The organism is Ruegeria sp. N7 (genome assembly GCF_056531345.1).
In genome coordinates this window covers 166781-223464 of record NZ_JBQFLR010000003.1, presented here as the reverse complement: position 1 = coordinate 223464, position 56684 = coordinate 166781, and the positions used below count along the sequence as shown (strand labels likewise).

Below are 56684 nucleotides of genomic sequence, written 5' to 3'. Positions count from 1 at the left end.
CCGATGATGTCCGACCGTTACCGGACCACATGTACCGCGCAAGGGGCGTGGCGTACGATATGGGACGCGGTTGACCCCAGCAGCAGATCCTGCATCCCCGGCCGGTGCGAGGCCACGATGATCAGGTCCGGGTGATGCGCCTCGGCCCAATCCAGAATGGTCCGGCCGGAATGCCCTTCGACCACCACGCCCGTGGCATTCGGCAATTGCGACGCCAGCGTATCCAGCTCTGACTGAATCGCCTTTCGGGCCTCGGACAGATATTCCGCCGGCATGTACGAGATTGCATAATTCGGAATATGCTCAACCACATGCAGCAATGTGACCTGCGCGTCCGGCGTGGCCAGAACCCGGGCCAGTTTCAACGGCCCGGACGTATCTCTTTCAGCATCGAAAGAAATCGGAACGAGAATGTTGTGATACATAGCATGCGCCTCCGTTTTGCAGACTTACTTTGAAACAGACATGCACCGCAGGCTTTGATTCAGGTCAGGTAGAGCCAAAAGTCTCTGCAACGTCATACATGACCGGCTCAAAGCTCTTGCACAGCTCGTTGATCTTGCGGTTGCGGTCGCGCATCTCGGGGGTCCGCAGCATGGCCAGGAAATCCTCGCGACGTTGCCATTGCGAATAGTTGGCAATCCGGGTTTGCGCATCATTCACATGAAGCCCCGCAGAAACAAAGCCGGGCTGCTTCGAGATGAACTCGGAATAGGCGTCGGTCAGCGCTTCCAAAAGGTCCTGACAGGTGCCGGGCGTCATTTCAAACGTGGTGATAACTGTCTGAACACTGGCGTTTTTGGCGATTTTCGGCATCGGGATTCTCCATTTCTTTCCCCAAGCCTAGCACATCAGATTGAAACGTCGCCTATTTCCTTGCCGATGCGCCAATCAGCGCTTTTCTGCGCCCGTTTGTCAGGCGGCTGGCCACCCCGGAATGGGCGGCCAGCCGCTGTTTCAACGCTCCATTCGCATCGTGACCGAGACTTCGCCTTTCAGGTGATCCGGCCAGCGCAGAATAAGACTGTCGCCACTGACCCCCTGTTCGGTCAGAACATGAGGGGCCGAATAGACAAGGTTGTTGAACACCCCGGTCAGCGACCCGATGGCAGTGACCCCGTCGCAGCCGCGCGCCTTGCCGCCAAATGGCAATTCCCCGTTTGCCGAAACCGCCCAGATATTCGCAACCGAGTTCTGCTGGCTGCGGACGCGCAGCGGGTTCGAGGATCTCTTGCCAATCCCGTGATAGGTATTGTTGTGGTAGGTCACGTTCGAATGCCTGTTATTGTCCAGATCGGCAAAAGACGTATCGACCCGTTCCGCCCGGTCGATCGAACCGCTGGTGGCGCGGAACTTGTTCCCGGTCACCGTCACACCATTCAGGTAATGGCCAGCGCCATAGGGGCGGATGATGATATAACTGAACCAGGCCGGTGCATCGCTCGAGAAAAAGATATTGTCCGTGATGCTCATCGAACTGAACGAGAATCCACTGGTATAGGTGGGTGCCGCATCGCGTTCATTGGTCCATTCGATAAAGCAGTTGTCGACATAGTTCTCGGCAATGGTCGAGGTGTTGTAGGTGCCGATCATGATCAGCCCCGCGGTACGGACCCCTTGCGGGATGCCATCGCCCTGGAAGAAATGGTTGCCCAGAACCAAATTGGTGCCACCGCCCAGAACGGCAAAATGCTTGAACCGCACCGCCTGATTGTGACGCAGCTTCACATCGTTCGAGTTGGTGTTCAGCCCGATGGAATTCCGGTCCGTCACGTCAAGCGCTTCTTCTGAGGACAAGAACTGGCAATTGTCGATCAGCAGCCCCTTGCACCCCGTCGCGGTCGAGGTCAGGCCCCGATCCTTCGGGCGACTGATAAAACAGTCTTTCAACGAAAACGTACTGCCCGAGGCCGCCAGACGAATACCGCTGCACCGGCTGTTGCACTGAAACTCGATCTGTTCCATGCCGAATTTCCGCAACGTATCGAAACCGCTGAAATCCAGCAGGTATTTGAACGACTGAAAGGTAAAGGTCTGGGTACCGGCGGCGTCATAGATGGGTGCACTCAGGGTTATCTCACCGGCACCTATGTTTTTCGAGCGCACGTAAACCTCACGCCCGACACCACTGCCTTCAACCAGCGATCCCACGGGAATATTGGCCACATTGGCGACATTGGTCAGGCGTGTCTTGTCCGACGGGTCATAGGTAGCGACAGAGGTGAAGGTTTCGGTGTCCCAGGCGGTACCGCTTTTGACATCGAACTGCCCGTTGCGGATCACGCGGCGCGTGGAAAAGCCGCTTTGCTTGTTGGGAACCGCAGCGGCCATGTCGATCGGCGCGGAAACGGAAATCTTGCGTCCGCCCAGATCCAGCGAGTCATGATCCGAATTGTTCAGCAGAGCCTGAAACGCCTTCTTGAAGGCCAGCTCCTCATCTCCGAACGCCTCGATATATGCGGGCAGATGGAAATCCTTGGTCAGCAACAGCATCTTGTCATCCGGCATGGTGACGGTGCCTTCGAATTCAATCTCCGCATCGATGCTGGTGTTTTCCGCAAGGTGATAGATGCCTTGCGGAACAAAGACCCGGCGGCCACCGGCCGCCTGATCCGCCGCCTCAAACGCAACCGAGTCATCCGTCACACCGTCACCAACGGCACCAAAGTCGCGCACATCGACCAGGCTGATCATCTCGCGCAGAAAGAACCCGGTGACATCGGTGATCTCAAGATCATCGACACGCACCAGCGCGCCGTTGGCCCCTTCGATATCCAGGCCGAAATGCCCGTAAAGGGCGGCAAGCCCCCAGGGCATGTCCACGCCCGGGCGCTGGCCGGTGCCGACAATCGCGGTGATCTCGTGAACCGTGCCATAGCCCGACAGCTGGGTGGCAGGCCCCTGTTCCACAACACCGGCCACATGCACATCACCCGCGCCACCGGCCCAGGCTGCTATGCGCACCGACGGCAACGGGCCGCTGATCGCCTTGACCCGGGCTTTGATCTGCAAATAGCAACCGGGCAGGATCGGCGTCTGCCCCATGTAACGCAATTGCTGGGTTGTGTTGACCTTCAGGATCTCAAGACAACCGGCAAAATCCGCATCCGCCGGAACAAACACGCCCGTGCCGGACCCGCCATATGTGGGCGACCCGGGCGTTCCGTCCCCCGCAGACCAGACCGTCAGACCATTCGCGAATTGAGGCGGCATGAACACGATGCCGTCGGTGATTGCCTTGTTCATTGAAAACCCTTTCCCAATCGCGTCGCGCAAATCCGGCGACGCGTTCAAACCCCGTGTTCAGGTCCGCCCCGAACGCGACAGTCTGGATATCGAAAAGGAATTAACCACGGCTCATCTCACCGTGACGGTGGTGTTGCCTCAGGCCGCAGGGTCAGCGGCACCCAACAGTTGCACCCCGTTGATCTTCCAGCCTTCCGTCAGCGGGATCATCTGATAGTCCAGAAGATGCACCCGCCCGTTACCGTCCGTAATCATCACCTTCTGCCACAGCGCGCCATCGACCTCGCGCAGTTCCAGAAAACGCACATCGGCGGGGCGCCAGACCATGGGATAGCCATTGCGCACCATCGCGCCGAAATTGTCGGGGTTTCGGAACAGACGCTGGATGCTGGGGCTGGCAAAGGTGAAGGCGGTCGCAAAGTCATCCGCCCGGAAGGCCTGTATCTGTGCCGCGATATTGGCCTCGATCTCGGCACTCTGCGCAAATGCGCCCGACGCCAGCCCGGCGCTCAGGGATAATGCAAGCAGTAGTCGACGCATGGGGCCACCTCCTGTTCCAAGGATAGCCCCATGCCGGTTCAGGTCAAATCAGACCAGCTCTCCGGCCAGTGCCTTGTCGATCAGCGCGATGGTCTCGGGCACGCCGTAAAGCGCGATAAAGCCCCCGAAACGCGGCCCTTGCGAGGCCCCCAGCAGCACCTCATAAAGCGCCGAGAACCACCCTTTCATTGGATCAAACCGCTCGCGGCCGATGGCATAGACCACCGATTGCAACGCTTCATCCTCGGTCGGGCCATCATATGCCTCAAGCGCCGCCTTCAGCGCTTCCAGCGCCTCGCGCTCCTGATCCGTCGGCGCGCGATGCTTACGCGTCGGTTTGACGAAATCGTTGAAGTACCGCACGGCGAAACCGGCTGCCTTGTCCAGATCGGGATGGCTCTCTGCCGTTGCCTCGGGCGCATAGCGGCGGATAAAGCCCCACAGCGCCTCTTTGTCTTCGGCACCGGAAACCGATGCCAGATTCAGCAGCATTGCAAAGGGTACGATCAGGGTCGATTCAGGCACTTCGCCGCCGTGGATATGCCAGACCGGGTTGTTCAACTGCGCCTTCAGGTCCTGCCCCGGATAGGCGCGCAGCTGCTGATGATACTCATCATAGGCTTTCGGGATCACGTCGAAATGCATCCGCTTGGCCGTCTTGGGCTTTTGGTACATGAAATAAGCCAGCGACTCGGTCGGCGCATATGTCAGCCATTCGTCAATCGAGACACCATTGCCCGACGATTTCGAAATCTTCTGTCCATTCTCGTCCAGAAACAGCTCATAGCTGAAATGCTCGGGCGCGCGGCCACCCAAGGCCCGGCAGATCCCGTCATAGATCTTTTCGTTGGTCGCGTGTTCCTTGCCGTACATCTCGAAATCAACGCCCAGTGCCGCCCAGCGCGCCCCGAAATCCGGCTTCCATTGCAGCTTCACGTTGCCGCCGGTGACGGGAACGGTCCATTCCTTGCCGTCTTCATCATCGAAGGTGACGGTATAAGTCTCGGCGCAGACCTTTTTCATCGGCACATACAGAACCCGCCCGGTTTCCGGGTGGATCGGCAGGAAGATCGAATAGGTCTGCTGGCGTTCTTCCCGCAGGCTTTTCAGCATGATGGCCATCACGTCGTCATATTTCTCGACGGCACGCTTCAGGATCTCGTCGAACTGGCCCGAGCGATAGAAATCACGCGCCGAATAGAACTCATATTCGAACCCGAAGGTATCAAGGAACCGGCGCAGCATCGCGTTGTTATGCTCGCCAAAGCTGTCATACTCGCCAAACGGATCAGGAACCGAGGTCAGCGGGCGCTGCAAATGCTCTTCCAGCGCCTCGGGGTTCGGCACGTTGCTGGGAACCTTGCGCATCCCGTCCAGATCGTCCGAAAAACAGATCAGCTTGGTCGGGATGTCCGACAGCGCTTCAAAGGCGCGCTTGACCATCGTGGTCCGCGCCACCTCGCCGAACGTGCCGATATGCGGCAGGCCCGACGGGCCGTATCCGGTTTCAAACAGCACATACCCTTTTTCCGGAGCACCTTTCTGATAGCGTTTAAGCAACCGGCGCGCCTCTTCAAAGGGCCAGGCCTTGGACGACATCGCGGTTTCGCGCAGTTCAGACATTTTAATGTGCTCCATTGGGGAAACGGTCGCGGCTGCACCACGCAACCCGACCGGCCCCTCCTATTGTGCCAGTGCAGCATGAGTCAATGACAGGCAACACTTTTCGCGATCCTGCGGCACCAGATCACTGGCGCCACCCCGCAAGGACTGTCAGTTTTCCCAATAGGCACACGACCCTTCTTCCTCCACGTCCAGGCGCGAAAGCAACTCATGTACAGAATGAAACCCGGTGTTAAGAAAGACCCCGAGCGCAGGTGGGCGCTTCCGGACCGTATATTCTTCGGCAATGGCGCCTGCCACATACTCGCTGGCGTCTATCTGAAGATGTCGCCCCTGCCCGGTTTTTATGCAGAAAGAATTGTCCCTGCCGAAGGGTTTGCCGGAAGCCACATCTACGTCACCAATGGCTTGCTCGCGTTCGATTGCCACGGGTATACGATCCGGAACCGGCTTGTCAGGTATTACACGAACAATTGGGCCGGCGAATATGATGAAGGGTGGAATTGCTGGCTGGAACTGGTGAATTTCGACCTTCTGAGTACCGCAGATCTGAATGCACGCAAGTTTCTTGGCCCCGACCAGTACAGATATGACCCGGTTGAGCGGGCACAGAACTATCTCGCACGGATTGACCACAAAAATGCTTCAGAGAAAACCATGCTCCGGCACCTCCGGGTTATGCCCGACCGGGGTTAAACAGAATTCCTAACCCCCAGAACCTGCTTTTCCGCCTCAAATCACGAGCTAGGTGTTGAACCTCACCGCCCCCCCTCATATCGTGCGCGATCAGAAACACCCAAGCAGGATGCCCCGAATGACCGAGCAAGTTCCCCACCCGATGTCCCCACAGGATTGCCTTGTGGCGATCATGGTTGCGATCTCGGCCTCCGACGAAACCATCCGAACCGCCGAGCTGGTCAAGATCGAGGTCGCCGTGAACATGTTGCCGGTTTTCGCCGGGTACGACATCGACCGGATGCGCCACGTGTCGCAGGTCGTGTTTGACCTGTTCGAACAGGAAGACGGGCTGGATGCGCTGTTCGGCCTGATCCGGGACAACCTGCCCGAACGCCTGAACGAAACCGCCTATGCCCTGGCCTGTGACGTCGCTGCCGCTGACGGAACGCTGGCCGAATCCGAACTGCGCCTGCTGGAAGAAATCCGGTACGAGCTGGACATCGACCGCCTGCACGCGGCCGCGATCGAGCGCGGGGCTAGGGCGCGCCACACCGTCTGACGCCCGCTGCTTCAGGCCGGTTTCAGGTTTCAGCTTCCGTAAAGTGATCCCCAGCGCTCCAGCAAGGCGCGCTGCAATTTCCGTGATCTGCTGTTCCAGCTGCGTGCGCCATCCGGGCGCTCACGCTGCGCGCGTGGGATCGTTGCGCGATGGTCCACGTCGGCGGTGAATATCGCGAATGCCAGATCGACCCCGTCCGCAGTTGTCAGGAAACCGCCCAACCCGGATACAAAGTTCAATGTCCCTGTCTTGGCATCAACCTTGATTGGGTGGTTCTTGACGGGCCGCCCGTCCCGGTCGGTCAGTGCAAAAGGTTTCATCAGGGGTCGCAACATCCCCGATTTCTGTGTTGCAACAAGGGCCGCAACCAAATCCGCCGGTACCATGCGCGAGGCATCGCTCAGTCCCGAATGATCGACCATGGCGATCCCGGTCACGCCGAAACGACTGGCGGCCCACCGGTTCATCTCGGCTGCTGATTCCGCCAGGGTGTGCGGGTCAACACCGCGCGCCCTGGTCGCGGCCAGCCCGACCATCTCGGCCGTCAGGTTGGTCGAGTATTTCAGCATCCCGCGCAGGACATGGTCCAAACTGTCGCTGCGATGCACCACAAGATCAACACCCCGCACGCTCTGGTGTGTCACCTGAACACGCTTCAAAACGATCCCGTTCGACCGCGCCAAGGTGCGAAACACATCACCCGCGTACAAAGCGGGCTTGCGCACCGGCAACCAGCGGGCCCCGCCATTGCCCAACGCGCCCTTGGCCACGGTCCAGCGATCCTGCCGCGCGCTTGCCTGATAGGTATAGATCGGCAGGCTGCGATCCTCGACCCGCATGGCCGAGACATCCACTGCAGGCACATAACGCTCACTGCGGGCATCCATGGTTATGTCATAGCCATTGCCTGCGCGTTTCCATTCAAAATGGACACGATTGAAGTTCAGGGAAATGCCGCTGACAGCCGGGCTATAGCCCACATGATCCGGCTGTTCGGGATCGATGCTGAACACATAAGGCAACGCCCCGTCATAAACCTTGAACGCGCCGCGCACTTCGATAATCCCGGCCTCGCGCAAATTGGCCGCCATCGCGGCCAGCGCATCCGTATCCAGCAGCGGGTCGCCGCCCCCAACCAGAATCAAATCGCCGTGCAGAACGCCGTTCTCGATCCGGCCATCCGCCACCAGCCGAGTCTCGAACCGGTGTTCCGGCCCCAGAACATCCAGCGCATAAAGCGCGGTCATTGCCTTTCCAACGCTGGCCGGGGGCAGACTTGCGCCCTCACCAAACACTTCCAGTTGCGCCCCGGTCGCCACATCCGCAACCGCAAACACAACTTCGCCTTTCAGGCCTGCTGCGGCCACCAATCGCTCGGCACCGCTTAATATGACCCCACGCGCCTGCGGTCTCAGCGATACAAGCGGCGCCTGCGCAAGGCCCGCTGCCGGGATCAGGGACGCCCCCAATCCCCCCAGAAACAAACGACGTGAAAAACGACCAGCCATAGCCGAATTAAAATCCCACAGATCAAAAGCACACAACCACTGTGTTAGATTATGCGCCCGTTGGGGCTATTCCGGCAACACTTCTGCGCCCCATTCGCCGCGCGTCCGGAGTTCGGTCGAACTTACATCGATCATCGGCACGTTCACGAAACACCACGCCGGGGCCAGTGCCTGCCCCAAAAGGTGCCGCGCCTGCCCGTCGATCCGGTACTTCGCATAGACCCGCGCCGCAGGTGACATCCGGGCCGAGATCCGCTCGCCCGGCCGCGCCACCACGCCCACCGGCACAGTGTCCATGATCAGCCGCCAGTCTTTCCAGCGATGAAACTGCGCCAGATTATCCGCGCCCATCAGCCAGACAAACCGTACCTGCGGGTAAAGCCGCCTGAGCGCTGTCAGAGTGTCCGCAGTCGCCCGCGTGCCGACCAGCGCCTCGATATCCGTCACATCCACCTTCGGATGCTGCATCACCTGCCGCGCCGCCGCCATCCGCCGCGCAATCGGCGCAGGCCCCCGCTCTTTCAACGGATTGCCCGGTGACACCAGCCACCACACCCGATCCAGCCCAAAGGCCTTCATCGCCTCACGCGTTACATGCACATGGCCCCGATGCGGCGGATCGAATGACCCGCCGAACAGCCCAACGACCTGCCCGGGCCGCGCGTATGGGATGTCATACCGCTCCATAACCTGCTGATGTTCAGAACCGGGCCGCGTTGTCAATCAATCGGTTGCACGGCGTCGCCCAGCGCAACCCGCCCCGGCCTGACAACTTCGGCACACCATCCCCCATGCCCCCGCACGGCAGAATAGCCGCCCTTGCCCAGCGCCTCTTCCATCCGGCTGCACGGTGCACAGATCACGGTAAAGCGCAAAACGGCCTCGCCCACCTGCACCTCACGCCCCTTGAGCGCGGCAAGGTTGATCCCCGAAACCACCAGATTGCGCCGCAGGATTTCGGGCGCAACCGGCCCCCGCCCCAGATAAGACCCAATCGCCGCCAAATGCTCCTGCTGGATCAGAGAAACCGCCCGCTTGCCCGCATGGCCCCGGTCGCCTTCCAGCCCATCGGCCGAGACCACCGCCTCCCTCACCACCTCCACCCCAACCCGCCGCTCGGGCCGGACGCCTATCCATTCGACACGTCCTGGCTGCGCCCAGCCTGATATCAGTTCCGCCAGTTCCACTACTTCATGCCCTTCATACAGCCCGGCAAACCTAGCCCATGCAGATACGGGACGAAATTCACAAAACCACCAGCTTGCCCCGCCCGCCCCGCTCGGATATCCAGCGTTTCAACCCAAATTCCCGACCCAGAGGACGCGACATGGCCGCCTATCAATATGTCTACCACATGCAGGGTGTCTCCAAGACCTATCCCGGTGGCAAGAAGTGCTTTGAAAACATCCACCTCAGCTTTCTGCCCGGCGTGAAAATCGGTGTTGTCGGCGTCAACGGCGCCGGTAAATCGACGCTGATGAAGATCATGGCCGGCCTCGACACCGACTTCACTGGCGAAGCTTGGGCGGCTGAGGGCGCCAAGGTCGGCTATCTGCCGCAGGAACCGCAGCTGGATGAATCGCTCACCGTCCGCGAAAACGTGATGCTGGGCGTGGCCGCGAAAAAGGCCAAGGTCGACCGCTTCAACGAGATCGCCATGGAGATCGCCGAGAATTACTCGGACGAGCTGATGGAGGAAATGACCACCCTGCAGGACGCGATCGACGCGGAAAACCTCTGGGACCTCGACAGCCAGATCGACGTCAGCATGGAAGCGCTGCGCTGCCCGCCGGACGATGCCAACATCGCCAACCTCTCGGGCGGTGAGAAACGCCGCGTGGCGCTCTGCAAGCTGCTGCTCGAAGCGCCCGACATGCTGCTCCTGGATGAACCGACCAACCACCTGGACGCCGAGACCATCGCATGGCTGCAACAGCACCTGATCGACTACAAGGGTACCATCCTGATCGTCACCCACGACCGTTACTTCCTGGATGATATCACCGGCTGGATCCTCGAACTCGACCGCGGCCGCGGCATTCCGTACGAAGGCAACTATTCCGCATGGCTGGAACAAAAGGCCAAACGGCTGGAGCAGGAAGCCCGCGAGGACAAGTCCAAGCAGAAAACCCTGCAGCGCGAATTGGAATGGATGCGTCAGGGTCAGAAGGCCCGTCAGGCCAAATCCAAGGCCCGGATCAACGCCTATAATGAACTGGCCGAACAGTCCGAGCGCGAAAAGCTGACCCGCGCCCAGATCGTCATCCCCAACGGCCAGCGCCTTGGCGGCAAGGTGATCGAGGTCGAGGGCCTGTCGAAACATATGGGCGACAAGCAATTGATCGAAGGGCTGGACTTCGCCCTGCCCCCCGGCGGCATCGTCGGCGTCATCGGCCCCAACGGTGCCGGTAAATCGACGCTGTTCAAGATGCTCACCGGTCAGGAACAGCCCGACAGCGGCACCATCACGCTGGGCGACACGGTCGAGCTGTCTTATGTCGACCAGTCCCGCGACGACCTGAAAGACAACGACACCGTGTGGGAGGCGATCACCGGCGGCGCCGAGATCATCCAACTGGGCGACGCGCAGGTCAATTCCCGCGCCTATTGCTCGTCCTTCAACTTCAAGGGCGGCGACCAGCAGAAAAAGGTCTCGCTGCTGTCAGGCGGTGAGCGCAACCGCGTCCACATGGCCCGCCTGTTGAAAGAGGGCGGCAACGTCCTGCTGCTCGACGAACCCACCAACGACCTCGACGTCGAAACCCTGCGCGCACTGGAAGACGCGCTGGTCGATTTTGCCGGTTGCGCGGTCGTCATCTCACACGACCGCTTCTTCCTCGACCGGATTTGTACGCATATTCTGGCGTTCGAGGGCGACGCCCATGTGGAATGGTTCGAGGGCAACTTCGAGGATTACGAAGAGGATAAGAAGCGGCGGTTGGGACCAGACGCGCTGGAGCCTAAGCGGTTGAAGCATAAGAAGTTTGCGCGGTAAACTTTGTCAATAACTTGGGAAAGAATACCTGAAGACGTCCCCTTTCTGGACGGCGAGAGAACGATTGATTTCGTCATAGGCGAATACGACTATTCGTTGACACTTCGACCTCTCTCGCCCAACAAGCTGCTTTTCGCGGATGACAGCCGAACCGAAGATTGGATCGTGGAAATTGTCAAAACAAATGGAGAATTGCTGCAGTTGCATGGATGTGCGTTCAGCGTTCCTGGCGCGGAATACACCGACTGCTGGTTCGAATTGGAAGTAGGCTCAGTAGCCAAGGTTACCTATTGGGGAGACCAAACTTTACTGAGAACCGACAAATCCAAACAAGCTTAGCAAGCGTAAGTTGAGTGCTCGCTCCCTTCACGCCAACTGGTAGGCCGGGCTTCAGCCCGGCACCACTCGAAACACCCACAGGCGAAAGAAACGCAAAATCAGGAGTTTTTCTTTGTTCTCAAAGATAATTGCGACAGTGTTCATCTCAGCCATTCTTGGATCGTCGGGACAGGCCGAAACAATTCTCGTTCCAGCACTTCCCGACGGGCAAGTCGACGCGACTGCGGTGTTCGAATCCCTGACTATTAATAACAGCGAGCTCGACGGGGACGATCCGAATTTGTATTGGGGTGACGTACTCGGGAAGCACTTTGGTGCAATCTTCGGCTCGCCTCCGTCTAAACAAATTTTCTCATTAACCATTGGGGTAGAAGAGCTTCCAGAGCCAGTGGTTCACTTGCTCGCGAATATACTAACAGCAAACCATTGCGCCAAAGCTGAGTTCGGTGGAATCAACATAGACTGGGCGGGTACCGCAATTCGTTTCGAAGGTGAACCATTCGACGGTGGGTGGTCAATGAAAACAGCGTGCCGAGACAAACTGGAACTAGATTGAGGAGTGTCAGAAAACGGAAGTTGGTCAGGCAACTGGAAGGCAAGCCTTTGGAAGGGTTTCTCAGAGTCAAACCAGAACGCACTTTGGATCAAGCGTAGGATGGGTGCTTGCACCCATCACCCCTTGCCCGCAGGCCGGGCTTCAGCCCGGCATATCTGCCAGAGGTCACAACAGGTAGATGCGTGAGCTCGGGTGCCGGGCTGAAGCCCGGCCTACGGTTTGCCTTGTTCACGCCCATGGTGAACCGAGCTTTGATCGTACCCCACCGCGTGGAATAATCCGCATCGCCCGGCGGCAAGGTCCACACCGCGTGCAGATGATCGGGCAACACCACAAACGCATCGCACCAAAACGGGCGCTCCCGCTGCGTTTCAGCAAAAGCCGCGCGCAGATGCGTCACCTCGCGGATCAACAGGTCCGATGACCGGTCGGCCAGCGAAACCGTTAAGAAATATCTGGCTCCGGGAATGCGGACGCGGCGATAATCACTCATGTGCGCAAGGTGGCGCAGGTATGACTACCAAGTGGTTAACACACACGCCTTTGCAGGCCATTGCCGCAGGTCGGCAGTCCCACCAACCTTCGGTGTCCCATATCACAGCATTCAAGGATGATTGCAGGTGCAGCGCTTACCCGAACCGGTTGCCGCGCAGCCGTCCGACACCGAACAGCCCTGTCAGCGCCCCAACCAGCAGCAGCCAACTGGCCGGAAGCGGCACGGCCGAGACGTTCACGTCCACCGGCGTTTCTTCGGACCCGGGCTCATTGCACCACAGCTCGCAGAACTCGGGCCCTGATTCCTCCACGACCTCTGTCCGTTCAGCCAGAATCTCGGGCAAACGCTTGGGTCCTCCAAGCTCGACAAGACGACGACGTCTTTCATTACGGCGCGGATTCTCTTTCGCGAAGACCGGTGCCTTCATCTCGTGTTCAAACTCGAACATGTTGTAGAGTTTGAGCCCGCCTTCACGCGCGCCCGGCATCGAACCCTCTGTCCCATTTGGAACAGTCAGGGCCTGCGCGGCTCCGGCCCAGCACAACAAGGTTATCGTACAGACAACTTTCATATCCGCCCCCACAGCTGCCAAATAGTATAGCACCGGATAGCGAAATTTCCAAACATAGTGATTAATGAATAAAAACCGTCGGTTGTGAGAAGACCCCCCGCGCAACCGGCCAGAATGACACTGGTCCTGACCACGTGCCTGCAACCAAGAAAAGTGTCACTCTCCCGCGCAGGTATGGCACGCGGTGACCGCTCCGCATGGCCGACCGGAAAAGTGTGGGTCCGGGTTTTTCACTACCGTCGCGTATCAACAGACAGGGTGATCAGAGCACCCGGGATGCCATCAAACGGCGTCAAACCCATCAGCGGATTCTTGTACATATTGGGCTTTCTGCCCTCTGGCCCCTGTACAATCCGTACAAACCGCTCTTGCCACAGGCTTACCTCAATGCCATATGCAAGGTGCTAACGTTTTTCTATTTCGACCTACTGTCTCCTTCTACGGCGCTCAGTCTATCGATCCAGACCTACGACGCCAGGCTGCCGCAACTCCGTGGGCAGCACCAAACAGGAGACACGGATATGCCAGCAGGCACCGTAAAATGGTTCAACACCACCAAAGGCTACGGCTTTATCGCGCCCGAAGATGGCGGCAAGGACATCTTCGTCCACATCTCGTCCGTCGAACGCTCGGGCCTGACCGGTCTGGCCGACAACCAGAAAGTCACGTACGAACTGCGTTCGGGTCGTGACGGCCGCGAAAGCGCCGACAACATCCAGCTTGCATAAGCTATTGAAAGGATGAGGGAAACCCCTCATCCTTTTGTTCAACCGCTGCCGTTTCGGTGGCTGTTTGATCACATCACGGATGCGTGATGCTTGCCCCAGAATTGACCAAATAACATATCATGATGAAACTGGCTCTTAGGTTTCATTGGTCAATTGATGAGGGTTTCGATGTTTACACGCCGAGTTTTTCTGGCCGGAACAGCGGCCACGCTGCTGCCAGGCATCGCCAGTGCAAAGAAAGCGGTCGAGTATGATCCGACACCGCAATTCGTGCGCATCAAAAAGCAGTTTCTGCCCGGGCAGCTGCTGGTCGCCCCCCGTTCATTCTATCTTTACTATGTCACCGAACCACGCAAAGCGATCCGCTATGGCTGCGGCGTCGGCAAGGCAGGTCTGGAATTCACCGGCACCGCTACCATCGATGTGAAGAAGGAATGGCCGACCTGGCGCCCGACCCAAGAGATGATCCAACGCGATCCGGTGGCCTACGCAAAATTCAAGGACAATGACTATGTCCAGCCGGGAGGTGGGGATAACCCTCTCGGCGCGCGCGCGATGTATTTGTTCCAGAACGGTGTCGATACCTATTTCCGAATCCACGGCACGACACAGCCACAAACCATAGGCAGGGCGGTGTCAAACGGGTGTATTCGGATGCTGAATGAACATGTCATCGATCTGTATAACCGGGTCCCCATCGGAACGGTTGTTACGGTCGTCTGATCGCTATCACGGGGATGGCTAACCTTCCCCGCCCGCCTGCGTCACGAGTTGCAGCACGGACGGACCCATTGCGTCGACGATCTTCGCCACCCCTGCCGCATTTGGATGAATGCCGTCCGATTGCATGAAGTGCGATACGGCCGCGGGGTCGCCCTCCGCTGCAAGCCCCTCGAAGAAACTGCTGAAAAACAGGACTTCAAACTCCTGCGCCAGCGCAGGGTACATGCCATCGAATGCCCGCTTGTATTCAGCACCGTAGTTGCCCGGCGCCTGCATTCCGATCAACAAGACAGGAACCTTCGCATCGCGTGCAACCTCAAGGATCTTGCGCAGATTGGCTTGCGAAACAGCAGGATCGATCCCGCGCAACACGTCATTCCCGCCTAAGGCAACGATCATTCCGTCCACATCCGGTGTCAGGGTCCATTGCACCCGTGCGGCACCACCCGCCGTTGTATCGCCCGAGACACCGGCGTTGATAACCCGGACATCTGCGCCCTGCGCCTGCAACCAACGGTCAAGCTGGGGAACAAACCCGTTCTCCTCCACCAGCCCGTAGCCTTGCGTCAGCGAATCCCCAAGGGCTGCAATCGCCACCTGTTCGGCTGTGGCCGCAAAACCGCAGAAAACAAATGGACTTGCCATCAAAACCTTGCGCAATACGGTGATCACTCCATATCCCAAAAACCGCTCCTTTATCGGGAAGACCCATGACGCCTGCTGTTCTCGCTCTTCAGAATGCCGCTTTATCGCTGGATGGCAATGCCGGGCGGGTCGTTATTTTGCATGACATTACGTTGACCGTGAACAGGGGGGAAACGCTGGGGCTGATCGGGCCATCGGGGTCGGGAAAATCGTCGCTGTTGATGCTGATGGGTGGGTTGGAACAGGCAACAAGCGGTCAAATCTTGGCCTTGGATCAGAATTTGACAAGCATGGACGAGGACGCCCTGGCGCGGTTTCGGCGCGACAACATGGGCGTGGTGTTTCAGAATTTCCACCTGATCCCAACGATGACCGCGTTGGAAAACGTGGCGACACCGCTGGAACTGGCAGGGCACAAAGATGCGTTTCACCGGGCCGAAACTGAACTGAATGCCGTGGGGTTATCGCATCGCCGCGATCATTACCCAGCACAGTTGTCGGGTGGCGAGCAGCAACGAGTTGCCCTGGCGCGCGCATCGGCACCACGCCCCAAGATCTTGCTGGCGGATGAACCGACCGGGAATCTGGACGAAACAAACGGTGCCGCGATTGTCGATCTGCTGTTCGGGCTTCGGCGCAAATATGATGCGACGCTGGTTCTTGTAACGCACAGCCGTTCGCTGGCTGAACGATGTGACCGTGTGATCCGGCTGCGCGACGGCAGGATTGCCGACGAGACCCGGCAGGAGGCCGCAGAATGAGCCTTCGGCTCGCCGCGCGGCTGGCCCGTCGAGAGCTGCGCGGGGGCCTGCGCGGGTTTCGCATCTTTCTGGCTTGTCTGGCCTTGGGCGTCGCAGCCATCGCAGCCGTCGGATCGGTGCGTCATGCGATTCAGACCGGGCTGACCCGCGAAGGGGCATCCCTGCTGGGCGGCGATGCCGAGCTTGAGTTCACTTATCGTTTTGCCACTGAGGCCGAGCGCCTCTGGATGCAACAGGCATCCGAGCAGGTGTCCGAGATTGTCGATTTCCGCTCGATGGCGGTTGTACCCCGCGACACCGGGCCGGAACGTGCGCTGACCCAGGTCAAATCTGTGGATAAGGCTTACCCGCTGGTCGGATCGGTTAAGCTGGAGCCGGATATCACGCTGAGCGACGCCCTGAATGGCAGGGCCGGATTACCCGGTGCCGTTATGGAACCCGTTCTGATCGACCGGCTTGGTTTGTCGGTCGGTGATCACTTCGCGCTAGGCACGCAAGAGTTCATTCTGATGGCCGCACTTCGGAATGAACCCGACAGCGCCGCGGCTGGTTTTGCCTTGGGGCCACGTACAATGGTGCGTACCCAAGCGTTGCAGGCATCTGGCCTGCTGGAACCCGGAACGCTTTTTTCGACCAGGTACCGGCTGACCTTGCCCCAAAACGCGAACCTGTCGGAGGTGTCCGCACGTGCCAGCGCCGCGCTTGAGGGCTCGGGGATGCGCTGGAGCGATGCACGCAACGGCGCGCCGGGCATATCGGAATTCGTCAACCGCCTGAGTGCCTTTCTGGTCCTTGTCGGGTTGTCGGGGCTTGCCGTCGGTGGCATCGGTGTGTCCGCCGCCGTGCGGGCCTATCTGGGCCAGAAAACGGAAACCATTGCGACATTGCGGACATTAGGGGCGGATCGCGCTACCATTTTTCAAACTTACCTGATTCAGATCGGAATGCTGTCCCTGACCGGCATTTTAATTGGGCTGGTGCTGGGCGGGGTGGCTCCGCTTTTGCTGGCGCCGCTGCTGGAATACCGGTTGCCGGTTCCGGCGGTGTTCTCGCTCTATCCGCGACCGCTGATCGAGGCCGCACTTTATGGCTTGCTGACAGCATTTCTGTTCACGCTCTGGCCGCTGGCCAGAACCGAAGATGTGCGCGCCGCAACCCTGTTTCGCGATGCGCTGAGCGCAGCGCGTCCCATCCCACGCGCGGTTTACGTCGTGGCGACCGGGATTGGATTGGCGTCCCTGATCACGATTGCGTCCTGGTTCAGCGGATCAACTCGCCTTACCCTGTGGACCAGTGGCGGACTAGCGGGCGCACTGATCCTGCTGGCGTTCGCAGCCTATGCCATTCGCAAACTGGCACGGGCCGGAACACCTTTGGCGCGGGGCCGCCCTGCCCTGCGATGGGCCTTGTCCGCCATCTCTGATCCGCGTGAAGGCGCGGGGTCGGTGGTTTTGTCACTTGGTCTGGGTTTGTCAGTGCTGGCAGCGGTTGGGCAGATCGACGGCACGCTGCGCAATGCGATCTCCGGCAATCTGCCGGATGTCGCGCCCTCATACTTCTTTGTCGATATTCAAAAAGACCAGATGCCAGGTTTTACCGAACGGCTGCAAACCGATCCGGCTGTCAGCCGCATTGAAAGCGCACCAATGCTGCGAGGGATCATCACTCAGATAAACGGCCGCCCCGCGCGCGAGGTAGCCGGAGATCATTGGGTACTGGAGGGAGATCGCGGCGTTACCTATTCAGCCCGACCCCCGGCAAATGCACGGGTGACAGCGGGGGAATGGTGGGCAGAGGATTATTCTGGTGCACCACAGATCAGCTTTGCAGCCGAAGAAGCCGAAGAGATGGGTCTGAAACTCGGTGATCAGATAACTGTCAACATCCTGGGGCGGGATATCACCGCAGAGCTGACCTCAACCCGAGAGGTGGATTTTTCCACAGCGGGTATGGGTTTTGTCATGTCGATGAACCCGTCGGCGCTGGCGGGCGCGCCACACAGCTTTATTGCGACGGTATATGCAGAAGAACAGGCCGAGGCCGCCATTCTGCGAGATCTTGCAGGCCAGTTCCCCAACATCACGGCCATCCGAGTGCGCGATGCCATTGACCGGGTTTCGGGCCTTTTGGCAGGAATTGCCGCCGCAACCTCGTATGGCGCGGGCGTGTCGTTATTGACCGGATTTCTGGTTCTGATCGGGGCGGCAGCCGCCGGTGAACCCGCCCGCAGATACGAGGCGGCAATCCTCAAGACGTTGGGGGCTGACCGTAGCCGCATCCTGCGCAGTTTTGGGCTGCGCTCGGTCTTGCTGGGCACCGCGGCGGGCTGCGTCGCCTTGCTGGTCGGCATCCTGGGCGGCTGGGCTGTGGCCACGTACATCTTCGACACAGGTTTTACTGTGATCTGGTCTTCGGCCTTTGGCATTGTTCTGGCCGGTATCGGCGTTACGCTCTGCGCAGGTTTCGCCTTCGCACTGCGCCCTCTCTCGGCCCGGCCAGCCCGCATTTTGCGGGCCAGCGACTAAGGTCAGCGTACGCAGGCCACCGGCTGCAACAGCTTCAGCAACGGGTCGTTGTCACAAACCAGCGCATCCAACGACACTTCGTCCAGAGACGCATAAAAAACTTCCGCCGCATCCTGTAATGCCAGCCGCAGCCTACAGGCATCGGTCAAAGGACAGGTGTTATCCGCATCCGCAAAACACTCGGCGATGGGCAAGGCCCCTTCGACATGCCGAAACACCGCGCCGATCCGGATTTGACTTGCCGGGCGTGCCAACGACATACCGCCGTTGCGGCCGCGCTGAGTGCTCAGGTAATTCAACTGGCTTAACTGGTTGATCACCTGAGCCAGATGGTTTTCCGAGATGTTGCAGACTTCGGCGATCTCGGCTTTGGTGACCAGCCGGTCCGGGTGTGCGGCGCAATACATCAACAGGCGCACAGCGATATTCGTCCGTTTGGTAATCCGCATGAGGGCCTCCCTGAATAAAAGATGAAGCTTTATTGCATGTCGCGGAAAAAAGCGGTTTGACATACATCAATCGACCCAAAGGACACCTCTCGCATGGCCGACCCCTATTTCTTTGGCTATGGAAGCCTTGTGAACCTCGCCACACATGATTTCCCCGACCCCCGCCCGGCAAAGCTGAAGGGTTGGAAACGCGCATGGCGTCATACCGATCTGCGTCCGGTCGCGTTCCTGACAGCTGTCCCAGACCCGGAGTCTGAAATTGAGGGAATGATCGCGCATGTCCCAAAGAACGACTGGGCCGCACTGGATGAACGGGAATGGGCGTACGACCGAATTCCTGCAACGCATTCGATTTCACATCCACTGACACATGAAGTTGAAATTGCGGTCTACGCCGTCCCGCAGGATCGGCATAACGAGCCCAGCAATCACCACCCCCTGCTACTCAGCTACATCGATGTTGTTGTTCAGGGTTACTTGCGGGCGTTCGGAGAAGACGGCGCGGATCGTTTCTTTGAGACGACAACCGGCTGGAACGCCCCGATCTTGAATGATCGCGCCGAACCGCGCTATCCGCGCCACCAGCAACTCAAACCTGCTGAGCGTGATTTTGTCGATGACCGCCTGACCAGTTTGTCGGTTCGGATTGAGCAGCCGGCATAAAAAGGGTCGCGCCTGGGCACGACCCTTTTTGCTGGAATAGTAGCGGTTTACCCGCGCGCGCGGATCACCTGCAGCAACGGCAGCAACGCAGCCATTTCCGGGCCACGCTCTGCACCTGTCAACGCCTTGCGCAGCGGCATGAACAGACCTTTCCCCTTGCGGCCTGTTGCCTCTTTCACGGCATTGGTCCAGGTCCCCCAGGTGTCGCCATCAAACGGGCCTTCGGGCAGCAGCGACATGGCCTGAGCGATGAATTCGCGATCTTCATCCGCAACCAACGGCTCAGCACCATCGCGGCACAGATCCCACCACCCTTTGAGGTCGGCCAAAGTGGTGATGTTTTCCCGCGCCATGCCCCAGAACGGTTCAGCCAGTTCTGCTGGCACCCCGGCATCCGCGACAGCTCCGGCCACATTCGCCAGCGGCAGCGATTGCAGGTATTTGGCGGTCAGCGGGAACAGGTCCTGCACGTCGAACTTGGTCGGCGCGGCACCAAACCGGCTCACGTCAAAGCCATCGATCAACTCGGCCATATCCGAGCGCAGCTCGACCGGATCGGACGAACCCAGACGCGCCATCAGGCTCAGCAGTGCCATCGGCTGCACACCCTGTTCACGCAGATCGCGCAGGGCCAGCGTACCAAGGCGTTTCGACAGTGCTTCGCCCTGCGGGCCGGTCAGCAGCGAGTGATGCGCAAAGCGCGGGCAATCCCCGCCCAGTGCATTGATGATCTGAATCTGGGTCGCAGTGTTGGTCACGTGGTCCGAGCCGCGCACGACATCTGTCACGCCCATTTCGGTGTCATCCACCACCGACGCAATCGTATAAAGAACCTGCCCATCACCTCGGATCAGCACCGGATCAGAGACCGAGGCCGCATCGATCGAAATGTCGCCCAGAATCCCGTCGGTCCACTCGATCCGTTCGTGATCCAGCTTGAAACGCCAGACACCGTTGCCACGTTCCGCGCGCAAGGCATCCTTCTCGGCATCCGACAGGTTCAGCGCGGCGCGGTCATAAACCGGCGGCTTGCCCATGTTCAGCTGTTTCTTGCGCTTCAGGTCCAGCTCGGTCGGCGTCTCAAACGCTTCATAGAACCGCCCCATCGCGCGCAACTTGTCAGCCGCTTCGGCGTAGCGGTCCAAACGCTCGGATTGACGCTCGACACGATCCCAGTGCAAACCCAGCCATTCAAGATCCTGTTTGATGGCATCGACATATTCCTCTTTCGAGCGTTCGGGGTCGGTGTCATCGATGCGCAGGATGAACGTACCACCCGCCTTGCGGGCGATCAGATAGTTCATCAGGGCGGTGCGCAGGTTGCCCACATGGATGTAACCGGTGGGCGACGGGGCAAAACGGGTGGTTGTCATGGGTGTCTCCTGTTGGCGCGGCTCTTGTCACATGGGCGCGTTTTTGTCCAGCCGCCGCTTGATCCATCAGGTGATTCAACGCGGTTCCACGGGCCATATCCTGCCAAGGTCGTCCAACCCGGCGCGGATGAGTTCCGACAGAATCTGCATGTCGATATCCGCCAGCGTGTTCACATACAGGCAGGACTTTCCCAGCTTGTGCTTGCCCAACCGGGCAAGAATGCCGCTAAAATCCGCGTAACCCGGCATGATATAGATCACCAGCGCCGACTTGCGCGGGGAAAATCCGGTTGCAAGAAAATCGCCCTCTCGGCCCGAGGCGTAGCGATAGTGATAACGGCCATACCCTATCATCGACGGGCCCCACATGACCGGATCAAACCCGGTGGTGGCCCGAAACAGTTCATCCAGAGCGCGCGCCTCCTCGGCCCGACGTTCTGATTGGACCGAATTAAGGAAGTCTTCTACACTTTGATCTGTTGGAACGGTTTTGTTCTGCGATCGCGACATGAACAAAAATTAACACGTGTTGTTCATCCATGCACCCTACGTGGATGTCGTAACATCTGGTCAGAATCTCACAACGTTCTAGTTTTTCTAAAGGTGTTCTGACAGGGAGAACGATAATGACAATCAAACTTACGCGCCGTGCCGCCTTGGGAACTGCTGCCGCCTTGCCGTTTGCCACGGCAGCAGCGCCGGTTTTGGCCGCAGGCTCTGACGCCAAGGCCAACTCGACCATCGCCAAATCCTTCAAGGTCGGCGACTTTACCGTCACGACCCTGCTGGATGGCAGCCTGCCGCGCGACGGCGCCAAGGATATCTTTGGCGGTGGCGCGTCTGATGAAGACTTTGCAAAGGTTTCGGCAGAGAACTTTATTCCCGCCGACACCGCCCAGTTCTTTTTTACCCCCTCACTGGTCAACACCGGATCGGAACTGGTGTTGTTCGACACCGGTCTGGGACAAGGCGGCATTCAAGCCGCTTTGGCCGATGCAGGTGTCAGCCCGGATCAGATCGACGTTGTCGTGCTGACCCATATGCATCCAGACCATATTGGCGGCATGACAACGGATGGCGCACCGACCTTTTCCAACGCACGCTATGTGACCTCGGCAACGGAATACGATTTCTGGTCCGCGCAAGAGGCCGGAAACAATGTCGGTGATCTTGTGGCCGCAAAAGTCACGCCGCTGGCCGAGAAGATGAGCTTTATCGGTGATGGAGAGCAAGTGGCATCGGGCATAACTGCGGTTGCGGCCCACGGCCATACTCCGGGCCATACGGTCTATCATCTGGAGAGCAACGGACAGCGCCTTCTGCTGACAGCGGATTTGGCCAACCATTACGTGTGGTCCTTTGCCCATCCGGAATGGGAGGTTCGGTTTGACATGGACAAGGCCGCCGCGACAGCCGCGCGCCGTAATGTTCTTGGCATGCTGGCAGCCGACAAGGTGCCGATGGTCGGCTATCACATGCCCTTCCCTGCCGCGGGCTTTGTCGAGACACGAGGCGAGGGCTTCCGCTTTGTTCCGGTCAGCTATCAGATGATGGGCTAAGCCCCTAGTAACCCGGATCCGGTCGCACCTTTGAGCCGTCGGTGAACCGAGACAGGCGGAACGCGGTCGGATCCACACAAGGGGTTGAATCAGTGACAAGGTCAGCCGTCAGGCGGCCGGCGCCGGGCCCGATGCCAAAGCCGTGGCCGGAAAAGCCCGTGGCGATATACATACCCGGCATGTCATCCACGCCCGAGATTACGGGAATGGCGTCGGGGGTAACATCAATCATACCCGCCCAACTTTGGACGATTTCACTGTCCTGCAAGGCAGGGAACCCTTTTCGTGCACTGGCCCAGGCTTGTCGCAAAAACTTCTGCGAAGGTTCAGGATCCAAAACCCGGCACAGCTCGAACGGGGTCACGTCGGTCGGCAACCATTTTCTGTTCTGACGGGCCTCGATAGCCCACTGTTTTGACCAGCGAAAACGCAGGGATTTCCATTCCTGCGCAAAGGCAAAACGAAACTGCAACCCCAGCCGGAAACTGTCTGGCACGATATCGACCGTGTTCTGATGTCCCGACGCGATGGTGTGCCCGCCATCTGCGCGCTTTCGGATCGCAAAATCATCCGACCATAGCGCAGTTTCGGGCCCATCTTTCACCGGAGAGGTCCGCAGAACTGTGTTCAGAACCTTAAGCTGCGGCAGGTTGATACCTGCATTACCCGCAAACAGACGCGACCACGCACCCCCCGCCAAAACCACGCGCCCGCAGGCGACCTTGCCGCGTTCGGTGAATACACCAGCAATACGCCCATCCTGAATGTCCACACTTCGCACAGCGCAGCCTGTCATGATCACAGCACCTAGACGACGTGCGGCTTCGGCAATGGCCGGGGCGGCCCATTGCGGTTCAGCCCGCCCGTCCTGCGGCATGTACAGAGCAGATGTCAGGCCGGTTTCGTGCCCGTGCAACAACTCTGCCAACTCGCGTCCCGACACCATTTTTGCCCCGGTCTGCAATCCTTCCACATGGCACATCCAACGCTTCAGGTTGACTTCTCCCCGCTTGCCGGACGCGCCGAAAAGAATGCCGGATTGCGCATAGCCGGTATTGCCATCCAGGCGGGCATCAAGGGTCTGCCAGATCCGCAACGCCTCTTGCATCAGGGGAATTTCGCGGGGGTCACGCATGCCCAAACGCACCCACCCCCAATTGCGCGAGCTTTGTTCAGCTGCAATCTGCCCCTTTTCGCACAAAAGGACGGAAGCGCCGCGTTCAGCCAGTTCCAGCGCGGTTGAAACGCCGATTATGCCGCCGCCAACAACGACAACATCAACAGATTTGGGAAGGGCAAGATCGGATTCTACGGGGTTCGGTTTTGGTGCCGTCATAAATACGCAATACTCTGTCGCCTGAACCCGTATGGGGACCAAGACCCAGAAGTTTGGCAACACGAATTGTCACAACGTCGGCACTATTTTTACGCCTGTGGCCCAGACGCCAATGGCAACGAAAATCCTCAGCACATCACGCTGCGCCGGACAGTTCCGCCCATTTCTGACGCAGCTTCGCGGTCAATCCGGTGTCTTTTTGCACGGTCTGCGCGGTTACGTCCTTCTGCGGCAACAAGCTTGGAAACTCAGCCCGAAGCGACGCTGCTGCCTGTTCGTCGGACAGCCGCTGTTCATTCAGAACACCGGCAATCGCCGCTTCCAGCTTTTCCTCATCCAGCTCCTGCGGCGGAGATTCCATCGTCCGCCGTTTCAAAAGAGCATGATGCGATCCTTGATATTCCTCATACATGTCAAAACCAAACCATTTACTCAGACATCCAACCCCGGATGCGTCACACTTCTTCAAAATCAATTCGCGACTTTGAGAATTGCGTCGCACCCGCCCCACATAGGGCAATTTTCAAGCTAAAATGTGGCAGAAAGTTGGCGTCACAACAAGTCAGAGGCCGGTTTTAGCGCCCGTGGCAGGCCCATAACGAGCAATCGGAAAACAATCAAAGGAAGGAAAACTTTACTGTTTCCAATTCAGCGCACGAATTGCGGCAATCAGGGGCGATCACGCCAGCGATTCACAATCGGATACCGCCGGTCCAGCCAGAACGCGCGGTTGCTCAGGCGCGTGCCGGGGGCGGACTGGAACCGTTTATACTCGCTGATATAGACCAGATGTTCGACCCGCTGTGCATCTGCTTCGTTGTACCCGGCGGCGACACAGTCTGCGATCGATCCGTCCTGATCGACCAGGATCTCAAGTATTCCGTCCAGCACCGGGTAATCCGGCAGGCTATCGCTGTCTTTCTGATCTTCGCGCAGTTCCGCACTGGGCGGTTTGTCGATGACAGAGGGACGGATCACTTCGCCTGCAGGGCCCATCATCCAGTCTCGGTGATTGGCATTGCGCCAGCGGCAGGTTTCGAACACACGGGTCTTGTACAGATCCTTGATCGGATTATAGCCGCCGTTCATGTCGCCATAGATCGTGGCATAGCCCACGGCGACCTCGGATTTGTTGCCGGTGGTCAACAGCATTTCGCCGAACTTGTTCGAGATCGCCATCAACAGCAACCCGCGCAGGCGGGATTGAATGTTTTCTTCGGTCAACCCTTCATCCAGCCCTGCAAACAGCGGTGCCAAAGTGCTGGTGACGGCTGCGCGGCTGTCCGAGATCGGCACGTAGTCATAATGCACGCCCAGCGCTTTGGCGACCGCCTCGGCATCGTCAAGCGAGGCCTGACTGGTGTATTCCGACGGCAGCATCACGCAGCGGACATTTTCGGCCCCGATGGCATCGACCGCAATGGTCGCGACCAGCGCGGAATCGACCCCGCCGGACAAGCCCAGCAGCGCCTTTTTGAATCCCGTTTTCCCCATGTAGTCGCGAAGGGACTGCACCATCGCGCGATAATCCTGCTCCCACTCATCCGGTTGAGGCACGATTTCACCTGATGCGATCCGCCAGCCGTCTTCGCCGCGCTCAAGATCGACTTGCGAGAGCAGTTCGTCAAAAACAGGCATCCGGAACGCCAGTTCCCCGCCCGGGTTCAGGCCAAAGCTGGCACCGTCAAAGACCTGATCATCCTGCCCGCCAACCATATTCAAGTAGATCAGCGGCAGGCCGGTTTCGACCACGCGCGCGACCATATGGTTCAGTCGCACATCGTATTTATCCCGAAAATAAGGCGACCCGTTGGGGATCAACAAAAACTCGGCCCCGGTTTCCTCCAGCGTTTCTGCCACGTCCGGGTGCCAGCTGTCTTCGCAGATCGGGCTGCCAATCCGGAAATTCCCTACCGAATACGGCCCACCCAATGGACCCGCATCATACAAGCGCACTTCGTCGAACACCGTCTCATTCGGCAAGTGGTGCTTCAGAACCTTGCTGGTGATCCGGCCACCCTTCAGGATCAGGTATGCGTTGTACAGCTTTCCATCATCGACCCAGGGGCCACCAATGGCGATTGCAGGACCTTCAGCGCATTTTGCGGCCAGCGCTTCGACCGCAGCCATGGCTGCGCGGTGGAATACCGGTTTGAGAACCAGATCCTGCGTGTTGTAGCCGGTGATGAACATCTCGGGGAAGGCCACCAGATCCGCGCCCGCTGCCTTGCCTTGCTCCCATGCCGCAACGGCCTTGGCCGCGTTGCCTTCGATATCGCCAACGGTCGGGTTCAGTTGCGCCAGAGTGATGCGGAAACGGTCGGCCATGCTGCCCTCTTGCCTCGTAAGTCCTATTGCCATTTAGCAGATCACCGCGCGAGTAAAAGACCAATGCGGCAAAAGCCGTTGCTCTGCCCGCAACGGTACCTTAGTTTTGCGAAAGAGATATCACCAGCGACGACCGGGCAGACAGGACCAGAAATGAACGTGATCCGAAACTCAATTTTGGCGGCGGGGATGAGCCTGACAGCGGCCACTGCTTTCGCGCAGGACGGGACCGTCATCGTCAAGGATGATGAAGTTGGCGGTGTCTATGAAGGCACTTATGAGAACGGGTTGCGGCACGGGACAGGAACGTATCGGCTGCCGAACGGATTTGAATACACCGGGCAATGGGTAGAAGGCGAAATTCAGGGTCAGGGTACGACACACTACCCCGACGGGTCAGTCTACGAAGGCATGTTCGCCAAAGGTCAGCCCGAAGGGCGCGGCAAGATCATCTATGCCAATGGCAGCAGCTACGAGGGCGATTGGTCCAACGGGTCAATCAACGGCACCGGCATCGCTGAATTCGCGAACGGCACGCGCTATGAGGGTAAATTCAGGAACGCCCAGCGACATGGCAAGGGCGTGCTGAGTTTTCCCGACGGATACATCTATGATGGCGACTGGGTCGACGGCGAGCGGCAGGGCAAGGCCAGGATCACCTATGCCGATGGCAGCGTTTACGAGGGCGACGTCAGCGCAGGCATGCGCGATGGCACCGGCACGCAGACGATGCCAGACGGGATGGTGTATTCAGGGGATTGGTCCGGGGACCAGATCACCGGGATGGGTAACCTGACCTACTCCAACGGTGACGTATACGAAGGCGAGCTTCTAGAAGGGCGCCGCCACGGCAAGGGCAAAGTGACCCACGCCCAAGGGGATGTGTACGAAGGCGATTTTGTCGACGACCGTCGCCACGGCAAAGGAACGTTCACCGGAACGGACGGCTTTGTGTATACCGGCGACTGGAACGCCGGGCAGATTGAAGGTCTTGGCGAAGTGACCTATCCGGATGGCTCTGTCTATGTCGGCGATTTTGTTGCCGATCTGGCCGAAGGAAACGGCAGCATCACCTATCCGGACGGATCGACCTATGAAGGCGAATGGATCGCGGGTGTTATCGAGGGTCAGGGCACGGCCACCTATCCCAATGGTATGATCTACAAAGGCCAATTCAAAAACGCACAAAGCCACGGCAAGGGTGTCGTTACGCGCGCAGATGGCTCGGTATATGACGGCGACTGGGTTGAAGGCGTGCGTCAGGGCAAAGGCAAGGCGACCTATTCCGATGGCACGGTATATACCGGCGATTTCCTGAACGGAAAACGGCACGGCAAAGGGGAAATCGCAACCCCTGCCGGGTTCAAGTATACGGGCGACTGGTCGGACGGAAAAATCAACGGCGTGGGTACCGCGACCTACTCGAACGGGGATGTGTATGAGGGCAGCTTTGTCGACAACAAACGTCAGGGCAGTGGGACGATGCGCTATGCCAATGGCCAGGAGGAAAGCGGTGTCTGGGAAAACGGCGTGTTGCCGGATCAGACCTCGGACCAGCAGAGCGACGCTGACACCCCTGCCCCGCAACCCGCCCCAGATGCGAACTCCGAGGCAACCGGAACCTCGGACGGGTGATGGCTCACCACGGGACCGGCTTACCGGCCCAATCATAGAACCCTCCGGTATCAGCGAGCGTTAACCCGCGTATCACGTTCAACAGGTTGCTGGCGGCTGCTTCAGGTTCGACGGCAGGATGTCGACCCAGGTATTTGTTCGTGAACTCTGTTTTTACCGTGCCGGGGTGAAGGGCGACGCAAATCGCCTGTTTATGTGTTCGGGCCAATTCAATTGCGGCGGTATGGACGACCTGATTGACCGCTGCCTTGGCCGCTCGGTAGCTGATCCAACCACCTATCCGATTATCCCCGATTGATCCCACCCGCGCCGAAAGCACCGCGAATACAGATCGTCTTTGTCGCGGCAACAGATGATACGCGTGGCTTAGCACCAATGCCGGACCAACGGCATTCAACGCAAACTGATCCATCATGGCGTTGGCTGAAATCGCCCGAATGGTCTTTTCCGGCACAGAGCCGTCTATCTCCAAGGCGCCCGAAGCCACCAGAATCAGATCAAACTGACCTGGTAGGTTTTCAAGCTTCAGCATCACCCCGTCCGGATCGGTCAGGTCAAAGCCGTCCTCCGACCGGGACAACCGCGTGACCGAAACGCCCTGCTCAACCAGCCGTCCGGTAACAGCTGCGCCTATCCCGCCAGAAGCACCAATTATCAATGCAGTTTCCATCCATGATCAGCTAGCGGCGCTGTGCAAACAATCAAGGCGGTCGAAACAAGGGCAGTTGCCAGAAGTTCGCGTATTGCAAATTGGTTCTTTTCATTCCCGGCGGGCTCTGTATAACCTCAATCCCATGATCAACCGCGCAGATATCCCTTGTGTCGACACCGCCCTTCGCGGTGCGTCGCTGCGTGGCCTACTGATCCTAATCCGCCTCTGAGCGTGCCATCCGGCGCGCCCGCTCAGAGGAGGACGCCAGCGCGCCATAGGCTTTAGGACAGAAGAAGAAAGAGAACCCCATGACCAACGTGACCGACCAAGACCGCGTCTTGATCTTCGATACCACTTTGCGCGACGGCGAGCAGAGCCCCGGCGCCACCATGACCCATGACGAAAAGCTCGAAATCGCCGAGCTGCTGGACGACATGGGCGTCGATATCATCGAGGCCGGTTTCCCCATCGCGTCCGAAGGCGATTTCAAGGCTGTGACCGAAATTGCACAGCGGTCGAAAAACAGCCGCATCTGCGGTCTGGCCCGTGCAAATTTTGCCGATATCGACCGCTGCTGGGAGGCGGTAAAACACGCCGAGAAGAACCGCATTCACACATTCATCGGCACTTCGCCGCTGCACCGCGCCATCCCGAACCTGACCATGGACGAGATGGCCGACAAGATCCACGAAACGGTCAGCCATGCGCGCAACCTGTGCGAAAACGTGCAGTGGTCCCCGATGGACGCGACGCGAACCGAATGGGATTACCTTTGCCGTGTGATCGAGATCGCAATCAAGGCCGGGGCAACCACGATCAACATCCCGGATACGGTGGGCTATACCGCTCCGGTGGAAAGCGCGGACCTGATCAAGCGTCTGATCGAAACGGTGCCGGGGGCGGATGACGTGATCTTTGCCACCCATTGCCACAATGACCTTGGCATGGCGACCGCGAACTCGCTGGCCGCTGTGGCAGGTGGTGCCCGCCAGATTGAATGCACCATCAACGGTCTGGGCGAACGCGCTGGCAACACGGCGCTGGAAGAAGTTGTCATGGCACTGCGCACGCGCAACGATATCATGCCGTGGCACACTGGCATCGACACCACCAAGATCATGCACATCTCGCGTCGGGTTGCGACGGTCTCGGGCTTTCCGGTGCAGTTCAACAAGGCAATTGTCGGCAAGAACGCTTTTGCCCATGAAAGTGGCATCCATCAGGACGGGATGCTGAAAAACCGCGAAAACTTTGAAATCATGCGTCCTGAGGACATTGGTCTTTCGGGAACATCCTTGCCGCTTGGCAAACATTCGGGCCGCGCAGCCTTGCGCGACAAGCTCGAAACGCTGGGGTTTGAGGTGGGCGACAACCAGCTCAAGGATATCTTTGTCCGGTTCAAGGATCTGGCAGATCGCAAGAAAGAGGTGTTCGACGACGATCTCATTGCACTGATGACGCTGGACGAGGCTGACGACCACCTGCAACTGGTTTCGATGAAGGTGACTTGCGGCACGGGTGGTCAGGCGGAATCGACGGTCGAGCTGGAGGTTGAAGGCGTGGACAAAATCGCCACCGAACATGGCGACGGCCCGGTGGATGCGACCTTTAAGGCGATCCGTGCGATTTACCCCAACACGGCACGGCTTCAGCTTTATCAGGTTCATGCCGTAACCGAGGGCACGGACGCACAGGCGACGGTTTCCGTGCGCCTGGAAGAGGATGGAATGATCGCAACCGGCCAGTCGGCAAACACCGACACCGTCGTGGCGTCAGCTAAGGCTTATATCCACGCTCTCAACCGCCTGATTGTGCGCCGTGAAAAAGCTGGACCAGGCGCGGATGCGCGCGAGATCAGCTATAAAGACCTGACGTGATTGCATAAATCATCCGGGCAACCGCAAGTTTGGTTGCCCGGAAAATCCAACACGACCCACGGTGATGGATTGGGTGCTTTATCCCGACCAGCGTCTCGTCTGCTGCTAAAGCTGCGCGAAAAGCTTGGAAAGGCGGTTCATTTCGTCGCCGATACAGAACGGCGCGTTCACAACAAACATACCTGACCCAATCATCCGGTGCCCCTCACGCGCAGGCGGGAATGTCACTTCGTGGCAAATTGCTTTGGGGTAGTTTCGCGATTTGAGAGCCGCAGTCATCCCGGCATGTCGATTGTCCGTCAGGATCGGGTACCAAAGGGCAATCACGCCCACATTCCACTTGCGGTGCAGCTTGGCGATAATGCCGGGCAAGCGGTCATAATCGGCTTTCACCTCGTAACTGGGGTCAATCAGCATCATGCCCCGGCGCGGAGCTGGAGGCAGCAAGGACTGCGCCAGATCGAACCCATCCTGCTGATAGACTTTCGCCCCAAACGGCGACATCGCCAACGACAGGGCCGCAAATTCCTGTGGGTGCAGTTCCGCGAGGTGCAAACTGTCCTGTTCCCGCAACATAGTCGCAGCAATCATCGGCGATCCTGGATAGGCCATGTCGCCGTACCGGGCCTCTACCTGCTTCAGGACCTGCGCCATCGGGTGGTCGGGCCCGAACCACCCTTCCCGCTGTGCGCGACCGATCCCTGCCTCTGCCTCTCCTGTCCGAATGGATTCGTCTGCATCCAACCGATACAACCCACGCCCGGAATGCGTTTCGATATAGCTGAGCGGCTTGTCCTTGCGTGTCAGATAATCCAGCACCCACGCCAGTAAAGCGTGCTTTTGGACATCCGCCAGATTCCCGGCGTGGTAAATGTGTTGATAAGAGAGCATTTTGCCTTCTAAAGTCCCATTCAATAAGGCGGAAAGGTGCTGATTGTCGCGGAATCAGCCCTTTTACCGGGCGTGATGGCACCCTATAAGTCATCCGTCCCGGAACCGTCGAGTCGCGGGCAGTAGAAAACCGACATTACAGGATCAGGGAAAACATGGGGATCTTTGGCAATCTGGGCGGCCTGTTCACAGCGGACATGGCTATCGACCTTGGAACAGCAAACACGCTGGTTTACGTCAAGGGGCGCGGTGTCATCCTGTCTGAACCTTCGGTTGTGGCCTATCACGTCAAGGACGGTGTGAAGAAAGTTCTGGCAGTTGGCGAAGATGCCAAGCTGATGCTGGGTCGGACGCCCGGTTCGATCGAAGCCATCCGCCCCATGCGCGAAGGTGTGATCGCGGATTTTGATACTGCCGAAGAAATGATCAAGCACTTCATCCGCAAGGTGCACAAACGCTCGACCTTCTCGAAACCCAAGATCATTGTCTGCGTTCCTCATGGCGCAACCCCGGTCGAAAAACGTGCAATTCGGCAGTCGGTCCTGTCAGCAGGTGCCCGTCGCGCGGGCCTGATTGCCGAACCGATTGCGGCCGCAATCGGGGCCGGCATGCCGATCACCGACCCGACCGGCAACATGGTTGTTGATATTGGCGGGGGCACTACCGAGGTTGCTGTTCTGTCGTTGGGAGACATTGTCTATGCCCGTTCGGTCCGCGTTGGTGGTGACCGGATGGACGAGGCCATCATTTCCTACCTGCGTCGCCAGCAGAACCTGCTGGTAGGTGAATCCACGGCTGAACGCATCAAGACAACCATTGGTACCGCCCGCATGCCCGACGACGGGCGCGGTCAGTCGATGCATATCCGGGGGCGTGATCTGTTGAACGGCGTGCCCAAGGAAATCGAGATCAGCCAGGCCCAGGTGGCCGAAGCGCTGTCAGAGCCCGTGCAACAGATCTGCGAGGCGGTTATGACCGCGCTTGAGACAACGCCCCCCGATTTGGCTGCGGACATTGTCGACCGTGGTGTGATGCTGACCGGCGGCGGCGCGCTGCTGGGCGATTTGGACCTGGCCCTACGCGAACAGACCGGCCTGGCGGTATCCATTGCGGACGAAAGCCTGAATTGTGTGGCTTTGGGCACCGGCAAAGCACTGGAATATGAAAAACAGCTGCGCCACGCGATTGACTACGAAAGCTAAGGCGCGCACCCTCGGAAGATAGGGTTATATCGGCGCGAGCAGCACGGGAAGGTAACCTGTGGCAAAAGACCGATCACAGCGCGATGAGTACACGACCCCCCTGCGACGTTTGTTGCTGGGGATTGTTGTGCTGTGCCTGCTTGGTATCTTCCTTCTGTGGCGCATCGACAGCCCGCGCGTTGAACGGTTCCGCGCGCGGATCGTGGATACGGTTGTACCGTCGATGGAATGGGCCATGGTCCCCGTGACTGCCGCCGTCAATCTGGTGCGTGACTTCCAAAGCTATCAGCGCCTGAGCGAGCAGAACCGGGAACTGCGTAGCGAACTGCGCCTGATGCGCGCCTGGAAAGAGGCTGCTTTGCAGCTTGAACAGGAAAACGCGCGACTGCTGGATTTGAACAATGTCCGCCTTGACCCGCGTCTGACTTATATCACCGGCGTTGTCATGGCCGACAGCGGGTCGCCATTCCGGCAATCCGTTCTGCTGAATGTCGGAGAGCGTGACGGGATCGTGGATGGATGGGCCACGATGGACGGCATTGGCCTGGTCGGCAGGATATCAGGTGTTGGCCCTGACACGGCACGCGTGATCCTTGTGACGGATGCCACCAGCGCGATTCCCGCAACCATTCAACCTTCTGGCCAGACCGCGCTGATCAAAGGCGACAACAACCCCGCGCCCGCGGTGGAGTTTCTTGAAAACCGCGAGCTGGTTCGCCCCGGGGACCGTGTGATCACTTCGGGTGATGGTGGCGTGTTTCCTGCGGGCCTGTTGATCGGTCAAATCGCGGCAGATCCCGGGGGGCGCCTGCGGGTCCGCCTGTCGGCAGATTTCGAAAGGCTCGAATTTCTCAGGGTTCTGCGGTTTCACTCGGCTCCGCCCATTCAGGATCCGGGCAGTATCGTAGGCCCCACCCGCCCAGAGGCGGCGCTGACCCCGGATGAGGTCAGCGATGGATAGACCGGCCTCGCAAAACTGGGCCATGCGCAGCCTTTATGCCTTGCTGGCTTTTGCTGTGCTGTTTCTGCATCTGTTGCCGTTGGACGCTCAACCCGATCGCTGGCCTTTTCCCGACGTCCTGATTGCCCTGACTTTTGCCTGGGTGTTGCGACGGCCCGATTACGTCCCGACTGTATTGGTTGCGCTTGTCATGCTGATGGCCGACTTTCTACTGCAACGTCCACCGGGCCTTTTGGCAGCGCTGACCGTAGTCGGGTCGGCCTATTTGCGGTCAGCGGCGTTGGGTATGAGGGATGCGGGATTTGCCGGAGAATGGATGTCTGTCGGCATTGTGATCACGGCGGTCATTTTGATGAACAGGGTCGTACTATCGGTGATGTCCGTGCAACAGGCCGCATTGGGGCCGGTCGTGATTCAGCTTGTGCTGACGGTCGCTGTCTACCCGTTGGTCGTGCTGCTTAGCCAAAGCGCGTTGGGGGTTCGCCGCATATCCGCTGCTGATGTCAGCGCTGTGGGAAGCCGGGCATGAAACAGCGTAAACCCAAATCCCAGGGCCTTGCCTATAAGCGCCTGCCACGCAGAGCGCTGTTGCTGGGTGGTCTACAGGCGGTGTTCATAGGCGGTCTGGCGGCACGAATGCGGTTCATGCAGGTCGAACAGGCCGACGAATACCGCCTGTTGGCCGAAGAAAACCGTATCAACATCCGGCTTATCCCGCCGACCCGTGGGCGTATCTATGACCGGAACGGCCAGATCATCGGCCAGAACTCACCTTCCTATCGCATCGTCATCGTGCGTGAAGACGCCGATGACGTGGAAAAAGTCATCGCCAAACTGTCGGAACTGATCCCTCTGAACGAAGATGAGATCGAGCGCGCCAGGACTGAAATGCGCCGCTCGGCTCCGTTTCTGCCGGTGACGCTGGCGGATCAGGTTACGTGGGAGGATATCTCGAAGGTTGCGGTCAATGCTCCGGCGCTGCCGGGCGTAACGCCCGAGGTCGGCCTGACACGGCAATACCCACGATACGAGGATTTCGCACATATCGTCGGCTATGTTGGCCCGGTCAGCGACTATGACCTCAGCAAGATAGAAGACCCTGAGCCGGTATTGCGCATTCCAAGGTTCCAGATTGGAAAGGTTGGCCTTGAGGCCAAGCAGGAAATCGAACTGCGCGGCAAGGCCGGTGCAAAGCGGGTCGAGGTCAACGCGACGGGCCGCGTCATGCGCGAGCTTGACCGGCAGGAAGGACAACCCGGCGCAGACCTGCAACTGTCCATCGACGCTGATCTGCAACAATATGCACAGGCGCGACTGGCAGGCGAAAGTGCAGCCGCAGTTGTCATAGACTGCGAAACCGGTGACTTGCGTGCGGTCGCCTCGGCACCCAGTTTTGATCCGAACCTGTTTGTACGTGGCATTTCGGTCGCCGATTACCGGGCATTGACAGAAGACAAGTACCGCCCTCTGGCGAATAAATCCGTGCAAGGAACTTATCCTCCGGGATCGACCTTCAAGATGGTCACCGCGCTGGCCGCGTTGGAAGCTGGCGTAGTCTCTCCCGGCAACACCGTGTACTGCCCCGGACACCTGAAGGTCGGCAGCCGTCGCTTCCATTGCTGGAAGCGTGGTGGGCACGGGACGGTTGACCTCAACCTCTCGCTGAAACGCAGCTGCGATGTCTATTACTATGACGTGGCTCTGCGGGTTGGCATCGACAAGATCTCCGACATGGCCCGCACATTGGGACTGGGGGTCAAGCATGACATCCCGATGTCGGCGGTGGCAGATGGGCTGGCTCCCAATCAGGAATGGAAGCGGCGCACGCACGGTCAGGAGTGGCTTGTGGGCGATACGGCCAACGCGTCCATCGGTCAGGGCTTCATGCTGGCTTCGCCGTTGCAACTGGCTGTAATGGCAGCCCGCATCGCCACCGGTCGCGCAGTCACGCCGCGCCTGGTACGCTCGATCGACGGTGTTGAACAACCCTCGGGCGCCGGAGAACCACTGGGCCTTAATTCTTACAATCTGGAACAGGTCCGCAAGGCCATGTTCTCGGTCTCGAATGACAGGCGGGGAACGGCATATCGAAGCCGCATCATCGCGGATGAGTTCCGGATGGCGGGGAAAACCGGAACCAGCCAGGTTCGAAACATCACCAAAGCAGAACGGGCCGCAGGCGTGATCCGAAACGAGGACTTGCCGTGGGAGCGTCGCGACCACGCGCTGTTCGTTTGCTTTGCACCGTATGACAACCCAAAATACGCCGTGGCCGTGGTTGTTGAGCATGGCGGCGGCGGGTCCACAGCCGCAGCCCCGGTTGCACGCGACATCATGCTGCAAGCTCTTTATGACGGCACACCGCCGCTTGAAGCCTACCCCGTCGCCGACCGCGAACGCATCAAGGAACAGCAAAAACGGCTGGAGGGTGACAAGCGCCCCAAGGCGCGACCGGATGGAAAGGACCGTGCATGAGCTATCTTGAATATGCCGTCAAATCCACGCCGTCGGGGTTTCGCAAGTTCCTGTATATGAACTGGCCGCTGACGTTGCTGCTGATCAGCACCGCCAGCGCGGGCTTTCTGATGCTGTATTCTGTTGCGGGCGGTTCGTGGACGCCCTGGGCCGAGCCGCAAATGGAACGTTTCGGGCTTGGCCTGACAGTGATGTTCATCATCGCACTGGTTCCGATTTGGTTCTGGCGCAACATGTCGGTGCTGGCCTATCTCGGCTCGGTGGCTTTGCTGGTATTTGTCGAACTGTTCGGCACCATCGGCATGGGTGCGCAGCGCTGGATCGACCTTGGGTTTATGCGCCTGCAACCCTCAGAGGTCATGAAAGTCACGCTGGTCATGTTGCTTGCAGCTTATTACGACTGGCTTCCCTCGCACAAAACGTCTCGTCCGCTTTGGGTTCTTATCCCGGTTGTCCTGATCATCCTGCCTACCTTGCTGGTTCTGAAACAGCCCGATCTTGGCACATCCATCCTGCTTCTGGCCGCAGGAGGTGGGTTGATGTTTCTGGCAGGGGTTCACTGGGCCTATTTTGCCGCCGTTATTGCTGCTGTCGTGGGCCTGATCGCCGCTGTGTTCAACAGCCGTGGGACCGACTGGCAATTATTGAAGGACTATCAGTTTCGGCGCATCGACACCTTTCTGGACCCGTCCACCGACCCATTGGGGGCCGGATACCACATTACCCAGTCCAAGATTGCCTTGGGGTCCGGGGGATGGAACGGGCGTGGTTTCATGCAAGGCACGCAGTCCCGCCTGAACTTCCTGCCCGAGAAGCATACCGATTTCATTTTCACGACGTTGGCCGAAGAGTTCGGATTTGTCGGGGGAACGACCCTGTTGACCCTTTATGCCTTGATTCTGGTTTTCTGCATGGTCACGGCCCTGGCAACCAAGGACCGGTTTTCATCTCTGGTCACGCTGGGTATCGCGTTGAACTTCTTCCTGTTTTTCGCCGTCAACATGTCGATGGTAATGGGTATGGCCCCTGTCGTGGGTGTACCACTGCCAATGGTCAGCTATGGTGGCTCGGCCATGCTGGTTCTGATGGCAGCCTTTGGCATCGTCCAAAGCGCCCATATTCACCGCCCCCGTTGATCTGAAAGGGCTCTGATGTCTGTGAACGTCCTGTTTTCCGCACGCCCTGCCCTTTGGCCGGTGTATCAGCCGCTGCTGACACAATATCTTGATGAGGCGGGTCTTGACGTCCAGCTAGGAACCGAGTTCGAACCGGATCAGGTCGATTATGTTGTTTATGCCCCAAACGGAGGGGTACAGGATTTCAGACCTTTCACGCGCCTGAAAGCGGTGCTGAGCCTTTGGGCCGGGGTCGAAAAAATCGTGGGTAACGAAACACTGACCGTTCCATTGGCGCGGATGGTGGATCACGGTCTGACGCAAGGCATGATCGAGTGGGTGGTTGGCCACGTTCTGCGCTACCATCTGGGGATGGACCGGCACATCACGGTACAGGACGGTGTCTGGACCCCAGATATCCCGCCGCTGGCGCAAGAGCGCAACGTTTGTATTCTGGGGCTTGGAGCATTGGGCGAAGCCGTGGCCCGCGCGCTGACCGCGCTTGAGTTTCGGGTCTTAGGCTGGAGCCGTACAGCCAAGGACATCCCCGGTGTAACCTGCCTGCATGGTGCCGAAGGGCTGCGCCAGGCGCTTTCTCATGCCGAAATCGTAGTCTTGTTGCTGCCCGATACACCTGCCACTGAAAACGCGCTGAATGCGGAAACGCTGGCCCTGCTGCCCAAAGGTGCGCGGATCATCAACCCGGGACGCGGGCCGCTGATTGATGATGATGCGCTATTGGATGCCCTAAACTCGGGCCAGGTGGGCCACGCAACGCTGGATGTGTTCCGTGTCGAGCCCTTGCCCGCCGATCACCCCTATTGGGCGCATCCGAATGTCACCGTGACCCCGCATATCGCGTCCGAGACCCGCCCGGTCACTGCCGCACAGGTCATTTGCGAAAACATCCGGCGCGGGGAATCCGGTGAGCCCTTTGTGCACCTGGTCGACCGCACGCTGGGCTACTGACGTCACGCCGCAATCAGACCGCGGCCTTTCAACAGGGCATCCACGCCCGGCAATCGCCCCCGGAACGCCAGATACAAATCCTCTGCCTCGCGCGAACCGCCGGTGGACAAGATATTGTCTTCCAGCGCTTTGGCCCGTTCAGGATCAAAGGCACCACCTGCTTCTTCGAAGGCCGCAAAGGCGTCAGCATCCATCACCTCGGACCACATATAGCTGTAGTAGCCCGAGCTATAGCCATCGCCTGCGAAAACATGCGCAAAGTGGGGCGTGGCATGGCGCATTCCAATGGCTTGCGGCATCCCCAACCCGGCCAGAACCTCGGCCTGTTTTGCCATCGGGTCTGCCGGGGCGTCGCCATCGTGGAAGGCCAGATCAACAAGGGCCGAGGCGACATATTCCACCGTCTGGAACCCCTGGTCGAAATTGGCGGCGTTCAGCACTTTTCCAAGCATCTGCTGCGGCATCGGCTCACCCGTTTCGGCATGGGTGGCAAACTCGGCCAGAACTTCGGGCACTTCCAACCAGTGTTCATAAAGCTGGCTGGGCAGTTCGACAAAATCGCGCGCAACCGAAGTACCCGAGATGCTTTCATAGGTAACGTTGGACAGCATCTGGTGCAAGGCATGGCCAAACTCGTGGAACAGGGTGCGTGCATCGTCATAAGACAGCAGTGCCGGATCACCCTTGGCGAAGTTGCAGACATTGATGACAATCGGTGCCTGTTCTTTCGGGAATCTGGCCTGTGCCCGCATCGCGCTGCACCAGGCACCTGATCGCTTTGACCCCCGTGCAAAGTAGTCACCGATGAACACGGCGACATGCCGACCGTTGCGCGTAACTTCCCACGCGCGGCAATCCGGGTGATAAAGCGGCACGTTCAAAGGCTTGAATTCCAGCCCGAACAGGCGGTTTGCACAAGCAAACGATGCCTCGATCATCCGGTCCAGTTGCAGGTAGGGTTTCAGTTCCGCCTCATCCAGATCATGTTCCGCCTTGCGCCGCTTTTCAGCGTAATAGCGCCAGTCCCATGCTTCCAGCGGGCCGTTGACACCGTCTTCCTGCATCATCCGGGTCAGGAATTCCGCGTCCGCATCGGCACGGGCCTTGGCAGGTTCCCACACCTGCATCAACAACTCACGTACCCGGTCCGGAGTACGAGCCATTTCAGTTTCCAGCTTGTAATCGGCGAAGTTGTCATAGCCCAACAGCTTGGCGCGTTCCTCACGCAAACCCAGAATCTCAGCCGCGATGTCGCGATTGTCGGTCTCGCCACCATTCGCCCCGCGGGCAGCCCAGGCGCGATAGGCTTTTTCGCGCAGATCCCTACGGGGTGAAAACTGAAGAAACGGCACGATCAGCGACCGGGAGAGGGTAACAACCGGCCCCAAGGCGCCCTTTTCCGCACCAGCAGCCCGTGCCGCATTCACAACGAAATCCGGCAGGCCCTGCAGATCTTGTTCGGTCAGATCCATGAACCAATCCCGCTCATCCGCCAGCAGGTTCTGGGTAAAGGACGTCCCCAACGAGGCGAGGCGCGACTTGATTTCTTGCATACGAGCGTCTTCGTCCCCGTCCAACGCCGCGCCTGCACGAACAAAACCCCGATGGGTCAGCATCAGAACGCGTGCCTGCTCCTCGGTCAGGTTCAGGTTTTCGCGCCGCGCCCAAAGGTTTGCAACGCGTTCAAACAGCGCCTTGTTCGAAGAAATTCCCGAGAAATGCGCCGACAGCTTGGGGGAAAACGTGCGCTGCAACTCTTCCCGCTTGGGGTTGCTGTCTGCGCCTGCAACAGTGAAGAAGACCGACAGAACCTTGTCCAGCTGCTCGCCCGCAGCCTCAAGTGCTTCGACCGTGTTAGCGAAAGTAGGGGCCTCTGCATTTGCTGCAATCGCGTCGATCTGCGCGTTATGCGCAGTCATCGCCTGATCCAAAGCCGGTGCAAAATCTTCGTCCGAAATATCGGCGAAAGGGGCTATTTCGAATGGGGTGGTCCAGTTGGACAGGATCGGGTTGGTCATGCGGATCTCCTTTGACCCAATAGCTAGTTCGCCATGGCCGGGTGTTCCAGAACCCCCAGCCCACGTTAAGAAAGGTTAATTGCTTGCGGCACCGCAAATGGGGCAATCGGCACGGCGGGTCAGCGTGATCTTGCGGCTTTCACCGTATAGGGCGTCGTAGATCAGCATCTCGCCCCGCAGCGCCATGCCAGCGCCCGTGATCACCTTTATCGCCTCAACCGCCATCATCGATCCAACAACACCCGGCAACGGGCCAATCACACCTGCCTCGGAACAGGACGGGGCCAGACCGGGGGCTGGGGCTTCGGGAAAGATACACTGGTAGCACGGGCTGCCATTGACTGGGTCAAACACGCTGAGCTGCCCTTCCCACTGCGACAAGGCCCCCGAAATCAGTGGCTTGCCCAGCGCGGCGGCAGTCCGGTTGGCCAGATAGCGGGTCTCAAAATTGTCCGTACCGTCAAGGATCAGATCGAAGTCGGCAAAAAGATCTGCCGCGATTTCATCGCTCAATCTGCGATGAAAGGGCAGAACCACCACATTCGGGTTCTGCGCCTCCATCGCTTGCTGGGCGGAAAAGACCTTGGGCATATCGATATCAGCATCGCGGTGGATCACCTGCCGCTGCAGGTTCGCATTCTCGACTATATCGTCGTCAATGACCCCGATTGTACCCACACCTGCGGCCGCCAGATATTGCAGCGCCGGGGCGCCCAAACCTCCTGCACCGATCACCAGAACACGGGCTTGTTTCAACTTTTTCTGACCCGGCCCGCCCAATTCGCGCAGCACAATGTGACGGGCGTACCGGTTCAGTTCGGTTTCGGTGAAACGGTCAGAGGGCATGGCGGCTTCCGGTTTGGAGGCCTGCACCGCTCGGTTGCGCAGGGCCTTCAGCACACGGCCATACAGCAAAACGATGGCCGCGAAACCTGCAAGGATCAGCCACAGCGCCGCAGACCCACCGGTTGCTTCGCGCAGGGGGTGCCCATCCGGCAAGATCAGATGAGACAGGACCACCCCGACCAACAACACACTCACCGACAGCACGCGCGCCGATTTAGACGTGCCGGCGATATAGCCAACGCCCCATAGCCCCGCTGCCAGAACAAGAACCAGCAGCATCAGCCGCGCCCGGTCGAGCCGAAACCGCCAGCCCCGCGATCTGTTTCACCCAATGCCTCAGCCAATTCGAATGCCGCCTGCACGACAGGGGCAACTACCAGCTGCGCGATACGATCACCATGGGCAATCTCGAACCGTTCCTGACCGGCATTCATCACGATCACCCCCAGAGGTCCGCGATAGTCACTGTCAATAGTGCCCGGCGTATTGGGCAGCGTGATCCCGTGTTTCAGTGCAAGGCCCGAGCGGGGCCGAACCTGAACCTCGTATCCCTGCGGGATTTCAATGCGCAGACCGGTCGGTACTAGCGCCCGCTGTCCGGGCTCCAACATGATCGAAACCCCCTCGGGCAAGTTGGCACGCACGTCCGCGCCCGCCGCACCCGCAGTTTCGTAGGACGGAAGCGCCACGGCGGGGTCTGCCCCGTCTTCGCGGATCACTCGAATTGCAACCATGGTTTTGCCTTTCCTTCAGCCCGCCAACGCGTCTGCGATCCTGCTTGCCAACCGCCGCGCAACCTCAGCCTTGCCCATACGCGGCCATTCCTCGGCTCCGCTGTCCGAGATCAGGATAACCGCATTCTCGGACCCGCCCATGATCCCGGTGGAAGGGCTGACATCGTTGGCGACAATCCAGTCACAGCCTTTGCGCAGTCGCTTGGCGGTGGCGTGTTCAATCACGTCATCGGTCTCGGCCGCAAAGCCGACAACCAAAGGTGGGCGCCCATTTTCCATCCGCGAGACACGTTTGAGAATGTCGGGGTTCTCGGCAAACTCCAGAACCGGAAGCCCGTCTCGGCTTTTCTTCAGCTTCTTGTCCGACGCACTGGCCACGCGCCAATCTGCCACCGCAGCCGCAAACACGCCCGCGTCGACGGGAAGCGCCGCATCAACCGCGTCCGACATCTGTTGCGCGGTCTCGACCGGCACGACCTGCACACCCGCCGGAGGCGGTACGTCTGCGGGGCCTGTGACAAAGATCACCTCGGCCCCCAAATCCGCAAGCGCCTGTGCCACGGCCGAGCCCTGCGCCCCGGAAGAGCGGTTCGCGATATACCGGACCGGATCAATCGGCTCATGCGTCGGGCCCGAAGTTACCAGCACGCGCTTTCCCACCAAGGGTCCTGCCGCAAGCTGCGCCTCAACCGCCGCGACGATTTCCAGCGGTTCCGACATGCGTCCCGGCCCATATTCACCGCAGGCCATATCACCTTCGTTTGGGCCAACAAAGCGCACGCCATCCGCTTGAAGCTGCTTCAGGTTGCGTCGCGTCGCCGGGTGTTCCCACATGCGTACATTCATCGCGGGCGCACACAGAACAGGCGTGTCTGTCGCCATCAGAAGGGTCGATGCCAGGTCATTTGCCAACCCCCCGGCCATCTTGCCCATCAGGTCCGCCGTTGCGGGGGCCACGACGATCAGATCGGCAGAGCGTGACAGCTGGATATGACCCATCTCGGCCTCGGCGGTCAGATCGAACAGATCGCCATAGACCTTTTCTGAGGCAAGTGCAGACACGGACAGAGGTGTTACAAATTCCTCTGCCGCACGCGTCAGCACAGGCGTCACAGCTGCGCCGCGTTCACGCAGCCTGCGGATCAGGTCCAGCGATTTGTAGGCCGCGATGCCGCCGCCGATGATCAGCAGAATGCGTTTGGATGACAGCATGTTCAGCCCTTCCTGTCCCGGTCGGCCCCGACATTAGGCAAGCCCAGCAGGTTGTTCCAGCGATTAATTCTGAACCTGAAACGCCGCACAGGGGTCTTCACGCTCAACTGTGGGGCTATCGATTACGATATCAAAGTCACCGTCGATGATGTTGTCCTCGGACTGTCCGACCGAGACCACCTTCCACCCGGGTTGAAGGCGTTCAAGAAATGTCGGGATACCTCGGTCTTTGCGCGCATGTCCGTTCCCAGTGATCACGGCAACCGGGCCGCCGGTTTCTTCCATCGCGCGCATCACCGCACGGGCCAGAACCGCATCGCGCAAACGCTGGATCGCGACCATCTGGGGTAACATTTCCGGCGGGAGAGCATCGCAATGCGCGGCCATTTGATCCGCCTCGCGCGCCGCCTGCTCCTCGGGCGTCAGCGGCACAGTCAAACCATAGCGCGCCGCGTCTGCACCCAGCGCCGTGGCGGCCCCGCGTTCCATCGCGCCCCGCGCAGCAGCACGCGGCACCATGGCCCCATAAACCGGCGCGCCGGAGGCCTTAAACACCGGATAATACAGCCTGAGCGGTGGCCAACCACTTTCTGCCCATTGCAGAATACGGCTCAACTCTTCCGGGTTGGACACCGCTTTTTGCGCCAGCCGTTGCGCGCCTTCTTCGGTGACCATCTCCCAGACAACGGCCGAGGGTGAGATTTCCTTTATCGCTTCGGCTTGAATGAGGTGGTGGCGGGGATTGTCGTGAACCTCTCCCAGAATTACCACATCTGCATCCCGCATCGCGAGAGCCGCATCATCAGAAATAAGATCTTCCGCCAGTCCGGGTCGCGCTGCTGCAACCGTAAGGCCCAGAACACACGCAAGAATCGCAAGCTGTTTCATGCGATGAAGTGTTGCACCTCGTTCGACTGGGCTTCAAGGTTCTTGCGCATTTTTGCGAACGCTGCGGCCTCAAGCTGTCGCACCCGCTCCTTGGACAGTCCCAACTCGACGCCGAGACTCTCCAGTGTCCGCGCAGGCTCGCGCAGTTTGCGTTCGCGCACAATGAACCGCTCGCGGTCATTCAGTGCGTTCATCGCGATCAGCAACCACTGGCGCAACTGTTCGGTGTCGTGGGTGTGTTCAACTGCTTCGGCGGCCTGTTCGCGTTCATCTTCCAGCGCATCGATCCATTCACGCCCGTCTTCGTCGGCGGATTGCACCGCGTTCAGGGAAAAATCCGACCCTGACAGCCGACCTTCCATCAGTTCCACATCGCGTAGAGGAACGCCAATCTCTGTGGCGATCATCTGATGCAACTGGTGGCGATCCAGTTCAAGACCTTCGGTCGCGGCCTCGCGTTCCAGCCGGGCCTGAACCCGACGCATGTTGAAAAACAGCGATTTCTGCGCCGAGGTGGACCCCGTTCGCACCATGGACCAGTTCCGCATCACATAATCCTGAATGCTCGCCTTAATCCACCACACCGCATAAGTCGAAAACCGCACCCCACGATCAGGGTCGAACTTGTCTGCGGCCTTCATCAAACCCAGACCGGCCTCCTGGATAAGGTCATTCATCGGCGCGCCATAGCGTTTGAACTTGGCCGCCATCGAAATTGCCAGCCGCATATACGCTGTGATCAGGCGGTGCAGCGCCTGTTCATCACGCTGGTCACGCCAGGCATAGGCCAGCCTCAGTTCCGTTTCAGCATCCAGCAACTCGGCCTTCATCGCTTGCCGGGACATCGAAAAATCTGTCGCGTTGTCCAGTGCCATAAACCTCTCCCCTGATTTGCAGGCGTTGGCCGGGCTTGCCATGCCGACCTATGACCGATACGCAAAACAGCACCAATTGGATCATCTTTAGGTAAGTACTGTGGCGTCAGATTTAACCTTAATTCTGGGCGGAGCTGCTTCGGGCAAGTCGGCATTTGCCGAGAACCTCGTTGTTTCCACAGGGAAAAATCGAGTTTACCTAGCGACATCACAAGTGTTTGATGACGAGATGCGGCAGAAGGTTGATCGCCATTTGGTACAGCGGGGCGGCGGTTGGACCACGATTGAAGAGCCCCTTGACCTGAGGCCGGTGCTGTCCAGCCTGTCCTCGGATCAGGTGTGTCTGGTCGATTGCGCCACCATGTGGCTCAGCAATCACTTGCTGGCCGAAACCGATCTGGGCGCAGTCCAAACTGACCTGCTAAAGGCCCTGCGTGCATGCCCCGCGCAGATTGTGATCGTGTCGAACGAAGTCGGGCACGGTATTGTTCCGGATAACGCGCTTGCCCGCCGCTTTCGCGAAGCGCAGGGCCGGCTGAACATTGCACTTGCGGCGCAGGCTAAACTGGTGATCCAGGTGACCGCGGGGTTGCCGTTGGTCCTGAAAGGGCAGCTGCCGTGACGCGACTGCATCTTGTTCGCCACGGGCCCACGCATGCAAAGACGATGGTTGGCTGGTCCGATCTGCCTGCTGATCTAAGCGATACAGCAGCACTGAAGCGCCTGCACGACCATTTGCCATCCGATGCACTTGTGATTTCGTCCGACCTGTCGCGTGCAATTGACACTGCTTCTGCCATTCAAGGCCAGCGTCGCCGTCTGCCACATCACCCGGACCTGCGGGAAATCCATTTCGGTCGGTGGGAGCTTCGCGGGTTTGCCGAGATTGAAGCCGAAGACCCCGAGCTGGCTTTTGCCTATTGGGACAACCCCGGTGATGTCCGCCCACCGCAAGGTGAAAGCTGGAATGAGGTCCGCGACCGGGTCGATTCCGCGATCGACGCGCTTATGTCCGCGCATACGGGCCGCAATCTGGTGATCGTCGCGCATTTCGGCGTGATCCTGACACAAGTGCAGCGCGCCCTTGGTCTGGACGGGCAGCAGACCTTTGCGCATCGGATCGACAACCTTTCGGTGACGGATATCGCTGTCAACGGCGGGGCGTGGACTGTCGGGTCGATCAATCACCTTCCGTGAACAGGTCCAACACAAATCACTGATTTACCGGTCCGCAAAGCTGAGGCATCGTCCGCGCATGACTTATGACCTTTATATCGGCGATCGCCTCTTCTCCAGCTGGTCAATGCGCGGCTGGTTGATGCTTGAGAAATTCAACCTGCCCTATCGCAGCCACATGATCGGCCTCTATTCCGGCACTATGGCGCAAGACATGGAACCGCTGGCCCCTGCCCGCCTTGTTCCCGCCTTGCGCCTGCCGGATGGAACGGTTGTGGGGGAAAGCCTGGCGATGGCCGAAACCCTGGCCGAACGCCACCCCGATGCCGGGTTGTGGCCTTCGGATGCCGCTGCCCGGGCAACCGCCCGCTGGCTATGCGCCGAAATGGTAGCCGGATTCAGCGCCCTGCGCGGAGAATGCGCCATGCAGCTGCGCAACGTGTGGCAAGGCTTCGCGCCATCTGGGGCGACTTTGTCAGACCTTGAGCGGGTTGAAACACTCTGGGCACATGCGCGGAGCGTGTCAGGGGCAGACCAAGGCCCGTTATTTGGTGCCTATTCACTGGCAGACGTCTTCTACACACCTGTAGCAGCGCGGATCGTCGGATATGGGCTGCCGGTGTCAGAGGTGAACCGGGCTTATTGCTTGGAATTGCTCTCTGATCGCATCGTCAGACAGTGGCGCGCCATGGGATTGACCGTTGAGTACGACACCTTCCCCTACGCGCAGGATTTGCCGTCCGGCCCTTGGCCAGTCGGGGGTGTTTCTGCTGCGAAGCCGGTTTCAGGTGGTCCGTCAATCAACGCCGCCTGCCCGTATTCCGGCAAGCCTGTCACCGATTTCCTGGAGCTTGACGGGCAATGCTGGGGGTTCTGCAACCCATTCTGCCGGAACAAAACTGTGGCCGACCCCGAAGCATGGCCCAAATTCGCGGCCATGCGCGCAGCCGTTAACGACTCTTAAACCAGAACCGTGGCAGCAACGTCCTGTTAACCAAAACAGGACTGCCATGGTCGCCCGCGCCCACACCGTTGCTTTTCAAGGCGTTGATGCCCGCCCGGTCGAGGTGCAATGCGCAGTCTCACCCGGACTGCCAGCCTTTTCCATCGTGGGCCTGCCCGACAAAGCCGTGTCCGAGGCGCGTGACCGCGTCCGCAGCGCGCTGAACGCGATGGCCATTGCGCTGCCGTCCAAGCGGATCACCATCAACCTGTCCCCCGCCGACCTTCCTAAAGAAGGCAGCCATTTCGACCTGCCCATTGCGGTGGCGCTTTTGTCCGCGCTCGACATCATCCCTGCCGATGCCGCAGAAAGCACCGTTGCATTGGGGGAGTTGTCACTCGACGGTTCTCTGGTTCCGGTTGTCGGTGCCTTGCCTGCCGCCATGACGGCAGCTTCAGAAGACCGCGCCTTGCTTTGTCCGCGCGCCTCCAGCGCCGAGGCGGCCTGGGTAGATGCCACTCAAGTGATCGGCGCCGGATCACTTGGAGAGGTCGTGCGCCATTTCTCGGGCCAATCCCCGTTGCCAGCAGCACAACCCGGCGAAGTGAACCTGACACCGTCCAACCGCGACCTGCGCGATGTGAAAGGGCAGGAGCGTGCCAAACGTGCCTTGGAAATCGCCGCGGCCGGACGTCACCACTTGATCATGATCGGCACGCCGGGATCGGGCAAATCCATGCTGGCGGCGCGGCTTCCCGGAATTTTGCCGCCGCTTACTGCCGTGGAAGCCCTGGAGACGTCGATGATCCAATCGCTATGTGGGTTACTGGATGAAGGCGGAATAAACCGCACTCGCCCGTTCCGCGAACCGCACCACACGGCCTCGATGGCGGCCATAGTTGGTGGTGGGAAAGGGGCCAAACCGGGCGAAATCTCATTGGCTCATAATGGTGTGCTGTTCATGGATGAATTCCCAGAATTTCCACGCACCGTTCTGGAAACCCTGCGGCAACCCATTGAAACCGGCGAAGTCATGGTGGCGCGCGCGAACGCCCATGTGAAATACCCCTGTCGTTTCATGCTGGTCGCCGCCGCCAACCCTTGCAAATGCGGTTATCTGACAGATCCATCGCGCGCCTGTTCGCGAGCACCGGGATGTGGTGAAGATTACCTGCATCGAATCTCGGGCCCGTTAATGGACAGGTTCGATCTGCGGATCGAAGTTCCGCCTGTGGGCTTCACCGACCTTGATCTGCCCCCATCCGGCGACAGCTCGGCGACAGTTGCAGCACGTGTCGAAAGGGCGCGTGCCATTCAGGCAGACCGGTTTTGTGACACGCCGGAGTTACGACAAAACGCTGACGCAGAAGGCAAAATACTGGAAGAGATCGCCACGCCCGATGCCGAAGGAAAAGAACTGCTGTTGAAAGCTGCGGATCGGTTCGGCCTGTCAGCCCGGGCTTTCCATAGAATCCTGAGGGTGGCGCGCACCATCGCCGATCTGGACGGCGCGACCGATATCCGCCGCCCACACGTGGCCGAGGCACTGAGTTTTCGCATCTCTGCCCGGGTTATGGCCTAAAGCCTGGCCTCGATGGCTTGCCAGATCTTTTCCGCAATATTTACGCCATCAAACCGTTCCAGCTCTTGAATGCCAGTCGGTGAAGTCACGTTAATCTCGGTCAAATAGTCGCCAATAACGTCAATTCCGACAAAGACCTGACCCTTTTCCTTCAGCAAAGGTCCAATCGCCGCGCAGATCTCAAGATCGCGTTCGGACAAGCCGATCTTTTCCGGACGTCCGCCAACATGCATGTTCGACCGCGTTTCGCCTTCGGCTGGTACACGGTTAATCGCGCCGACCGCTTCGCCATCCACCAGGATCACCCGTTTGTCGCCATTGCTGACATCCGGCAGGAATTTCTGCACGATCAAAGGTTCGCGCGAGAATCCGGTGAACAGCTCATGCAAGGAAGTCAAGTTGCGGTCATTGGCATCAAGCCGGAACACACCCGCGCCGCCGTTCCCGTAAAGCGGTTTGAGGATGATATCGCCGTGCTTTTCCTTGAACGCCTTGATCGTCTGCAAGTCGCGCGCAATCGTTGTTGGCGGGGTCAGTTCGGGGAAATCCAGCACCAGCAGCTTTTCCGGGTAATTGCGCACCCAGAACGGATCGTTGACGACAAGCGTCTGCCCCTTGAGACGATCCAGCAAATGCGTGGACGTGATGTAATGCATGTCAAAAGGCGGGTCCTGACGCAGCCAGACGACATCGAAATCGGCCAGATCCACCTCACGTTCGGGGCCCAGAACCGCAGGATCTCCGGCAACCCTTTGCACGGTCATGTCGTGACCTCGCGCGGTGATGCGACCCTGCTGATAGGCCAAGTGATCCGGACCGTAGAAAAACAAAGAATGCCCGCGCGCCTGTGCCTCTTCCGCCAGACGGAATGAACTGTCGGCGTTGATATCCACGGCCCCGATCGGGTCCATTTGAAAGGCGATTTTCATGGCATGTCCCTCAGTTTCCCGCCAGATACATGGACCAGCACGCCTGTGGGTTCAATGGGGCTTAACCAAAACCAAAGGCGTTTTCGATGATTTGAACCGCGCCAGAACCATCCACAAGCGCCGCGTCAAAGCGCACGTTTGTCAGCTGCCCGTCCGGCTCGTTTTCCAAGAACTGCGCGGCAGAGGCGTAAATCCGTTCGATCTGCTTGCGGCTGATCCGGGCAGCGGCCTTTTCGAAGCTGGTGCTTCTTTTAACTTCGATGAACACAAGCCCGTCGCCGTCGCGCACAATCAGATCGATCTCACCGCCAGCGCCCCGCCAGCGACGATGCGCTATGGCAAAGCCCCGACGCTCGTAATCTGCGGCGACCTGTGACTCTGCGGCCTGCCCGGCGTGGTAAGAGATCGAACCCTGTTGTTCACGCCGCCCCATGTCATCCCTTGCCCAATTTCAATGCTTTCTGATAAATCGGTCGGCGCGGCAGGTCGTACATTTCCGATACAAGATCCGCTGCATCCCGAACTGAGTGATTTTCCAAAGCTCGTTTCAAAGCTTCTTCTAGATCGGATTCGTTAACACTTTGCGAATGACCGCGGTCCACCAGCAGGACGATCTCACCCTTGACGGTCTTGTCCCGATACTCCTCTGCCAGTTCGGACAGGCTGCCGCGGCGGACCTCCTCAAACTTTTTCGTCAGCTCTCGACAAAGCGCAGCCTGCCGTTCAGGCCCCAGACATTCAGCCAAGTCTGACAGACAGGCGGCAACGCGTTTCGGAGATTCGTAGAAAACCAACGTGCCGGGGATGTCCTTCAACGCCTCGATACGGGTGCGGCGTGCTTTGGATGCGTTGGGAAGGAAGCCTGCAAAAAAGAAGGCGTCCGTAGGAAGCCCCGCCAACGTCAGGGCCGTTACAACGGCAGACGCGCCCGGGGCACAGGTCACGGTATACCCGGCTTCGGCGGCCTGCTTGCCCAAATCATAACCCGGATCGGCAATTAGCGGCATTCCTGCTTCGGACGCGTAGGCCACCGATTGCCCTTGCGCCAGTGCCTCCATGATCTTGCCGCGCGCGCCTGCGCCGCTGTGGTCGTGATAGGCTTGGATTCGCCGACCTTCCAGCGGGATGCCATGTATTTCCATCAAGCGACGTAAACTGCGGGTGTCTTCTGCCGCAATCACATCGGCTGAGGCCAAAACATCCAGGGCTCTGAGCGTAATGTCGCGTGCTGTTCCAATCGGAGTGGCAACAAAATACAGGCCCGCAGCCAACTTGATCTTTTGGAAATTCAAAGCTGGACCCTCACAGCGTGACGTTTATTATCGCGGCTCATCAGAACAGAAGCATTCGCAGCCGTCGGATCAGGGAGTTTTCATTTAGATGTTTACCGTTTGCAAGCCCGTAAGCAAGCTGGCGAAAGTCGCCGCTACCCTGACGACCGCAGCGTTTCTTGCTGCCTGTGAACCGAGTGGTCTTGGCGGAGGTCCCTCGATCAATACCTCGAAACCGGTTCCTGTCGCCTTGCTGGTTCCCAGAGGATCTGCGCAATCTGGTGATGCAGCGCTGGCGCAAAGCCTTGAGAATGCCGCGCGGCTTGCGATGTCGGATTTGCCGAATGTCCAGATCGACTTACGCGTTTATGACACGGCCGGAAACCCGAACACGGCGACAGCCGTTGCACAGCAGGCTGTCGCGGACGGGGCAAAAATCATCATTGGTCCGGTATATGCCCAGGCAGCAAATGCTGCCGGATTGGCGGTGCTGAGCAAGAACGTCAACGTTCTTTCGTTTTCAAACAACGCCAGCATTGCAGGCGGCAACGTCTTTGTATTGGGCCCGACCTTTGACAACACGGCCAACCGGCTGGTGAATTATGCGGGCAGTCAGGGCAAGGTTAACACGGTGGTCGTGCACAGCAACGACGCCGCAGGACAGTTGGGCCAGTCCGCTATCGCCAATGCCATAGCGAACAGCCGGGTCAACAATGCAGGGACCGTCGCATACGACCGGTCGCAACAGGGCGTCATCAATGCGGTTCCCACGATCAAGGCCACTGTTGATTCGACGGGCGCGGATTCGATCTTCCTGACGGCGACCACGGCGGGGGCATTGCCGCTGTTCTCGCAATTGCTGCCAGAGGCCGGTGTTTCTCCAGCAACCACGCAATACATTGGCCTGACACGTTGGGATATCCCTCCTCAAACTCTGGAGCTTCCGGGGGTTCAAGGGGGGTGGTTTGCGTTGCCTGACCCGTCCAAGGCACAAGCCTACCGTCAGCGTTACAACGCAACCTACGGCGAAGCACCGCACCCGATCAGCGGCTTGGCCTATGACGGCATCGCCGCAATTGGTGCCTTGGTCAGCCAGGGCAAATCAGACGCCCTGACCGCTTCGGCCCTGACGCAGAACGCCGGTTTCCAGGGTGTTGGCGGCATCTTCCGCCTACGCCCGGACGGCACCAACGAACGCGGTCTGGCCGTTGCCACGATCCAGAACAAACAGGTGGTTGTGATTGACCCTGCCCCACAAAGCTTCTCTGGTGCCGGTTTCTGATCTGACGGGCGCGATCAACGTGCCCGAAAGCGCGTTGATCTGCCCCGCCGGAGACATCTTCGACAGCACTGCCGTCAATGATGCACTGGCTCAGGCCTTTGAGGTCTGCCCGGACAACACCAAAATGCGGTCCGAGACGGTGCGCATTCTGCGCGAGGCTCAAAAGTCTGGCCGCGCGGCCATTGCAGAGGCATTTGGCGAACGTCCTTTCGACGCGCGCGCACTCACGCGCTCATATACATACCTGACGGATCAACTGGTTGGGACGGCGATGCTGGTCTCAAGCACACGCCTGCATCCGCTTGCAACACCCACCCAAGGTGAAAAGATCGCCGTTCTGGCTGTTGGCGGTTACGGGCGCGGGGAAATGGCACCGTTTTCAGATGTCGACCTGCTGTTCCTCACCCCCTACAAGATCACCGCCTGGGCCGAGAGCGTCATCGAGTCGATGCTTTATATCCTGTGGGATTTGCGGCTTAAGGTCGGGCATTCGTCACGCACGATCAAAGATTGTCTGCGGTTGGGTGCCGAGGATTTCACGATCCGCACAGCGATGTTGGAGCAACGCTATCTGGCCGGTGACAAGGCACTGGCGGACGGGTTGGACCGACGGCTGAAAGACGAACTGTTCAAGGGAACCGAACGCGAGTTCATCGAAGCCAAATTGCACGAACGTGACGAACGCCACCATAAACAAGGCGAGCGTTACATGGTCGAACCCAACGTGAAGGAAGGCAAAGGCGGCCTGCGCGACCTGCAATCCCTCTACTGGATCGCGAAATATATCTATGGCGTTCAGGACGTGGCCGAACTGGTGCCTTTGGGCTTGTTCACCCCCGAAGAGTTCAAGACCTTCGTTCAGGCCGAAGAGTTCCTTTGGGCTGTACGCTCGCACCTGCATCTAGTCACCGGTCGCGCGACCGAGCAGCTTACCTTTGACATGCAGGTCGAGGTCGCCGCACGCATGGGGTACGAGGACCGCGCCGGGCGTCGCGCGGTCGAAGTGTTCATGCAGCGGTATTTCCGCGAAGCCACACGCGTAGGTGAGTTGACGCGCATCTTCCTGACCAAACTCGAAGCGCTGCACATGAAAGGTGCGCCCCTGCTGGAACGCATTTTCCGCAGGCGTCGACGGGTCAAGGCGGGATACAAGGTGGTTCACGGCCGTCTGGATCTGGTGGAACCTGAGAAATTTCTCTCCGACAAAGTGAACCTGCTGCGCCTGTTCGAAGAAGGTTTGCGGACAGGTATGCTGATCCATCCCGATGCCATGCGGCTGGTGAGCGCGAACCTGCATCTGATCGATGACGAGATGCGCGGCGACAAGGAAGCCCAGCGCATTTTCCTGGATCTGATGTTGAAACACGGCAACCCGGAACGCGCATTGCGACGGATGAACGAGCTGGGCGTGCTGTCCGCTTTCCTGCCCGAGTTCGAGCACATCGTGGCGATGATGCAGTTCAATATGTATCACAGCTATACGGTGGACGAGCATACGATCCAATGCATCGTCAATCTTGCCCAGATCGAACGCGGAGAGCTGGTCGAATCTCTGCCTCTGGCGTCATCGATTCTGAAAGGCGGGGTGAACCGAAAGGTGCTGTACGTCGCGCTTCTTCTGCATGACATTGCGAAAGGTCGCCCCGAAGATCACTCGATCCTTGGGGCACAGATCGCGCGCAAGGTGGCGCCTCGGCTCGGCCTGAACAAATCGGATTCCGAAACCGTTGAATGGCTGGTGCGTTATCACTTGCTGATGTCCGACATGGCGCAAAAACGCGATATCTCCGACCCTCGGACGGTGCGCGATTTTGCCAAAGCCGTTCAGACAACCAAACGGCTGGATTTGCTGACGGTTCTGACGGTTTGTGACATTCGCGGTGTTGGCCCGACCACCTGGAACAACTGGAAGGCCACCTTGCTGCGCGCCCTGCATGCTGAAACAAAGCGTGCACTGGAAACCGGTATGGAAGATCTGAACCGGGCGAACCGGGGGGCCGAGGCCAAAACAGCGCTACGCCGCGCCTTGGACAACTGGTCCAAGGCTGACCTCAAGGTCGAGACCGGGCGCCACTACGCCCCGTATTGGCAGGGCCTGAACCTTGCGACGCATATCGAGTTTGCCGAGATGCTGTACGCGCTGGAACAAAGCGGCGATCCCGGCGCGATGGAAATTCGCCTGCAACCTGATGAAGACCGTGATGCGACGCGGGCCTGTTTCGCCATGGGAGATCACCCCGGTATTTTTGCCCGCATCGCCGGGGCACTGGCTCTGGTCGGCGCGAATGTCGTGGATGCACGCAGCTATACCACCAAAGACGGCTACGTGACGGACGCGTTCTGGATTCAGGACGCCGAAGGGCACCCGTTCGAGGCATCGCGCCTTCCACGCCTGACGCAGATGATTCACAAGACCCTGCGCGGTGAAGTCGTCGCCAAGGAAGCACTGAAGTCACGTGACAAGATCAAGAAACGCGAACGCGCTTTCAACGTGCCAACACATATCACGTTCGACAATGAGGGCTCTGAAATCTACACGATCATCGAAGTAGACACACGCGACCGCCCCGGCCTGCTGTTTGACCTGACCCGGACCCTGGCCGCGGCGAACGTGTATATCGCCAATGCCGTGATTGCGACCTATGGCGAGCAGGTGGTCGATACGTTCTACGTCAAGGACATGTTCGGCTTGAAGTATTACTCGGAAAGCAAGCAGCGCGGACTTGAGGCGAAGCTGCGCACGGCAATCACCGAAGGCGCCGAGCGTGCGGCCTCATGAAGCAAATACGCTTGTTCTCGGGCTTGTTCACGGTCGGCTTCTGGACGCTCGCCAGCCGAATTCTGGGGTTTCTGCGGGAAATACTGCTGACGGCCTATATCGGACCGGGCCCAGTGATGGATGCCTTTGTTGCTGCCTTTCGCCTGCCCAACATGTTCCGCCGCTTTTTCGCCGAGGGGGCATTTAACGCGGCCTTTGTGCCGATGTTTTCCAAACGACTGGAAGCAGACGAAAACCCTCAGGGTTTTGCGCAGGACGCATTCAATCTTCTGGCCGTGGCTGTTCTTGCGCTGGTCGGGCTGGCCATGGTTTTCATGCCCGGTCTGGTGTGGCTGACCGCCGAAGGGTTTTACGGCGATGAACGGTTCGATCTGGCGGTGGACTATGGATATGTTGTGTTTCCATACATCCTGTTCATGTCTCTGGCTGCCTTGTTTTCAGGCGTTCTGAATGCAACCGGGCGGTTCGCGGCGGCGGCAGCCGCACCTGTTCTGCTGAACATCTTCGCTTGCACCGCCCTGATTGCCGGTGCCATGTCCGGCGGCGAGGTGATCCGGTGGTTGATCCCTGTCATTCCAGTGGCCGGTGTCGCGCAGCTGGCGCTGGTCTGGATCGCAACCGAACGCGCCGACATCCGCATCCGCCCCAGCATGCCGCGCCTGACGCCTGAAATGCGACGGATGGTACGTATCGCGGTCCCGGCCGCGCTGGCGATGGGGGTCACACAGGTTAATCTCGTTGTCGGGCAATTGGTTGCATCGAAAACCGAAAATGCCGTCAGCTGGCTTTTTGCCGCAGACAGGCTCTACCAGTTGCCTTTGGGTGTTGTAGGCATTGCTGTCGGCATAGTCTTGTTGCCGGACCTGTCCCGCCGTTTGCGTGCGGAGGACAAAGAGGGCGCACGCAATGCCTTTTCCCGGGCCGGTGAGTTCACACTGCTGCTGACGCTGCCTTCGACTGTGGCCTTCGTGGTTATGCCAACCCCCCTCGTATCGGTGCTGTTCGAACGTGGTCAGTTCGGCCCCGAGGATACGGCCGCCACGGCCCTTGCGGTTGCCATCTATGGGGTCGGGCTTCCGGCCTTCATGTTGCAAAAATTGCTGCAACCGCTGTTCTTTGCGCGCGAGGATACGCGTTCCCCGTTTCACTACGCAGTTGTTGCGATGATCGTGAACGCTGCTCTTGCGTTTGGTCTGTTTCCACTGGTGGGCTGGATCGCGCCAGCAATTGCCGCATCGACTGCGGGGTGGGCGATGGTGGTGCTACTGGCTTTCGGCGCACGACGTATGGGTGAAGAGGCGCGCTTTGATGTCCGGTTCAAAAAGCGCGCGGGCCGGATTGTGGCCGCTTCGCTTGGGATGGGCGCGATATTATACGCAGCGCTCTACCTGTTCGGGTGGGCATTGGATGTTCCCGGCTGGCGCTATCTGGCACTGCTGGTCCTGATCATGGTCGCGGCCGTCTCATATTTCCTTCTGGGCCATATCTTCGGCGCTTTCAAACTGTCGGAGTTCAAGCACGCCCTGCGCCGGTCCTGATCAATCCCGGCGAATGCGTCCTACGATCCGGGACCAAGCGCCCGGTGCAACAAGAAAAGACAAGCCAAAACCGGTGGCAAACCCACCCAGATCAGCAACCCATTCCCAGTTGCCACCAAAGATCAGGCCGAAAAGAAATTGTATGCCCATAAGGACGGCAATCAATTGAAATGCCCGTGCTTGGTTTGCACCTACAAGTGACAGTTTGCGCCACAACAACCACGTAAATGCGCCGATCAGACCGTACACAGGCGGGAACCCTCCGATCAGCGGATAGCGCGGGTCCAGTAACACGGCGTAGGCCAATGCGCCGCCAATGCCCGACACGACAAAAATCAGCAGCATTGGGAAACCGCCGAACACTTCGCCAACCATTTTGCCCATCGCCAGCACGAAAACACAGACGAAAATCGCCTGGGTGAAATTGGCGGATACAAAGGGGTAGGTCACGAAGCGGATGACATGTTCGAATGGCCAGCGCCCGTTCAGAACCATCCAGTCGAAAATATCCGCCGAGAACGCGTAATGCTGGATCGCATCCAGCCGCCAGCCCACCGCTGTTGGCCCTCCGACCAGCCCGCGTGATCCCAGCGTGAAGGCAATTTCTATCCCGATGATGAACAGAACCAACGC

Annotated in this window: 54 protein-coding genes (1 of these 54 cut by a window edge); 25 read left to right on the top strand and 29 right to left on the bottom strand. The window is 59.0% G+C overall.

Annotated features, from left to right (window positions below; all coding sequences use genetic code 11):
• Positions 1–17 precede the first annotated feature (17 nt).
• From ACR0ES_RS07095 to ACR0ES_RS07075, 5 genes are all read right to left on the bottom strand, one after another.
• Positions 18–425: a universal stress protein gene (locus tag ACR0ES_RS07095; RefSeq protein WP_209507891.1), complete on the bottom strand. Its 408-nt coding sequence runs from the start codon at positions 423–425 to the stop codon at positions 18–20.
• A 64-nt stretch (positions 426–489) separates the two neighbouring features.
• Positions 490–816 carry an antibiotic biosynthesis monooxygenase family protein gene (locus ACR0ES_RS07090; RefSeq protein WP_209507893.1) on the bottom strand — a complete coding sequence of 109 codons (327 nt, stop codon included), beginning with the start codon at positions 814–816 and terminating at the stop codon, positions 490–492.
• Between the two features lie 141 nt (positions 817–957).
• Entirely contained in the window at positions 958–3246 is a 2289-nt protein-coding gene (locus ACR0ES_RS07085; RefSeq protein WP_480869986.1) for a glycosyl hydrolase family 28-related protein, read from the bottom strand.
• A 138-nt stretch (positions 3247–3384) separates the two neighbouring features.
• Complete coding sequence (locus tag ACR0ES_RS07080) at positions 3385–3786, bottom strand: DUF4864 domain-containing protein (protein ID WP_480475250.1); 402 nt, start codon at positions 3784–3786, stop codon at positions 3385–3387.
• Between the two features lie 48 nt (positions 3787–3834).
• Entirely contained in the window at positions 3835–5409 is a 1575-nt protein-coding gene (locus tag ACR0ES_RS07075; RefSeq protein WP_480869983.1) for a lysine--tRNA ligase, read from the bottom strand.
• A gap of 210 nt (positions 5410–5619) precedes the next feature.
• Here ACR0ES_RS07075 and ACR0ES_RS07070 point away from each other — a divergent pair, with 210 nt between their 5' ends.
• Both ACR0ES_RS07070 and ACR0ES_RS07065 read left to right on the top strand, forming a co-directional pair.
• Positions 5620–6105 carry a hypothetical protein gene (locus tag ACR0ES_RS07070; protein WP_480483275.1) on the top strand — a complete coding sequence of 162 codons (486 nt, stop codon included), beginning with the start codon at positions 5620–5622 and terminating at the stop codon, positions 6103–6105.
• Positions 6106–6223: 118 nt separating this feature from the next.
• Positions 6224–6646 (top strand): tellurite resistance TerB family protein, encoded by a 423-nt coding sequence (locus ACR0ES_RS07065; protein ID WP_209598583.1) that lies wholly within the window; start codon positions 6224–6226, stop codon positions 6644–6646.
• Between the two features lie 29 nt (positions 6647–6675).
• On the opposite strand, the gene dacB is transcribed toward ACR0ES_RS07065, so the two are convergent.
• The 3 genes from dacB to ACR0ES_RS07050 all read right to left on the bottom strand — a co-directional run bounded on the left by dacB (position 6676) and on the right by ACR0ES_RS07050 (position 9341).
• Positions 6676–8154, bottom strand: coding sequence for a D-alanyl-D-alanine carboxypeptidase/D-alanyl-D-alanine endopeptidase (gene dacB / locus ACR0ES_RS07060; RefSeq protein ID WP_480773289.1), 1479 nt, complete (start codon positions 8152–8154; stop codon positions 6676–6678).
• A gap of 66 nt (positions 8155–8220) precedes the next feature.
• Positions 8221–8841, bottom strand: a complete 621-nt coding sequence (locus ACR0ES_RS07055) for a nicotinate-nucleotide adenylyltransferase (protein ID WP_480773290.1) — start codon at positions 8839–8841, stop codon at positions 8221–8223.
• 32 nt (positions 8842–8873) lie between these two features.
• Positions 8874–9341 (bottom strand): MOSC domain-containing protein, encoded by a 468-nt coding sequence (locus tag ACR0ES_RS07050; RefSeq protein WP_480773291.1) that lies wholly within the window; start codon positions 9339–9341, stop codon positions 8874–8876.
• Positions 9342–9481: 140 nt separating this feature from the next.
• Here ACR0ES_RS07050 and ettA point away from each other — a divergent pair, with 140 nt between their 5' ends.
• Together ettA and ACR0ES_RS07040 are read left to right on the top strand one after the other, a co-directional pair.
• A complete protein-coding gene (gene ettA, locus ACR0ES_RS07045) occupies positions 9482–11149 on the top strand; it encodes an energy-dependent translational throttle protein EttA (protein WP_010442471.1) in 1668 nt (555 codons plus the stop codon).
• 451 nt (positions 11150–11600) lie between these two features.
• A complete protein-coding gene (locus ACR0ES_RS07040) occupies positions 11601–12044 on the top strand; it encodes a hypothetical protein (RefSeq protein WP_480869981.1) in 444 nt (147 codons plus the stop codon).
• An 88-nt stretch (positions 12045–12132) separates the two neighbouring features.
• Here ACR0ES_RS07040 and ACR0ES_RS07035 read toward each other — a convergent pair whose 3' ends face one another.
• Positions 12133–12537: an REP-associated tyrosine transposase gene (locus tag ACR0ES_RS07035; protein WP_480869979.1), complete on the bottom strand. Its 405-nt coding sequence runs from the start codon at positions 12535–12537 to the stop codon at positions 12133–12135.
• Between the two features lie 136 nt (positions 12538–12673).
• The gene (locus tag ACR0ES_RS07030) at positions 12674–13111 is read right to left on the bottom strand and encodes a hypothetical protein (protein WP_480869977.1); all 438 of its coding nucleotides are present in this window, start codon (positions 13109–13111) and stop codon (positions 12674–12676) included.
• 521 nt (positions 13112–13632) lie between these two features.
• Between ACR0ES_RS07030 and ACR0ES_RS07025 the strand changes: the two genes are divergently transcribed.
• Positions 13633–13839, top strand: a complete 207-nt coding sequence (locus ACR0ES_RS07025) for a cold-shock protein (protein ID WP_209506380.1) — start codon at positions 13633–13635, stop codon at positions 13837–13839.
• 168 nt (positions 13840–14007) lie between these two features.
• The gene (locus tag ACR0ES_RS07020; RefSeq protein ID WP_209506382.1) at positions 14008–14562 is read left to right on the top strand and encodes a L,D-transpeptidase; all 555 of its coding nucleotides are present in this window, start codon (positions 14008–14010) and stop codon (positions 14560–14562) included.
• Positions 14563–14580: 18 nt separating this feature from the next.
• On the opposite strand, the gene ACR0ES_RS07015 is transcribed toward ACR0ES_RS07020, so the two are convergent.
• Positions 14581–15207 carry an arylesterase gene (locus tag ACR0ES_RS07015; RefSeq protein ID WP_480483262.1) on the bottom strand — a complete coding sequence of 209 codons (627 nt, stop codon included), beginning with the start codon at positions 15205–15207 and terminating at the stop codon, positions 14581–14583.
• Between the two features lie 65 nt (positions 15208–15272).
• Here ACR0ES_RS07015 and ACR0ES_RS07010 point away from each other — a divergent pair, with 65 nt between their 5' ends.
• Positions 15273–15968 (top strand): ABC transporter ATP-binding protein, encoded by a 696-nt coding sequence (locus ACR0ES_RS07010; RefSeq protein WP_480483261.1) that lies wholly within the window; start codon positions 15273–15275, stop codon positions 15966–15968.
• Positions 15965–18493 (top strand): ABC transporter permease, encoded by a 2529-nt coding sequence (locus ACR0ES_RS07005; RefSeq protein WP_480869975.1) that lies wholly within the window; start codon positions 15965–15967, stop codon positions 18491–18493. The genes ACR0ES_RS07010 and ACR0ES_RS07005 overlap by 4 nt, the downstream gene beginning before the upstream one ends.
• A 2-nt stretch (positions 18494–18495) precedes the next feature.
• On the opposite strand, the gene ACR0ES_RS07000 is transcribed toward ACR0ES_RS07005, so the two are convergent.
• Positions 18496–18942, bottom strand: a complete 447-nt coding sequence (locus ACR0ES_RS07000; protein WP_267366061.1) for an RrF2 family transcriptional regulator — start codon at positions 18940–18942, stop codon at positions 18496–18498.
• Positions 18943–19035: 93 nt separating this feature from the next.
• Here ACR0ES_RS07000 and ACR0ES_RS06995 point away from each other — a divergent pair, with 93 nt between their 5' ends.
• A complete protein-coding gene (locus tag ACR0ES_RS06995) occupies positions 19036–19605 on the top strand; it encodes a gamma-glutamylcyclotransferase family protein (RefSeq protein ID WP_480869973.1) in 570 nt (189 codons plus the stop codon).
• A gap of 47 nt (positions 19606–19652) precedes the next feature.
• Here the strand turns inward: ACR0ES_RS06995 and gltX are convergent, their stop codons facing one another.
• Both gltX and ACR0ES_RS06985 read right to left on the bottom strand, forming a co-directional pair.
• Positions 19653–20978: a glutamate--tRNA ligase gene (gltX, locus tag ACR0ES_RS06990; RefSeq protein WP_480869972.1), complete on the bottom strand. Its 1326-nt coding sequence runs from the start codon at positions 20976–20978 to the stop codon at positions 19653–19655.
• Between the two features lie 75 nt (positions 20979–21053).
• Positions 21054–21488, bottom strand: a complete 435-nt coding sequence (locus ACR0ES_RS06985; RefSeq protein ID WP_480773298.1) for a DUF1801 domain-containing protein — start codon at positions 21486–21488, stop codon at positions 21054–21056.
• 116 nt (positions 21489–21604) lie between these two features.
• Between ACR0ES_RS06985 and ACR0ES_RS06980 the strand changes: the two genes are divergently transcribed.
• Positions 21605–22537, top strand: coding sequence for an MBL fold metallo-hydrolase (locus ACR0ES_RS06980; RefSeq protein WP_480483251.1), 933 nt, complete (start codon positions 21605–21607; stop codon positions 22535–22537).
• A 4-nt stretch (positions 22538–22541) separates the two neighbouring features.
• On the opposite strand, the gene ACR0ES_RS06975 is transcribed toward ACR0ES_RS06980, so the two are convergent.
• The 3 genes from ACR0ES_RS06975 to ACR0ES_RS06965 all read right to left on the bottom strand — a co-directional run bounded on the left by ACR0ES_RS06975 (position 22542) and on the right by ACR0ES_RS06965 (position 26201).
• On the bottom strand, positions 22542–23873 hold the full coding sequence (locus ACR0ES_RS06975; protein ID WP_480483250.1) for an NAD(P)/FAD-dependent oxidoreductase: 1332 nt from the start codon (positions 23871–23873) through the stop codon (positions 22542–22544).
• 136 nt (positions 23874–24009) lie between these two features.
• Complete coding sequence (locus tag ACR0ES_RS06970) at positions 24010–24234, bottom strand: hypothetical protein (protein WP_245220582.1); 225 nt, start codon at positions 24232–24234, stop codon at positions 24010–24012.
• 308 nt (positions 24235–24542) lie between these two features.
• On the bottom strand, positions 24543–26201 hold the full coding sequence (locus ACR0ES_RS06965; RefSeq protein ID WP_480483248.1) for an NAD+ synthase: 1659 nt from the start codon (positions 26199–26201) through the stop codon (positions 24543–24545).
• 153 nt (positions 26202–26354) lie between these two features.
• On the opposite strand from ACR0ES_RS06965, the gene ACR0ES_RS06960 reads away from it, so the two are divergent.
• Positions 26355–27836: an MORN repeat-containing protein gene (locus tag ACR0ES_RS06960; protein WP_480869970.1), complete on the top strand. Its 1482-nt coding sequence runs from the start codon at positions 26355–26357 to the stop codon at positions 27834–27836.
• A gap of 4 nt (positions 27837–27840) precedes the next feature.
• Here the strand turns inward: ACR0ES_RS06960 and ACR0ES_RS06955 are convergent, their stop codons facing one another.
• Positions 27841–28506 (bottom strand): SDR family NAD(P)-dependent oxidoreductase, encoded by a 666-nt coding sequence (locus tag ACR0ES_RS06955; protein ID WP_480869968.1) that lies wholly within the window; start codon positions 28504–28506, stop codon positions 27841–27843.
• A gap of 290 nt (positions 28507–28796) precedes the next feature.
• Between ACR0ES_RS06955 and ACR0ES_RS06950 the strand changes: the two genes are divergently transcribed.
• Positions 28797–30365, top strand: coding sequence for a 2-isopropylmalate synthase (locus ACR0ES_RS06950; RefSeq protein WP_480483242.1), 1569 nt, complete (start codon positions 28797–28799; stop codon positions 30363–30365).
• A gap of 105 nt (positions 30366–30470) precedes the next feature.
• Here ACR0ES_RS06950 and ACR0ES_RS06945 read toward each other — a convergent pair whose 3' ends face one another.
• Positions 30471–31256 (bottom strand): 23S rRNA (adenine(2030)-N(6))-methyltransferase RlmJ, encoded by a 786-nt coding sequence (locus tag ACR0ES_RS06945; RefSeq protein WP_480486707.1) that lies wholly within the window; start codon positions 31254–31256, stop codon positions 30471–30473.
• A gap of 155 nt (positions 31257–31411) precedes the next feature.
• On the opposite strand from ACR0ES_RS06945, the gene ACR0ES_RS06940 reads away from it, so the two are divergent.
• From ACR0ES_RS06940 to ACR0ES_RS06915, 6 genes are read left to right on the top strand one after another with little or no spacing between them, the layout of a single operon-like run.
• Positions 31412–32458, top strand: coding sequence for a rod shape-determining protein (locus tag ACR0ES_RS06940; protein ID WP_039523195.1), 1047 nt, complete (start codon positions 31412–31414; stop codon positions 32456–32458).
• 58 nt (positions 32459–32516) lie between these two features.
• Positions 32517–33419: a rod shape-determining protein MreC gene (mreC, locus tag ACR0ES_RS06935; protein ID WP_209506411.1), complete on the top strand. Its 903-nt coding sequence runs from the start codon at positions 32517–32519 to the stop codon at positions 33417–33419.
• Positions 33412–33948: a rod shape-determining protein MreD gene (locus ACR0ES_RS06930; protein WP_480869966.1), complete on the top strand. Its 537-nt coding sequence runs from the start codon at positions 33412–33414 to the stop codon at positions 33946–33948. Before mreC ends, ACR0ES_RS06930 begins: the two co-directional genes overlap by 8 nt.
• Complete coding sequence (mrdA, locus tag ACR0ES_RS06925) at positions 33945–35894, top strand: penicillin-binding protein 2 (protein ID WP_480486706.1); 1950 nt, start codon at positions 33945–33947, stop codon at positions 35892–35894. Before ACR0ES_RS06930 ends, mrdA begins: the two co-directional genes overlap by 4 nt.
• Positions 35891–37030: a rod shape-determining protein RodA gene (gene rodA, locus ACR0ES_RS06920; RefSeq protein WP_209506418.1), complete on the top strand. Its 1140-nt coding sequence runs from the start codon at positions 35891–35893 to the stop codon at positions 37028–37030. The genes mrdA and rodA overlap by 4 nt, the downstream gene beginning before the upstream one ends.
• Positions 37031–37045: 15 nt before the next feature.
• Entirely contained in the window at positions 37046–37978 is a 933-nt protein-coding gene (locus ACR0ES_RS06915; RefSeq protein WP_480869964.1) for a 2-hydroxyacid dehydrogenase, read from the top strand.
• 2 nt (positions 37979–37980) lie between these two features.
• Here ACR0ES_RS06915 and ACR0ES_RS06910 read toward each other — a convergent pair whose 3' ends face one another.
• From ACR0ES_RS06910 to ACR0ES_RS06885, 6 genes are all read right to left on the bottom strand, one after another.
• Complete coding sequence (locus tag ACR0ES_RS06910; RefSeq protein ID WP_480869962.1) at positions 37981–39996, bottom strand: M3 family metallopeptidase; 2016 nt, start codon at positions 39994–39996, stop codon at positions 37981–37983.
• A gap of 75 nt (positions 39997–40071) precedes the next feature.
• Complete coding sequence (locus tag ACR0ES_RS06905; RefSeq protein WP_480869960.1) at positions 40072–41121, bottom strand: HesA/MoeB/ThiF family protein; 1050 nt, start codon at positions 41119–41121, stop codon at positions 40072–40074.
• Entirely contained in the window at positions 41121–41576 is a 456-nt protein-coding gene (gene dut / locus ACR0ES_RS06900; RefSeq protein ID WP_480869958.1) for a dUTP diphosphatase, read from the bottom strand. The genes ACR0ES_RS06905 and dut overlap by 1 nt, the downstream gene beginning before the upstream one ends.
• Before the next feature lie 15 nt (positions 41577–41591).
• A complete protein-coding gene (coaBC, locus tag ACR0ES_RS06895) occupies positions 41592–42788 on the bottom strand; it encodes a bifunctional phosphopantothenoylcysteine decarboxylase/phosphopantothenate--cysteine ligase CoaBC (protein ID WP_267365418.1) in 1197 nt (398 codons plus the stop codon).
• A 63-nt stretch (positions 42789–42851) separates the two neighbouring features.
• Positions 42852–43676: a ChaN family lipoprotein gene (locus ACR0ES_RS06890; RefSeq protein WP_480773307.1), complete on the bottom strand. Its 825-nt coding sequence runs from the start codon at positions 43674–43676 to the stop codon at positions 42852–42854.
• The gene (locus ACR0ES_RS06885) at positions 43673–44551 is read right to left on the bottom strand and encodes an RNA polymerase factor sigma-32 (RefSeq protein WP_267365420.1); all 879 of its coding nucleotides are present in this window, start codon (positions 44549–44551) and stop codon (positions 43673–43675) included. The genes ACR0ES_RS06890 and ACR0ES_RS06885 overlap by 4 nt, the downstream gene beginning before the upstream one ends.
• A gap of 100 nt (positions 44552–44651) precedes the next feature.
• On the opposite strand from ACR0ES_RS06885, the gene cobU reads away from it, so the two are divergent.
• The 4 genes from cobU to ACR0ES_RS06865 are packed head-to-tail and all read left to right on the top strand — an operon-like array spanning position 44652 to position 48252.
• A complete protein-coding gene (cobU, locus tag ACR0ES_RS06880) occupies positions 44652–45173 on the top strand; it encodes a bifunctional adenosylcobinamide kinase/adenosylcobinamide-phosphate guanylyltransferase (protein ID WP_480545919.1) in 522 nt (173 codons plus the stop codon).
• Positions 45170–45748 carry a histidine phosphatase family protein gene (locus ACR0ES_RS06875; RefSeq protein ID WP_480545917.1) on the top strand — a complete coding sequence of 193 codons (579 nt, stop codon included), beginning with the start codon at positions 45170–45172 and terminating at the stop codon, positions 45746–45748. The genes cobU and ACR0ES_RS06875 overlap by 4 nt, the downstream gene beginning before the upstream one ends.
• A 58-nt stretch (positions 45749–45806) precedes the next feature.
• Positions 45807–46691: a glutathione S-transferase gene (locus tag ACR0ES_RS06870; RefSeq protein WP_480773308.1), complete on the top strand. Its 885-nt coding sequence runs from the start codon at positions 45807–45809 to the stop codon at positions 46689–46691.
• Between the two features lie 46 nt (positions 46692–46737).
• Positions 46738–48252, top strand: a complete 1515-nt coding sequence (locus tag ACR0ES_RS06865) for a YifB family Mg chelatase-like AAA ATPase (protein ID WP_480545914.1) — start codon at positions 46738–46740, stop codon at positions 48250–48252.
• On the opposite strand, the gene gshB is transcribed toward ACR0ES_RS06865, so the two are convergent.
• The 3 genes from gshB to rsmI all read right to left on the bottom strand — a co-directional run bounded on the left by gshB (position 48249) and on the right by rsmI (position 50473).
• Positions 48249–49181: a glutathione synthase gene (gene gshB, locus ACR0ES_RS06860; RefSeq protein WP_480518495.1), complete on the bottom strand. Its 933-nt coding sequence runs from the start codon at positions 49179–49181 to the stop codon at positions 48249–48251. The two genes, ACR0ES_RS06865 and gshB, sit on opposite strands and share 4 nt — an antisense overlap.
• Positions 49182–49242: 61 nt before the next feature.
• On the bottom strand, positions 49243–49614 hold the full coding sequence (locus tag ACR0ES_RS06855; protein WP_480869956.1) for a YraN family protein: 372 nt from the start codon (positions 49612–49614) through the stop codon (positions 49243–49245).
• A 1-nt stretch (position 49615) separates the two neighbouring features.
• Entirely contained in the window at positions 49616–50473 is an 858-nt protein-coding gene (rsmI, locus tag ACR0ES_RS06850) for a 16S rRNA (cytidine(1402)-2'-O)-methyltransferase (protein ID WP_480773310.1), read from the bottom strand.
• Positions 50474–50561: 88 nt separating this feature from the next.
• Here rsmI and ACR0ES_RS06845 point away from each other — a divergent pair, with 88 nt between their 5' ends.
• From ACR0ES_RS06845 to murJ, 3 genes are read left to right on the top strand one after another with little or no spacing between them, the layout of a single operon-like run.
• Complete coding sequence (locus ACR0ES_RS06845; RefSeq protein WP_480869954.1) at positions 50562–51734, top strand: penicillin-binding protein activator; 1173 nt, start codon at positions 50562–50564, stop codon at positions 51732–51734.
• The gene (locus ACR0ES_RS06840) at positions 51694–54513 is read left to right on the top strand and encodes a [protein-PII] uridylyltransferase (protein ID WP_480869952.1); all 2820 of its coding nucleotides are present in this window, start codon (positions 51694–51696) and stop codon (positions 54511–54513) included. The genes ACR0ES_RS06845 and ACR0ES_RS06840 overlap by 41 nt, the downstream gene beginning before the upstream one ends.
• On the top strand, positions 54510–56051 hold the full coding sequence (gene murJ, locus ACR0ES_RS06835; RefSeq protein ID WP_480486679.1) for a murein biosynthesis integral membrane protein MurJ: 1542 nt from the start codon (positions 54510–54512) through the stop codon (positions 56049–56051). The genes ACR0ES_RS06840 and murJ overlap by 4 nt, the downstream gene beginning before the upstream one ends.
• Here murJ and ACR0ES_RS06830 read toward each other — a convergent pair whose 3' ends face one another.
• Positions 56052–56684 carry the 3' portion of a rhomboid family intramembrane serine protease gene (locus tag ACR0ES_RS06830; RefSeq protein WP_480773313.1) on the bottom strand. 54 nt of this gene lie beyond the right edge of the window, so 633 of the gene's 687 nt are visible here — the last part of the coding sequence; its start codon lies off the right edge, out of view; its stop codon occupies positions 56052–56054.

Bases quoted from the DNA above. Each gene is read 5' to 3' on its own strand.
- ACR0ES_RS07010 (WP_480483261.1), top strand. From the start codon at position 15,273: ATGACGCCTGCTGTTCTCGCTCTTCAGAATGCCGCTTTATCGCTGGAT.
- rodA (WP_209506418.1), top strand. From the start codon at position 35,891: ATGAGCTATCTTGAATATGCCGTCAAATCCACGCCGTCGGGGTTTCGC.
- ACR0ES_RS06915 (WP_480869964.1), top strand. From the start codon at position 37,046: ATGTCTGTGAACGTCCTGTTTTCCGCACGCCCTGCCCTTTGGCCGGTG.
- ACR0ES_RS07075 (WP_480869983.1), bottom strand. From the start codon at position 5,409: ATGTCTGAACTGCGCGAAACCGCGATGTCGTCCAAGGCCTGGCCCTTT.
- ACR0ES_RS06855 (WP_480869956.1), bottom strand. From the start codon at position 49,614: ATGGGGCGGCGTGAACAACAGGGTTCGATCTCTTACCACGCCGGGCAG.
- ACR0ES_RS06930 (WP_480869966.1), top strand. From the start codon at position 33,412: ATGGATAGACCGGCCTCGCAAAACTGGGCCATGCGCAGCCTTTATGCC.
- ACR0ES_RS07055 (WP_480773290.1), bottom strand. From the start codon at position 8,841: ATGGAGCGGTATGACATCCCATACGCGCGGCCCGGGCAGGTCGTTGGG.
- ACR0ES_RS06870 (WP_480773308.1), top strand. From the start codon at position 45,807: ATGACTTATGACCTTTATATCGGCGATCGCCTCTTCTCCAGCTGGTCA.
- ACR0ES_RS06865 (WP_480545914.1), top strand. From the start codon at position 46,738: ATGGTCGCCCGCGCCCACACCGTTGCTTTTCAAGGCGTTGATGCCCGC.
- ACR0ES_RS07080 (WP_480475250.1), bottom strand. From the start codon at position 3,786: ATGCGTCGACTACTGCTTGCATTATCCCTGAGCGCCGGGCTGGCGTCG.
- ACR0ES_RS07025 (WP_209506380.1), top strand. From the start codon at position 13,633: ATGCCAGCAGGCACCGTAAAATGGTTCAACACCACCAAAGGCTACGGC.
- ACR0ES_RS07035 (WP_480869979.1), bottom strand. From the start codon at position 12,537: ATGAGTGATTATCGCCGCGTCCGCATTCCCGGAGCCAGATATTTCTTA.
- ACR0ES_RS07065 (WP_209598583.1), top strand. From the start codon at position 6,224: ATGACCGAGCAAGTTCCCCACCCGATGTCCCCACAGGATTGCCTTGTG.
- ACR0ES_RS06965 (WP_480483248.1), bottom strand. From the start codon at position 26,201: ATGGCCGACCGTTTCCGCATCACTCTGGCGCAACTGAACCCGACCGTT.
- ACR0ES_RS07020 (WP_209506382.1), top strand. From the start codon at position 14,008: ATGTTTACACGCCGAGTTTTTCTGGCCGGAACAGCGGCCACGCTGCTG.
- coaBC (WP_267365418.1), bottom strand. From the start codon at position 42,788: ATGCTGTCATCCAAACGCATTCTGCTGATCATCGGCGGCGGCATCGCG.
- ACR0ES_RS07095 (WP_209507891.1), bottom strand. From the start codon at position 425: ATGTATCACAACATTCTCGTTCCGATTTCTTTCGATGCTGAAAGAGAT.
- ACR0ES_RS06890 (WP_480773307.1), bottom strand. From the start codon at position 43,676: ATGAAACAGCTTGCGATTCTTGCGTGTGTTCTGGGCCTTACGGTTGCA.
- ACR0ES_RS07070 (WP_480483275.1), top strand. From the start codon at position 5,620: ATGTACAGAATGAAACCCGGTGTTAAGAAAGACCCCGAGCGCAGGTGG.
- ACR0ES_RS06980 (WP_480483251.1), top strand. From the start codon at position 21,605: ATGACAATCAAACTTACGCGCCGTGCCGCCTTGGGAACTGCTGCCGCC.
- ACR0ES_RS06885 (WP_267365420.1), bottom strand. From the start codon at position 44,551: ATGGCACTGGACAACGCGACAGATTTTTCGATGTCCCGGCAAGCGATG.
- dut (WP_480869958.1), bottom strand. From the start codon at position 41,576: ATGGTTGCAATTCGAGTGATCCGCGAAGACGGGGCAGACCCCGCCGTG.
- ACR0ES_RS06955 (WP_480869968.1), bottom strand. From the start codon at position 28,506: ATGGAAACTGCATTGATAATTGGTGCTTCTGGCGGGATAGGCGCAGCT.
- ACR0ES_RS06845 (WP_480869954.1), top strand. From the start codon at position 50,562: ATGTTTACCGTTTGCAAGCCCGTAAGCAAGCTGGCGAAAGTCGCCGCT.
- ACR0ES_RS07090 (WP_209507893.1), bottom strand. From the start codon at position 816: ATGCCGAAAATCGCCAAAAACGCCAGTGTTCAGACAGTTATCACCACG.
- ACR0ES_RS06950 (WP_480483242.1), top strand. From the start codon at position 28,797: ATGACCAACGTGACCGACCAAGACCGCGTCTTGATCTTCGATACCACT.
- mrdA (WP_480486706.1), top strand. From the start codon at position 33,945: ATGAAACAGCGTAAACCCAAATCCCAGGGCCTTGCCTATAAGCGCCTG.
- ACR0ES_RS07005 (WP_480869975.1), top strand. From the start codon at position 15,965: ATGAGCCTTCGGCTCGCCGCGCGGCTGGCCCGTCGAGAGCTGCGCGGG.
- ACR0ES_RS06995 (WP_480869973.1), top strand. From the start codon at position 19,036: ATGGCCGACCCCTATTTCTTTGGCTATGGAAGCCTTGTGAACCTCGCC.
- ACR0ES_RS06910 (WP_480869962.1), bottom strand. From the start codon at position 39,996: ATGACCAACCCGATCCTGTCCAACTGGACCACCCCATTCGAAATAGCC.
- ACR0ES_RS06905 (WP_480869960.1), bottom strand. From the start codon at position 41,121: ATGCTGCTGGTTCTTGTTCTGGCAGCGGGGCTATGGGGCGTTGGCTAT.
- ettA (WP_010442471.1), top strand. From the start codon at position 9,482: ATGGCCGCCTATCAATATGTCTACCACATGCAGGGTGTCTCCAAGACC.
- ACR0ES_RS06940 (WP_039523195.1), top strand. From the start codon at position 31,412: ATGGGGATCTTTGGCAATCTGGGCGGCCTGTTCACAGCGGACATGGCT.
- gshB (WP_480518495.1), bottom strand. From the start codon at position 49,181: ATGAAAATCGCCTTTCAAATGGACCCGATCGGGGCCGTGGATATCAAC.
- ACR0ES_RS06945 (WP_480486707.1), bottom strand. From the start codon at position 31,256: ATGCTCTCTTATCAACACATTTACCACGCCGGGAATCTGGCGGATGTC.
- ACR0ES_RS07000 (WP_267366061.1), bottom strand. From the start codon at position 18,942: ATGCGGATTACCAAACGGACGAATATCGCTGTGCGCCTGTTGATGTAT.
- ACR0ES_RS07015 (WP_480483262.1), bottom strand. From the start codon at position 15,207: ATGGCAAGTCCATTTGTTTTCTGCGGTTTTGCGGCCACAGCCGAACAG.
- ACR0ES_RS06985 (WP_480773298.1), bottom strand. From the start codon at position 21,488: ATGTCGCGATCGCAGAACAAAACCGTTCCAACAGATCAAAGTGTAGAA.
- murJ (WP_480486679.1), top strand. From the start codon at position 54,510: ATGAAGCAAATACGCTTGTTCTCGGGCTTGTTCACGGTCGGCTTCTGG.
- ACR0ES_RS07030 (WP_480869977.1), bottom strand. From the start codon at position 13,111: ATGAAAGTTGTCTGTACGATAACCTTGTTGTGCTGGGCCGGAGCCGCG.
- ACR0ES_RS06960 (WP_480869970.1), top strand. From the start codon at position 26,355: ATGAACGTGATCCGAAACTCAATTTTGGCGGCGGGGATGAGCCTGACA.
- ACR0ES_RS07085 (WP_480869986.1), bottom strand. From the start codon at position 3,246: ATGAACAAGGCAATCACCGACGGCATCGTGTTCATGCCGCCTCAATTC.
- gltX (WP_480869972.1), bottom strand. From the start codon at position 20,978: ATGACAACCACCCGTTTTGCCCCGTCGCCCACCGGTTACATCCATGTG.
- ACR0ES_RS06970 (WP_245220582.1), bottom strand. From the start codon at position 24,234: ATGGAATCTCCGCCGCAGGAGCTGGATGAGGAAAAGCTGGAAGCGGCG.
- dacB (WP_480773289.1), bottom strand. From the start codon at position 8,154: ATGGCTGGTCGTTTTTCACGTCGTTTGTTTCTGGGGGGATTGGGGGCG.
- ACR0ES_RS06975 (WP_480483250.1), bottom strand. From the start codon at position 23,873: ATGACGGCACCAAAACCGAACCCCGTAGAATCCGATCTTGCCCTTCCC.